Genomic DNA, 57,287 nt, shown 5'->3' with positions numbered 1-57,287 from the left:
TGCGGCGGACGACCGTCCGCCACGTCATGACCGTCAGGGATTGAAACCCAGGTCAGGAACATTCGGGATCGTTACAAACTCTCGATTTACGAGTTTGCCATCGGCATTTTTTTCAACCCGCCGGATATAGACGTTTTGGATGACATGCCGGGATTCAGGATCAATCTTGACAGGCCCGCGCGGGCTTTCCCATTCCAGCCCCTTCGCTGCGTTTATCGCTTTCTGGCCATCGCCGCCCGCGGCGGCAATCATCTTGTAGATGAGGTTGACGCCGTCATACGCACCAACTGACGCCATGTTGGCCCGGGAACCAGGGTGAAGCTCCTGCAGCTTGGCGACAAAGCTTTTGTTCAACGCTGAATCATGGACATCAGAATAGTGATAGGAAGTAATGAGGCCGATAGCTTGGTCACCGAGCGCATCTATGGTCGTTTCATCCGTCTCGCCCGTACCATAAAAGGATATGCCCGCGGCCTTGAGGCCATTCTCATTGTAAGCTTTGGTAAACGCAAATGTAGCAGGACCAGCCGGCAGGAACGCAAAAACCCCGTCGGCTCCGGAGTTCTTGATGCGTTGCATGAACGGGGCAAAATCGGTGGTCTGGACCGGCATCCGGATTTTCTCGACCACGGTGCCGCCGTTCTTCTCGAAAGCGCTCGTGAAAGCGGTTTCGGCATCGATGCCTGGGCTATAGTCGGAAACCGCTGTCACGACTTTCTTCGCGCCGTTTTTTGCCGCCCATTCGCCGACAGGCTGCGCAATCTGCCAAAGCGTAAAGCTGCTGCGCAGGAAATAGTCGGACTGCTTGTTGATGGACGACGTTCCCGCATTGAAGATTACAGCGGGAACTTTTGCCTGCTTGAGAAGTGGCGCAACCGCCACGGCATTCGGCGTGAAATCGAAGCCGGCAAGATATTTCACGCCCTCGCGAACGAGAAGCTCCTGGGCTGCGGCCTTGCTCGCATCGGCATTCGGGCCACCGACATCTTTGTAGATGAATTGAATTTTTTGGCCGGCAACTTCGTCCCCGTGCTGGGCAACATAGACGTCGATGGCCTCCCGGAATTGCTTGCCCCAAATTGCATTGGGACCAGAGAACGTGGCGATCACGCCGACTTTGATTGTTTCCGCATTGACCGCAGTGCAAAGAAAAGACGTAACTACGGCAATCGATGCGCCGATTGCCCACCTGCTTATTTTCATGCTCTCCTCCCAACCGGAAAAACGTCCGGTGCGCATGCTGGCCGCCCGCCAGCCTCCTCAAGGTCAAGATAGTACGGTTTCCGTACTATGTGTCAATGTGCCACATTTGGCGTAAATCTATTAAATACCATGATTTAGCTATTTGACCGGTTCCACATTGCGGATTCCGACGTGAAGCCGGCCGGCAATCCGATCAAAGACCGGCCACCATTCCGATTTGAAGCCGGCCACCGTTCCAATCAAAGACCGGCCAGTTTTCGGCACTGAAGACTACTCCCTGGGTCAGCAACTTTGGCATCAAATACCTCTCGATGAACGAGGGGATTTTGATGCCGGCAAAGAGAAGGCTGACTATGAGACAGTTACGACAAATGCTGCGGCTTGCCGGAAGCGGGACCAGTTCCCGCGAGATTGCCGTCGTGTTGGGAATAGCGCGCAGTACGGTGCAGGATAACCTGCAGCGCGCAGCAGCGGTTGGATTGAGCTGGCCCTTGCCGGGCGAACTGACCGACGATGCGCTTGCGAACAAACTCTTCACTCGCAACGGCGTCAAACAGGGCACGAGAAGACGCGTCGAGCCGAACTGGGCCGATCTTGCCGTCGAGCTCAAGAAGCCTGGCGTCACCTTGCTTATCCTGTGGGAGGAGTATCGTGGGTCGCATCCCGAGGGTTACGGCTACAGTCGCTTTTGTGAACTCTTTCGCGGTTTCGAACAGCGGCTTTCGCCGACGATGCGCCAGGAGCATGCGGCCGGCGACAAGGTCTTCGTCGACTATTCCGGCAAGAAGATCCCGATCGTTGATCGCAAGACCGGTGAGATCCGCGAAGCAGAGATCTTCGTGGCGGTGCTCGGTGCATCCAGCTTCACCTATGCGGAGGCGACCTGGACACAAACGCTCCCCGACTGGATCGGTTCGCATGTCCGGATGTTTCGCTTCTTCGCAGGCGTTCCCCGGCTGATCGTTCCCGACAATCTGAAGTCAGGCGTCAGTCGTGCCAGCTTTTACGATCCCGAGATCAACCGCAGCTACGGCATGATGGCCTCCCACTATGGCGTCGGCGTTCTTCCGGCACGGCCAAAACGTCCGCGGGATAAATCGAAAGTGGAAAATGGAGTGCGTTTCGCCCAGTCCGCTATTTTGGGGCGGCTGCGCAATCAGACTTTCTTCTCACTGGCTGAGGCCAATGCCGCCATCAGCCAGGCACTCGATCGCATCAACGATCACGTCATGCGCCGGCTGGGTGTCAGTCGCCGGCAACTGTTTGAGAGTATCGAACGTACCGCACTCGCAAGCCTTCCTGTCGAAGACTACGAATTTGCCGAATGGCGTTTGGTCCGCGTCTCGACGGATTACCACGTCGAGTTCAAGAGCTTCTTTTATTCCGTACCGCACAGCCTCATTCGCCAGCAGGTCGATCTGAGGGCGACAGCACGCACCATCGAGATCTTCCACCGCGGCAAGCGCGTCGCCGTGCATCAGCGCCGCTATGGCGGTCCTCGCCATGGAACCGACCCGGATCATATGCCCAGTTCCCACCGGCGCTATGCCGAATGGACACCGGATCGCTTTCGACGCTGGGGCGCATCCATCGGTCCCCAGACAGAAGGATTGGTCATCGCAATCCTTGCCAGTCGTCCGCATCCCGAACAGGGCTTTCGAACGTGTCTGGGTGTGCTTCGCCTGTTTCGCGACATCGAACGCAATCGTGCCGAAGCCGTTTCAGCCCGCGCCGTCGAGATCGGTGGGCTGAACTGCAAAAGCATTGCTTCGCTCCTGGCCAACCACAAGGCCGCACGCCATTCCACCGAACCGACCGCCGTCGTCGATCACGCCAATCTGCGTGGCCCTGATTACTTTCATTGAGGAAGACACCAATGCTGATCAATCCCACCATCGATATGCTGCGCGAACTCGGCCTTTACGGCATGGCCACAGCCTTCCAGGAGCTCGACGCACAATCAGAGGCGCGCGGCCTCGAGCATGGAGCGAGCATGGAGAATGGCTTGCCATCCTGCTCGAACGAGAGACTACCATGCGCCGCCAGAAGCGTTTCGAAGCCCGCGCCAGGGCTGCGAAGCTTCGCCATGATGCGCAGATCGAGAATGCCGACTTTCGTGCCGCCCGCGGCCTCGACCGCAATCTGTTCATGACGCTCGCCGGTTGCGACTGGATCCGCAAGCACCACAGCCTCCTCGTCACAGGGCCGGCCGGCGTCGGCAAAAGCTGGCTTGCCTGCGCACTGGGCCATAAGGCATGCCGCGAGGATTTCTCCGTCGCCTACCACCGCGTCCCCCGATTGTTCGCAACACTTGCCCTTGCAAGAGGCGACGGGCGATACGGTCGGATCCTCAAATCTCTCGCTAAGACCGACTTGCTGATCCTCGATGATTGGGGACCGGAAAAGCTCAACGATGATCAGCGGCGCGATCTCCTCGAGATCATCGAAGACCGCTACGAGCGTCGCTCAACGATCGTCACCAGCCAGGTGCCGCTGGATCGCTGGTGGGAGATCATCGCAAACCCCACGCTCGCCGATGCGATATTGGACCGCCTCGTTCACAACGCCTATCGCATCGATCTCACCGGTGAAAGCATGCGAAAACAGCGCTCGCCGATTGTGCCTGAAACACCGCACGCTTGACCTGAAACGAAACCCGATCCAAACATCAAACAGACCCAGGGTCAGTCCGAGAAAGGGCCGGCTTCAAATCGGAATGCTGGCCGGAATGAAATCGGAATGAGTGGCCGGCTTCATCGGAATACGCATCCACATTGAATCTTGAACGGCGATATTGGTCGACAGGCCTGACTAAAAAGGCGCTGAGCAATGATCCTGATAGCACCGGATCCAGTCCACTGTCCTGTGAACGCCGCCGAACGGATAGAAGTGAAGTTTCACTTGTCCCAAAGCTTCATCGACCAAGGAATTTGCATAGTGATCCACAAGCCTGTCCGGCGTCGCACTCGTCAGCAGCTGGGTAACCGACAGGCCGTATTTTTTCATCACTGCCGTTGAGGCGGAAACTCCGCACACAGCGGCAAACCGCAGAAGGGTTTTCACGCTTGCCGGGCCGGGAATCCCGATATGGATAGGCACGTCTATCCCGTTGCTCCGCACCTGCCTGATCCATGAAACGACAGGCTCAGCGCTGAAAGCAAATTGCGTGAAAATGGACCATTCCAACTTCATGTTCTCGAGTATGTCGCGCTTGTCGAGAAGGGCTTTCGAGATTACCTCGCGGCTCTGGACAGGATGTTTTTCGGGGTGGCCCGCCACTGCCACATGCTTTATGCCGTAGTCTTGCAGGACACCGCTACGCAAAATCGTAGCAGTGTCCACAAATGGACCCTTGGGAGGATCAAGATCACCTGCGAGAAGAAGTAGTCGGGTAATATCGGCGCGATCCGCCCATCTGGACAGGAAGTCCTCCAGATCGCCTCGCGAACCCATGCGCCGCGCAGCGATGTGCGGCATTGGCTCGAACCCGGCATCGCGGACGGCCTTGGCTGCCTCCACACGATCGGCGTTCTGCTCGGTCGGCAGGAACGGCACGGATATCACCGTCTGCGCCGGGACACTGCTGGCTATGCTGTCAAGCTGTGACACGTCCTTGGCGGTTAATTCAAGCGTATACCCGTCCAGGATACTGTGCTGAAGATGTGATTTGACATCGGCCGGGATCTCATCGTGGTACCGTTCCATTGTCGTCGCGGCGATCCCTTCCCCGCGGCAAGGGCCCGAGGTGAAGGCTTCTGACAACTGGATGGGGGCAAAGGTTCGCCGCTCGGCTCACCTGACTGACGCGGTAGGTGAGCCGAGCCGCACTTTGCTAGCTGATTGCTGCTCGCTTCATTTTCTGCACGGAGCTTGCATAAGGTACCGGAGCAACGGTGGCCCGAACGCTGAATTGCACGTGCCTTTCCACATGGGGCTTGCGGGAGCCCCCACCCGGCTCTCCCCACGTGAGAACCACCTGCGTGCCTGGTACCGCCGCTTCATTTTCGAGCATCGAGAGCGACAACATTTCACCTTCGTTGTTGCTGTAGCCGCAATGGCAGGAATGTCCGACAAGCCGCCCGTCCGGAGTTCGAACCTCATCGAACTGCGGCCAGCCATAATAGGCGACGGGAATGTCCAAAGCCTTGTAACGCGGCCCGGCGCCAAGCTGGGACGCGAAGATGGCCGTCACATCCTCATGGTTCCAGACAAGGGTTACCTTTTGCCGGCGCTTGTCGACCGGCATCGCCTCCAGGGCCTCCCGCCCGATAAACTGATGATCGAATTTCAGGATATGGCCGTAGCCAATATCCCATGGGGTCACGTAATAGTCTTCGATGTTGTTGCTGATAAAGCTGCCGCCAAGCTGCGCGTTGGCTTCCCAACCATTGCCGGAGAGCCATTCGCGAAAGTCTCTGAGTTCTTCTCCCGTGTAGATGCCAGGTAGTGGGTAAGGCATCCAGCCGAACTCGAAAATAGTGCTGAAATAGGTCTTCGTCCCGCCTTGCTTGAGACCGTGTTTTAGACCTGCCTGGAGAAGAGCTGAACGGACTTTATCCATGTCCTCGTAGGGACCGGACAACTCGGCACCGAGATGGCCCGCCATCCCATGCCGCAGGACGAGGACCTCGCACCCTCCGATCTTCACCCTCGCCGTCCTGAAGAAGGTGATCTCGGGTGCGCCGCCTTCCACGGCTTCGTTGAAGATATGGCCGGCGTGCGGGCCCTCCAGTTGGAATCGGTAGAACCAGCGCTTGCCTTTCGGATTGTAGGGTGTGGGATCGTCGCGCTCGATGGTGACGTCATAGCCACCCTTTTCCGCATTGTACTGGACCCAGTTGAGGACAGGCATGCCGCTGATCAGTTCGAACGTATCTTCGCCGAGCCGATATACAACGCAATCGCCGATGACATGGCCCCGAGGGGTGCATGCCACGAATTGCTTGGCGCGATCCGCCGTGAAATTCGCCAGGCTGTTGATGCCCAATCGTTCCAACAGCTTGAAGGCATCCGGGCCTTTCAGCATCAACTCCGGCATGTGATGGGATTGATCGAAAAGGATGGCAGTCTCGCGCCAAGCGCGCTGCTCGTCTCTCCAGTTCGTGAACTCGAGAGGGATAAATGCTGCGGTCAGACCGGTTCGCGCGCGGTAATGCGGCGCAACAGTGTCATTGTGGAAATAATCGACCAGATTTCCTTTTTCATCGACCAGATCCTGGAGCGATCTTCCGCCGTTTGCCTTCACCATTGCACTCTCATCCTCCTCATTCCATTGATCCTCGCCTAGCGTCGTGGCGCAAGCATCGGGTTTGTGAAAGCTACAGACATCTCTTTCAGACGACTATGACGTTGGAAAATCAGTTCAGCATGAGCTGCCGCCGCCAAAGCCATGGTCTCCACACCCACGCTTACGATTCCTCCGATGCAAGCGCTTTACAAAATCCTCCGATTTTGTTCGGATACCTGACCATATTGCCGGTTTAGTTTGGCTGTCAACGGCTTTGATTGAATGCTGGCAAAATCAGTTCAAGAGGCCTATTCGTACACGCAAGTTTTTCGAGGAAGTCAGAGATGATCTTTGTGAATGCCTGGCGCCGAAACAATATCGGCCGTCGAATGAACGAGGCCGTGCGGATTTTTGAAGGGCGCATCATCGAAAGCCTTCGCAAAGCTGGGCACGATGAACTGACTGCTGCACACATCAACCTGACGCGCAATCTTGACGAGGGCGGTACAAGGCTTACAGAGCTAGCAAAACGGGCTTCCTTGACCAAGCAATCGATGAGCGAGTTGGTCGATCAGGTCGAGCAAACGGGCCTCGTTGAAAAGCGGCGTGACCCGACCGACGGCCGAGCGAAGCTCGTGTGCTTCACGGAAAAGGGGTTTGAATGGCTCGAAGCCTTTCATGAAAGCTTGGAGCTTGCCGAAAGAGAAATGCGTGATCAATTGGGCTCCGCAATGGTGGATCTCCTCGTTGAAGCGCTCGGGAAATACGTCGAAGGACAAGACCTCGAAGAAAAAGTTTAACGGTTGACAATAGTCCGGAGTCCTTACTAATTTCCCTAACTCAGTCAGAGTTGGAGAGGATGCTTTGAACATTGAAGACTATGATGTCGCCATCGTTGGGGGTGGACCTTTCGGTCTTATGCTCGCGAACGAGCTGGGAAGGCGCGGCGTGTCCGTCATCCTGTTCGATGAGAAGCCTTCGACCGCCTTCAATCCGCAAGCGAACGCCACGCAGGCCCGGACGATGGAGCATTTTCGGCGGCTTGGATTTGCCGATGAGATCCGCGCTCTCGGAATGCCGGCGGAATTCCCCACCGATATTGCTTATTTCACGCGATATTCTAAGCACGAACTCGCTCGGTTTCGGCTGCCTTCCGCCAAAGAGGCTAAGGAGAGGGTGTCGACCCTGACCGGCTCATGGAGTGCCGCAGAACTCCCCCATCGAGTTTCCCAAAAATATGTGGAGCGCATTTTACGCCAACATGCCCAAGCGCTGGACCTGGTCTCTGTTAATTACGGCTGGCGCGTTTCGCAATTCGAGGACAACGGTTCCGCAGTCATTGTGACGGCCAAGGCTGTTGAGAACGATGCCACTCGCACGATCAGGTGCAAGTATCTCGTCGGGGGCGACGGCGCGCGTAGCTTCATTCGCAAAAGCCTGGACATCCGGTATCAGGGAGATGGAGGTGCAGTAAGAGATTTCTTCGGGGGCAAGATGTTTGCTCTTTATGTTCGATGCCCCCAATTCTACGAGGTTGTGCCTTTCCCGCCCGCCTGGATGAATGTGGCCTTCAATCAAGAACGCCGAGCTTTTATGGCCGCAGTGGACGGGCAAGGCGAGTTTGCCTTCCATACGCAGTTGAAGAATGGAGAAAACGACGAGGATATTTCCGACGAACAGGCCGTCAGAATATTCCAATCGGCTGTGGGCCATCCCGTTGAGGTCGAGCTTCTTTCGCGGGGGACATGGAACGCGGGATACGCGCTGGTTGCGGAAAAATTCCAGAGCGGTCGAGTATTCTTGGGCGGCGATGCGGCCCATCTTTTCACGCCGGCCGGTGGATTGGGCTACAATACGGCGGTCGATGATGCGGTGAACCTCGGTTGGAAGCTTGCGGCCGTTGTAAAAGGTTCCGCGCCGGCGTGCCTACTCGCCACCTATGAAGCCGAACGGCAGTCTATCGCGGTTCGCAACACCAGTTTCGCCAAAAAGTTTGCTGAATCGATCGGCAACTATGTCCCGAAATCTCATTTGGAAGATGAAAGCGAACACGGAGCCGATCTTCGTCGCGAAGCTGGCGAATACCTGGAAGCGCATGGCCGTGCGGAATTCAACATTCCAGGTATTACATTCGGTGCTCGCTATGATCATTCTCCAGTGATCTGCGCCGAAAGTCACCGTGAAAGCGCGGACCTGCCGGACGCCTATCAGCCAACGGCGGCGCCGGGAGGCAGGGCACCTCATATTTGGCTTGATGGTCAAACATCTCTTTACGACCGTTTCGGATTCGAGTGGACACTTCTTCGCTTGGGAAATCCGTCGAATAACGGTAAGAATCTGATCGCGGCCTGTGCGGCGGAGAAGATCGATCTTACTGTTGTAGACCTGCAGGTGGATGCCTTGTCCGAACTGTACGAGATGCCTCTCGTGTTGATCCGGCCCGACCAAATTGTGGCCTGGCGAGGCACCGATATTCACGACGCCGCCACCATCGTCAAAACCGTTCTTGGAAAGACGATATCTGTAAACCGCGCGTCGCAAGCCAACAACGAACATTGACGCAACACCGCCGGGTGAGACCCACCGGTTATTTTTCATTTGCGCTGCGAATGGGGGATCGTTGCCTGTCCGCTACTCGATTAGATTTCGTTGGCGGTAGACCGCGCCGTCGCTGCTGGGCAAGGCGAGCGCTCCGGGCGGACGGGTAAGGATAAACCGTCTATTTGTGAACTGTTGCCCATGCCCAGAATGTCACCAGGTTTGAAGTAGTTTTGGCACGCCGATTGCTTGTCAGAGGACGTCGATGGTTCGGATCGCTCGTGCTCTGAGGAGCAACTTCAGCTTCGAAAAAGCCCTCTTCTTGATCGGGTTGAATCGGGGCTATAAAATGGCAGAATTGCATCTATGCAACCGCCCCTGATGGCGGCCTCGGTCTTTGAACTCTTGGGGGCGGCCCAGATTATCGAGGATGAGAACGTCGCCCGCACGCAGCGTCGGCGCCTGCTCGGTCGGGAGGATGGCACCGCAGATATTGGGGAAGATATGGCGTGTCCAATCTACATTGTCTTACGCTTCGCGACGCCTCATAGACAAGACTTCAGACACGACGGCCTTGTCGATTGGGTATATATCAAACTCACAGTCGATAGTACCGCACTGCATTGTCATGGAACAACGCCTTGCGCTCGTCTTCCGCGTAGGACTTAGTGATCTCCTTGAAGGCATTAAATATCGCGTCGTAGCTCGAAAAGAGCCTGTCGACAGGGAAGTTGGAGGCGAACATGCAGCGCTCCACCCCGAAAGCAGCGATCGCCTCCTCGACATAGGGCCGGATCTCTTCGGTGCTCCAGGTCGAGTTGCCCATGCCAAGGCCCGAAATCTTGCAGGCGACGTTCGGGGCCTGGGACAAGGTCTTCATGCCCTTGCACCATCCTTCGAAGTGCTCGGGGCCATCCACCTGCATGCCCGTGTGATTGAGGATGATCTGCACATCCGGAAAGTCGCCCGCCAGTTCGAGAAACTCCTCCATCTGCCAGTAATAGAGTTGCAGGTCGAAGCTCAGGCCCCGGCGCGCCAGTTCCCGGAAGCCGCGGCGCCATTCCGGGGTACGGCTGACTTCCGCCTCGGTCAGATAGGTCTTGGCCGGATCGGGATGAAAATTCATCGACTGCCTTATGCCGCGGAAGTTGGCATACTGCATGTGTTCATCGAGCAGGTCGCCGACATCCTTTTTGCGAAGGTCCGCATAACCGACGATGCCATGCGGGAAGCCGTGTTTGTCGGCCACCGCCTGCAGCCAGCGCGTCTCGCCGGCCGGATCGCTAGGATCGTAGCCGACATCGAGATGCACCGCCTTGACCAGCTTCTGGTTGCGCGCATCGGCAAGAAAATCCTCGATCAGATAGGTCCTGTTGATCGCGGTATAGTCGCCGAACGCGGAGGGCTTCACGCCGTCGGAGAGCCACGGGTAATAGTTGTTGTCCAGATCCCACAGATGGAAATGGGGATCTATGATGGGAAACTGGTCCATGCTTCTGATTCCGCCCCTATGGGTAAAAGGATCGGGTGCGGCGTCGAGAACCCGCACCCGCTTCATATCACTTGGCCGGCGGGAAGACGCGGGCGATCACGGCCTTGGCTTCCGGTGAATCGACCTTGTCGGCCGTGACCAGCGGCATGACCAGGGCCAGGTCCTTCTTGACCGGAGCCTTGGTCAGCGCGTTGAAGACCTGCTGTGTACCGTCGATGCCCTGCCCGACCGCTTCCTGAAAGAAGATGCCCTGGATCGCGTTCGATTTCAAAAGCGAGATCGTCGTGGGGCTGCCGTCTGCAACCGCGACCCCCACCTTTCCGGTGAGGCCGCGGGTCTGGAGCACCTTGGCGGCACCGGTTCCCGCCTCGTCATACATGCCGTAGATCGCCTTGATATCCGGATGGGCGGTCAGCATGTCGTTTGCCTGCGTGACAGCCTCATTGACGGTAAGGCCGCGGGTCTCGAGCATCTGCGCCAGCGTGCATCCATCCGCCTTGAACGCCTCCTCTGCCCCCTTCAGGTATTTCTGGGCGTTCTCGCGGTCCTGCGGCAGCGACAGCATGCCGACCTTGTTGCCGCCGCGGTCCTTGGCGAGTTTGCAGACGAAGCTTCCCTGTGCCTTGCCGGTCTCGTAGTTGTTTGCGGTCACCGACGACGTGTAGTCGGTCTGGCCCGGCTGCGGACCGATCCCGGCAAAGGCGATCGGAATGTTCTGCGACTTCAGATAGGCGAGCAGCGGCGGGGTGCTGGTCGAGCTGACCGGACCGATGACGATGGCGTCGACACCCTTGGTGACGGCGGTGCGGGCATTGTCCATCTGCTTGGCCGGCGAGTTTTCCGACGTATACTCGACATAGTCCATGCCGAGCTCCTGGGCCTTCTGCTTCACCCCGTAGCCGACCCATTGCCAGTAGGAGATGTCGAGCGACGGCGCCAGATAGGCCACGGTCTTCTTTTCCTGCGCCTCGGCCGGAGCGTTCGCGAAAATCACCGCGAGCGCCAGGCCTGCGGCAACCCTAAGGCTGTTCTTCTTCCTGGTTTTCATTTCAGTTCCTCCTCCGATACGCCGGACGATTCCGGCCTTTTATTTCAGCGCTGGCTGCGCCGTGACTTGCCGAAGCGGTCGATGAGCACTGCCACGAGGATGGCGAACCCGGTCACGGACCCCTGCCAGAAACTGTTGATGCCGATGAGATTGACCCCGTTCTGGATGACCGTGATCATCAGCGCGCCCAGCACCGCTCCGACCGCCGTGCCCGTCCCGCCCAGCAGGCTGGCTCCGCCGATGACGACCGCCGCGATCGCCTGAAGCATCAGGCTGGAACCCGCAGTCGATTCGGCGTTGAGGATGTAGGAGATCGTCAGGAGGCCGGAAAACGAGGCCAGGAGCGACGAGGCGACATAGGCCATGAACTTCGTTCGCTTGACCGGGATGCCGAGCAGATAGGCGGCGGTCGAGCTGCTGCCGACGGCATAGAACCACCGCCCCGCGACCATCCTCTTCAGGAAGAATTCGATGGCGATCAGAAGCACCAGGCAGAAGAGAATGTAGTTGGGAATGCCCGGAACGAGACTTCCGCTGTTGAGCAGCCAGAAATCCGGATCGCCGATCGGCATCGAACGGCCGTTGGTCACGATGAAGGCGAGCGATCCCGCCACAGCGAAGGTGATCAGCGTGACCACGAAGGGGGCGAGCCCGACAACCGTCACCAGGAAGCCGTTGATCGATCCGAATACCAGCCCGACCGAAAGACCCGCGAGCGCGGCGCCGATCCCGCCCAGCCCCTGTGCCATCGCCTGTGCCGTCACCATGCCGGTCAGCGAGAAGACCGACCCCACCGACAGATCGATACCGCCCGTGATGACGACGAGCAGCACGCCCAGAGACATGATGATGAGCGGTGCTCCCGCCTGGGTGATGTTGGCAAAATTGCCCCAGCTCAGCGCCTGCGGCACCTGGGAGCCGACGGCGAGTGCCACGAGCGCGATGGCTACTGCGATGGCGATCTCCGTCCGATAGGCCGAGAACAGGCTCTCCCGCTGTTTTGTCGCCGGCTCGTGCCCCGCTTTGGCCGAGGTTGTTTCTGGTGCGTATGTCATGCCGCCATTCCCGTCATGTTCGCGAGAGCGTCCTCGCTCAAATCCTGTTTTTCGATCACGCCGGCGCAGCGGCCTTGCGTGTCGAACGCCACCACCCGGTCGCAGACCTCAAGGAGCTCGGCATTTTCCGTCGACCACCACACGATGATCGTTCCGCTTGCCGCCATCTGGCGGATCAGCTGGTAGATCTCCTTCTTGGTGCCGATATCGACGCCGCGGGTCGGCTCCTCCAGCACGAGTAGGCGGGAGGGAAGGCCGAGCCAGCGGGCCAGCAGGAGTTTCTGCTGCGTCCCCCCGCTCAGCGTGTCGGGCAGGTCCCAGATCGAGGCCGCCTTGATCTTCAGCGCCTCGACCAGATCCAGGCACTCCACCCTCTCCCGCCCACTCGTGAAGACGCCGCGACGCAGGATGCGGCGCGAGGCCATCACGTTGTCGATGATCGGAAGATCGCCCAGGATGCCCTTGTGGGCACGGTCGCCGGTGATGAAACCCAAGCCGGAACGGGCGGCCTGCCGGGGGGATGTGAAGGCCTGCGGCCAGCCTGCCCGCGCCACCGTCCATCGCCTTGCTTTCGCCGCTCCGACCAAGGCCGAAATCAGCGATTCCGGCCCGACTGGCGCGCCCGCAACGCCGAGGATCATTCCCGGAGCCAGCGTGATCTCGACATCGGCATCGCGGATAACGAGCGTGTCGTCCCCCGAGGCGACAGCGTTTCGGGGCTCCGGATGCGCGGCACCGCCGACTTCGGCCTGCCGCGTGGTGATCTGGCCCATCCTCTCGATGATGGCTGCGTCCGACAGGCTTTCCGTCGAAACCCGGTCCACGACGGTCCTTCCGTCCCGGATGATCGTGCAGACGTCGGCGATCTGCCGGATCTCCTTCATCCGGTGCGACACGAATACGATGGCGAGGCCGTTTTCGCGTGTCAGCCGTCTCAGCACCTGGAACAATCGCTCCGTCTCGAGCGCGGTCAGGTTGGCGGTCGGTTCGTCGAGAAGGATAAGCTCGGCGCCGGAGGACAGCGCCCTTGCGATCTCCACCATCTGCCCTTGATGGAGGCTGAGATCGCCGACCAGTTCGTGGAGCGAACTGTCTGCGAACTCCCGGTCGATGATAGCCAGGGCTTCATGGGCCTGACGCCACGATCGCTTGCGATCGAACAGGCGCAGGCCGTTCGGAAAGCGCGGCAGGACGATGTTCTCGGCGACAGTCAGATGCTGCAGAAGCGCCAATTCCTGGTGGACAACGGCCACTTTCGACCTGCCCTCGGCATCGCTCAACCGATTGCCCGCCGTATTCCTGAACTCGATGTCCCCGCCGTCCTTTCCGGCGAGCCCGGTGATGATGCGGATCATCGTCGATTTCCCGGCGCCGTTGCCCCCGAGCAGCGCATGAACCTCTCCGCGCGCCACCGAGAAATCCACACCCTTGAGAACGGATGTGGCGCCGTAGGACTTCGTCAGCCCCCTCACCCTCGCCACCAACTGCCGGCTTTCTTCCATTGCGTCCCTCCCTAGTAGATCGTCAGCGCCGGGATGAAGCTCACGGCGAGCAGCAGCAGCATCGCCATGCCGAAGAACGGCCAGAGTTCACGCGTTGTCGCTCCGAGCGGTGCTCTGGCGATCGACGACGAGATGAACAGCGTCGTGCCGATCGGCGGCGTGTAGAGCCCGATGCCAAGGTTGATGACCATCATCAGGCCGAGCTGCACCCGGTCGAGTCCGATGGCATCGGCCAGCGGCACGAAGATCGGCCCGAGCAGCAGGATGGCGGGTGGCATGTCGAGCGGCATGCCGACGATCAGCATCAGGATGTTCATCATCAGGATGATGACGATCGGGCTGGAGATATTGGCGGCGACCCATTCGGCCATCTGTTGCGGCGCCTGGTCGAAGGTGAGAACCCAGCCGACGGCGGCGCTGCCCATGATGACCAGCATAACGACGCCGGTGGCTACGCCCGCTTCCACCAGGTTGTCGCAGAAGCGTTTCCAGGTGAGGTCGCGGTAGAACAACAGGCTGAGCAGCAGCGAATAGACGACTGACAGCACGGCGACCTCGGTCGGCGTCGCGAACCCGAAGCGGAGGAGGAGAATGATCAGGATCGGCAGGAGGATCGCCGGAAGGCTCTGGATCACGAGCCTTGCCAGGTCGCGCTTGCGGATATTCACCGCCTCGGCGGCATATCCCCTGCGGACCGAGATGAACCAGCAGACGAAAATGAAGCTCACCGCCATGATCATGCCGGGCAGGATGCCCGAGATGAACAGGTTCGCGACGCTGACCCCGCTGATCAGGGAGTAGAGGATCATGGGGATCGAGGGGGGGATCAAGACGTCGATCACCGCGGAAGTCGCGTTGTTGGCCGCGCAGAGCGCCGGCGGAAATCCCTGTCGCTTCTGCCATGGGATCAGCACCGAACCGAGCGCGCTGGCATTGGCAACCGCCGACCCGGAAACGCCACCGAAGACGACGGAAGAAACCACGGTCGTCGAGAGCGGCCCTCCGCGCCAGCGCTGCATCGCGCGGGAGGCGAGCTCCAGCAGTTGCTTGCCGAGTTCGCCGCCGAGCATCAGCGTCCCCGCCAGCATGAAGAAGGGCAAGGCGAGCATCGGGAACGATTGGGTTTGGTCATAGACCTGCTGGGCGACAACGGACAAGGGCACGTATCCGTTGAAGAGAATGCCGAGGCCGGCGGCGATAATCAGCCCGTAACCGACCGGCACCGCCAGGACCATCAGCACGCAGAAGGAGATGATCATGATCAGCGTCACAGCGGCATCTCCTCGGCCTTGATCTCGATCCGGGCCTCCCAGCCGAACCGGAGCACCCGGACGGTCGCGGCGGCCGTGACGATCGATACCAGGAGGGCGCCGATGGAGAGCGCGTAATAGCCGATGCTGTTCGGCAGCCGCAGGACGGGGCTCTGTTCCATGCCGGCGATCTCGCCCACCACGATCGACTGATAGGCGAGGATCATGAAGGCGACGATGCTGATGACATTCGCCAGGACGAAGGCCGAAAGCCGCATGCCGCCGCCGAGCTTGTCATAGAGCCATTCGACCGCCATGTGCCCGCCGGCATGGGCCGCGAGGACGATGCCCGCCAGGATGAACCAGGGGAAAATCAGCATCGGCAGCTCCTGGGCAAAGGAGAAACCGCCGCTCTGCGATGTGTAGCGGGCGACGACATTGGCCGTGGTCACCACCGTCAGCGCAATGCCGCTGGCGATGACGACGAAACGGGACAGCATGACGATTGCGCGAGACAGCACGTCGACGCCCTGCAGCAAGCTTTGCATGGAAGACTCCGTTCAATGGAAGGGATCAGGCCCTTGCTTCCGCCTCGATCTTGCTGACGAAATCACCGAACGGCTTCTTCTTCCAGTTTTCGGCAACGGAAGCGGTCGCCTTCACGAAGGCCGCCCGGTCGACTTCCACCACTTCGACGGCCGCGTTCTTCTTGAAGTTTCCGAGAACCTGCCCGTCCTTTTCCGCAGAGAGCCTCCGCTGAAGGTCGCCGGCCTCCTTCGCGGCTGCCTTGACCGCCTCGATGTCGGCGCCGAGGCGGGCCTGGGCGATCTTGGACATGAGGAACGGCGTCGACTCCCACTTGTGGGCCGTCAGGCTGATGTATTTGTTGACCTCGAACAGCTTCGAGCTCTCGATATTGGCGAGCGGGTTTTCCTGGCCGTCCACGACACCTTGCTGTAGGGCGATATAAAGTTCCCCGAAGGCGATCTGCTCCGTGCCTGCGCCGAGCGCCTGAAAGATGTCGATTGTCATCGGATCGGCAGGAGTGCGGATCTTGAGGCCCTTGAGGTCGCCGGGCGCCGCGATCTTGCGCTTGGAATTGGTGAGATGGCGAATGCCGTTGTCCCACCAGTCCAGCGGAACCACGCCCACGGCTTCGAACCGCTTGTTGAGCTCCGCGCCGACCGGGCCGCTCAACACCTTCATCGCTTTTCCCGTGTCGGGAAACAGGAAGGGAAGCCCGAGAGCCGCCAACTCCGGCACCAGGGCAGAGGTTGCGCCCTGGCTGTTGGCGGTGAAGTCGAGCGCGCCGGTGCGAAGGCTGGTCAGCATCGCGGAGTCGCTGCCGAGCGTCTCGGCGCCCGCGACATTGATCTTCACCCGGCCGGACGTCTTTTCCGCCACCAGTTCCGCGAATTTGGCAGCGGCAATCGTCCGTGGATTGCCGGGGGCGGCGCCATGGCCCAGAGTAAGGGTTGTCGCGGCCTGGGCCGAGCGTATACCGGCCACCAGTGCGGGCGCTGCCAGAGCACCCGCCGCAACAGAAAGAAATCCACGCCTATTGATATGCAAGCTCATATTCTCCTCCGTAATGTGCTCACGCCAGTTGTTTCGCCCGCCTCTCCCTGGCGGGCCGTTTAGGCCTATTCACTCAGCCAGGCTTTGACCGCCGCCTCCACCTTCGACGTCGAAAGCCCGTATCGCTCGTGCAGGGTCGGCAGAGCCCCGGCCTCGAGGAATTCGTCAGGAAGCGCGATCTGCCGGAAACCGGACGGACGGACGCCGGAACGCATGAGGGTAGCAGCCACCGCCTCCCCCAGCCCGCCGATCAGCGTGTGATTTTCCGCAACCACGACAAGCCGGTTCTGCTTGCGGCATTCGGCCAGAATGGTCTCCTCGTCGAGCGGCTTGATGGTCGGCACATGCAGCACGCCGGCGTCCACACCTTCCTTCTGCAGCTGTTTGGCGGCTTCCAGCGCGCGCATCGTCATGAGGCCGGATGATATGATCAGGGTGTCCCTGCCGGCGCGGATGAGCTTGGCCTTGCCGAGTTCGAACCTGTAGCCGTATTCGTCGAGAACGAGCGGGACATTGCCCCGCAGGAGGCGCATGTAGACCGGCCCCCTGTGCGCCGACAAAGCCGGCACCGCCTGTTCGATCTCGCTTGCGTCGCAGGGATCGACGATCGTCAGGTTCGGCATTCCGCGGAACATGGCTATGTCCTCGGTTGCCTGATGGCTCGGGCCGTATCCGGTCGTCAGGCCCGGAAGCGCGCAGACGATCTTCACGTCCAGCATCTCTTCGGCGATCGCCAGGCAGATGAAGTCGTAGGCCCGCCGCGAAGCGAAAACGGCATAGGTCGTCACCCACGGCTGGAAGCCCTCGCGCGCCATGCCGGCGGCCGACATCATCAGAAGCTGTTCGGCCATGCCCATCTGGTAGAAACGGTCCGGATGCGCCGCCTTGAAGACATGCAGATCGGTGTATTTGGCCAGATCGGCCGAAAGGCCGACGATCCGCTCGTCGCGCGAGGCAAGGTCCACCAGAGCATGGCCGAACGGCGCGGGCTTGGTCGGCTGGTCCGCTCCGGCGATCGAGGCAATCATGGCCGACGTGGTCAGCCGCGGGCGGTCGCCGCCATGGGCCAGATATTCCGGGCGGACATATTTCGAGCGTCTCATGCCACCCCTCCCGCATCGATGATCCCGATCGCCTCCGCCCATTCATGCGGCTCGACCCGCAGGAAATGGTTGCGATCGCGCGCCTCCAGGAAGGGCACGCCCTTGGCCATCCTGGTATCGCATATGATGATGCGCGGCTGTTCGCCCTTGTGGTGGCGCGCCGCGTCGAAAGCGGCGACCAGCGCGTCGATGTCGTTTCCGTCGACACGTCGCACGAACCAGCCGAAAGCTTCGAATTTCGGGCCGAGCGGCTCGAAGTTCAGGACGGCCATGGAGGGCCCGTCCGCCTGCATCTGGTTGACGTCGACGATGCCGATCAGGTTGTCCAGCTTATAGGAACCGGCGGACATCGCGGCTTCCCAGGTCGACCCCTCGTCCAGTTCGCCATCCGAGAAAAGGTTGTAGACGAACGAGGTGGATTTCTTCCGCTTCAGCGCGAGCGACATTCCAACCGCGATGCCGAGCCCGTGCCCTAGCGATCCGCCGGTTATCTCCATGCCCGGCGTGTAGGCCGCCATGCCCGACATCGGCAGCCGGCTGTCGTCGGTCCCATACGTTTCCAGTTCGTCCTCGGGTATGATCTTGCCCTCGATCAAGGCGGCGTAGAGAGCGATTGCATAATGCCCGATCGACAGAAGGAAACGGTCGCGCCCTTCCCATTCCGGCTCTTGCGGCCGGTAGTTGGTCGCGTGGAAATAAGAAACGGCGAGGACGTCGGCGATCCCGAGCGCCTGGGCGATATAGCCCTGGCCCTGCACCTCGCCCATCCGCAGCGCGTGGCGGCGTATGCGCCGGGCGCGTTCGGAAAGACTGACATTGTGACCGATCTGAACCATTGACGAGAGACCTCCCTAGTTGTGCCGGTCAATGGATCAGCATGCCGCCATTGACGTCGATCACAGCGCCGGTGACATAGGCGGAGAGATCCGATGCGAGGAACAGGTAGATGTTCGCCACATCGCGCGCCTCGCCGAGGCGGCTGAGGGGAATTCCCTTGACGATCTCGGCCCGCGCATCTTCACCGAGCTTGCCTGCGGTGATGTCGGTCTGGATCAGGCCCGGCGTCACGGAATTGACCCGGATCCCGGCGGGGCCGAACTCGCGCGCCATGGCCTTGGCGAGCCCGAGCACACCCGCCTTGGCGGCCGAATAATGCGGGCCGCCGAAGATCCCGCCGCCGCGCTGCGCCGACACGGACGACATGCAGGCGATCGACCCGCCGCCGTTCTCACGCATGTTCGGAATGAAGGCCTGGCTGAGAAAGAGAACGCCCGTCATGTTGACGTCGACGATGCGGTGCCAGTCGGACTCGGTGATTTCGAGCGTCTTCACGGGCTGGGTGATGCCCGCATTGTTGATCAGCACGTTCACGGAGCCGAACGCGGCCACGACGGCATCTGCTGCAGCCTGGCAGGAAGCCCGGTCGGATACGTCGCATCCAAGCCCGATGTGGCGAGCCTGCCCGGACGCCGGCAGCTCGGCCGCAGCCTCATCGGCAGCCCGCGCGTCAATATCCAGGATCGCGACCCTGGCGCCGTGGTGAGCGAAAAGTTCGGCCGTGGAGCGGCCAATGCCGCGCTTGCTCGCCGCGCCCGATATGACCGCGGTCTTTCCCTGCAGTAGCATAAGATCTCCTCCCGATGCTCTCCCGGCATCTGGCAATTTGGGTAAGGGGACGAGACGTCCCTGGGCGAATTTGTGACCGAAGACCGCCGAGGCGACAAACGCGAAGTTTACAACGGTAGGTGAATATGGTTCACTAATCCGATGCTGCACCTGACCTCGCTCTCTGCGATGCGGATATTTGAATCGGCTGCCCGCCTCGGCTCTTTCCGGGCCGCGGCGGAAGAGCTCAACCTCTCCCCAAGTGCGATTAGTCACGCGATCTCCAAGCTGGAGCGAGATCTGGGAACCGCCCTTTTCGAGCGGAACACGCGAAATGTCAGCTTGACCCTGCCGGGTCAGACGCTTCTCAACCACGCCTCAAACGCGTTCGAGGAATTGCGGCGGGGTGTTGAGATGATTTCATCGAACAAGGCCCACTTGCTGCGCGTTCACTGCGCTCCCAGCTACGCAGCCAAGGTTCTTTCTCCACGGCTGCCTGCGTTCCTGAAGGAAAATCCTGAGGTGGAAGTGCGGGTCGCGTCCAGCACTTCCTATGCACGCTTCACAGACGGCCTTTTCGACGTGGATATCATCTACGGCGAACCGCAAAACCGTGAGAATCTCATTGTAATTCCATTGGCGGAGGAAATCGTCTCACCGCTTTGCTCTCCCGACATAGCCTCGTCATTAAAGTCACTCCGTGACATCTTCAGGTATCCACTGATCCGCAGCGACTTGAAACGAATTCAATGGATCGACTGGTTTGAAGCGAACAATCTGGGAACTCCTCCAGTGCCGGCAATGAGTTTCGATCGGAGCTTCATGGCGCTGGATGCCGCGGCGAATGGCCTTGGTGTCGCTCTCGAGTCTCATGTCCTGGCTGAGCAGGACCTTGACAGCGGGCGGCTCGTGATACCGTTCGAGAAAATAAGCCGAGAAAATCGGTACATCGGCCACTATTTAGCTTATCCGAAAGGTGGTAATCAGCGGCGGCTGGCTCGCATCTTCGCCGATTGGTTGTCGAGATCTTCTTGAACAGAAACCAAGAAATGGGCTAGGCGACTATGAGCTTCCACGAAATTACAGTTCGTGGTTTTGCAGATTAAAGCCTCGATAACTTCAATAGAGATTCCGTATAGGCGTTCTTCATCATCGTCCGTTCGCCGTCGTTCAGGACAAGCCCCATTTAAATGCGAGAAAGACAAATCATTCATCGCGTTCGTCGGGCATCTCCGATGCGTCTGCGATTTCCCTTCCTGTCATAACGGATCGGGAATGTCATCGAGTGGAAAAATCGGTCGCCTTACATTCTTAAATTTCAAAATCGAATAGTCAGAAGTGCACACGCCAACACCGGCGCAGGGCACGACATGTTTTGCGAACTGGCCGAGATCGGCTGCCCAGTGAACACGGCTCTTGATTGCGATGAAGCGCTTGCTTGCGGGATCGACGCCAAGAGCAAGAAATAAACCCAGGTCGGTTGGTTCAACCTGTGTTGAAATAAGGGCGACCTCGATGCCCCCAAGATCAAGGAGTGCCATTGGGCCGATATTGATCCAGATACCTCGATGCATGCTGCTGTTGCTGCGGAAATAACCGGCAGACAGCGTGCGCACACGGCCCGTCACCGCCAGTGGCGCGCTTTGATACGGGATCGATGGCATGGGAGTATGGCCTCCGATTTCGATACTGACCGTGGCTCCCACTCCAGCTTCAACGCAGGCCTGGACAGCGGAGGGATCACAAATCCCGAAGAAAATGACATCCTTGAGTTCTTGCCGTATAATTTCAGCAAGAACTTCGGTTGTATCCACCGTACCCCCAGAGCCACAGTTGTCGCAATGGTCCAGGATAACGATCGGGCCGGTCTGGGCGCCCAGGCTTTTTGCCTGCGCCACGGAATCTGCGAGCGGCGTGGATTCGAAAACAAACTCTTTTCGCGTTGCCCACGCGGCGTCCAAAAGGCGGCGTACCAAAGACTGCGCCTTCTCCTCGTCGTCATCTGTCACGACGACAGCCGAAAGCCCGGCCTGGCTGATATCCGCATGAGGGAAGCCAACAAAGACGCTGGCGAGCACCGCCTCGCCACTCTCCTCCAGTGCAATCGTCAGCGCCTGAATCTCGCGATTTGGAGACCGATTGGTACCTTGGGCCATCACGTGGGGAAGCATGGGGACGCTACCCCATGCCAGTGTCGGCCTTATCTCTCTTCGCAGGGAACGCACCAGCGCCCGACCCGCTCGAATTGCGGTCTCTCGTTCATCGAGGTGAGGATAGGTTTGATAGCCGGCGACGACGTCGGCATGCTCGATCATTTCCGGAAACACGTTCGCGTGCATGTCAAGCGATAGTGCAAGGGGAACATCAGGTAATACGGTTCGCAAGCGACGCAGAATTTCACCTTCTCCGTCTTCGTAGCCTTCGGTCACCATGGCCCCATGAAGGTGAAGGAACACGGCGTCGAAAGGTCCTTCTTCGCGTGCACTTTGCAGCAAAATCCCGCTAAGTGCTTCAAACGTGGCGGCATCGGAAGGGCCGCTCGGAGGGGCGGAGGCCGCAACAGCGAGCGCGACTTCGGCGCCTGCTTCTTCGGCGACGTGCAGAAAGCCGCCCAGAGCACTTTGAGTTCCGGAATAAAACTCAATGGCAGGTTGGCCACGGAGTGGTTGTTCGCCCCCCGGTCTGAACCGCGCAAGCGGTGTGGGAACGGGTGAGAAAGTGTTTGTTTCATGAGATATGCAGGCGACTAGAATGCGCATCGATTCAAACTCTGGCAATGATCTATGGGATGGATGACTGAGAAGCACGCCTCACGCTTTGGCTGAGCATCGGCTCATATCCGCGTTCGGCGCAATAATGGTTGTGACTTACCTGGTGCTTGGCGACTTGAGTGCCCTTCGGCGACAGTCGAAACCTATTTGGCGATATAGATATTGGCGCCATTGTTCCCAAAACCCTCCACGCCGATCGTGTGGTTTCGAACCTTGACACTGCTGATAGTGTAGGCGTCAGGCGCCACAAGATTGAGCGCGGGCAGGTCGCGAACGACTAACTTCTGAAATTCGACGTAAAGTTTATAGCGCTTGTCGAAATCGGTCTCTACGGCTGCAGCTTCCAGCAGCGCATCGACTTCCGGGCTGTTGTAGTGAGCGGAATTCAAGAAGGCTACGCCTGGCTGGTAACCCTTGGACCAGTACAGTCCCTGGATGCCCCCAACCGGATCAAACAGATTGCTCAGTGACTGCACCGCAATGTCGAAGTCACGGTCGGTATAGACTCTCTTGACATAGGTCGCGAAATCCTGCGTCCGAAGAGTTGCCTTGATACCGATCTTGTTCAGGCCCTGCACGATGAGCTCGGCCGTTTGGCGATAGGGTCCCGCGGGCTGGACCGGGTCGACATAAGCCGGGAAGCGCCAACCGTCAGCGCCGCGCGGAAAGCCCGCCTCGTCGAGCAGCGCCTCGGCCTTTTCAAGATCGACTTCGTAACGTGGCAGGTCCGGGTAGTAGAAGCGTTTCAGGCCGGGGCTGACCGGACCGTAAATCGGAGTGGCATGTCCGAGATATACGAGTTCGACGATTGCCTTGATATCGATGGCATGCGCAATTGCCTGTCGAACTTTCAGTTCTGCCAAATGAGGATTGTCCAGGTTAAACTCGAGCCTGGAAATCGTATTGTTGTAGCCATAGCCCCGGGATTCGATCTGAAGATCGGGATTTTTGCCTAGACGCTCCAGTTCGACGGGCGGGACGCCTGAAATCGTCAGACCTACTTCGCCGGTTTCGAGAGCAGCTATCTGTGCGGCGGGATCGGTAATGAAACGGAAGATGATGCTGTCGAGATAGGGCTTGGACGGCTGCCAGTAATTGGGGTTACGATCGAAAACGATATGGCTCCCCCGCACCCACTCACCGAATTTGAACGGGCCGGTCCCGACGGGAGCCGTATTGTGGGGATTGGTGAGAACGTCGGTTCCTTCATATAAGTGAGCCGGAACAATGGGGGATCCCGATCCGGCAAAGGCGTAAATGAGGTAGGGGGCCGGCTTATCGAGCAACAATTCGACCTCATGGCTGCCAAGTGCGTTCACCTCTCTCAGTGGAAGAAATATACGCTGGCCCCGAGGGTGGTTCTTCTTGAGCGATTTTATTGAAAATACTACATCTTCTGCGTCGAAATCCTCGCCATCGTGCCACTTCACCCCTTCGCGCAATTTGAACCAGTAGCGCAGTCCATCTTCGCTGATTGACCACTCCGTGGCGAGTTCGGGAAGAGGATTGAGATCGAAGTCGTAGGTCAGCAACCCTTCATTCACCTTGGAGCTTACATAGTAGGCGAAACCGGAAGTATTCGCGACAGAAGCTATGATCGGGTATTCGGAGCCGACATTGACGATCAAGGTTCCTCCGCGAACGGGCTCGTCGGCTCGCGCTCCGACAGGAAATGCGCCCGCAAGGGACGTTGCACCAATGAGACCGAGAAGCGTGCGGCGGGTAATCGAAAGGTGTTCCGTCGTCATTTCTGTTTCCTATTTTATTGTTCGATGCCTCAGACGCTCATCTCCTGTTGAGAAGAGATCGTCTTCGCTATTAAAATCTACTAAATATATAGATTATATCTATAATCATGGCTTTTTCTTCCAATTTTTCGGATTCCTGGACAAAAGAGTTTCATCCAGCGTGATAGTGATCCGTTGGTGATTTCGATTGGTGGCCGCCGCGGTCAGCCTGATGCACTATATCGGACCGTTCGACGGTTTCCATTGCGTCCCGGCGTCGGTCTCGAAGACCTGCACAGTCCGCTTCGACAACAACAAATACTCGGTCCTGTCGATTGCCGTCGGCCGCCCCGTCCGAGGTTCATTCCTATGCCGAGAAGATCGTAATCCGGCAGGATGGCGTGATTGTCGACGAGCATCCGCGTTGCTTTGGTCGTGGCGAAACGGTCTACGACCCCTGGCATTATGTCCCTGTTCTGGCTCGCAAGCCCGGTGCTTTGCGCAACGGTGCGCCGTTCCGCGAATGGGTTCTGCCAGCGGCCATGGAGAAAGTCCATCGTCGGCTGAAGAGCGTCCATGACGGTGATCGGCAAATGGTCACCATCCTCGGATGCGTTCCTGCCGATGGCCTGACGGCCGTAGAGGCTGCCTGCCAGGAGGCGCTGGATCATGGCGTCTGCTCGGCCTCGGTGATCATCAACATTCTGGCCCGCAGCCGTGATCCGGTTCCGGCAATCACTCTTCAGACCCCAGATGCGCTGCGGTTGCGACGGCATGCTGACCCGCACGCTTGTGGCCGCGCGCACTCGACTGGTCAGGATCACCACTGAGCTTTCGAACCAGATTCGTGGAATCATGAAAACGTTCGGCCTGGCTGTTCCCGCAGGTAAGGGAACCACGTTCGAGAAGAACGTTCGACGCCTTCTTGCCGATCAGGACCAAATTGCTTCCATCGTTCTGCCGATGCTAGCGGCCTGGCGCGACATTCGCATTCGTGCCGCCGAACTCGGGCGCTAACTGGTTGCGGATGCACGTCAGAACCGTAAGCGATGTTCTGACAGCACGGTATTCAGGGGTTGACCGGTTCCGTCGTTACTGCAGGGCAGCAAGGCGCTCCGCTTCGGCCATCGCCGCAGCCTTGGTTTTGAATGGCCCGATATCATGCTCCTCGGTATCGGGCAGCCATTTCGCCAGGAACCACCATCCGCCGGGGCGGTAGCTGGCGGTGCTGCGAACCGACCCAATGTCCTTGGCGAGGAACCAGCCGGAATCAATTCCATCCTGTTCCCAAATGGTGCTTTTATCAGTCATGATATACCCGTCGGTGGAGCTACCCAACCATTTTATCCGGGCGATATGACCACGGCAACAACTGGTCGATCTGGCTGTTCGGATGGCCATTGACGATTTTGGTGATGACGTCCGTCAGGTAGGCCATCGGCTCGACCCCGTTGAGTTTGCCGTTTCAATGAGTGAGGCGATTGTCGCCCAATGGTCGGCTCCCGCGTCGGAGCCGGCGAAGAGTGCATTCTTCCGATTGAGGGCGATAGGTCGGATTGAACGCTCGACGGTATTGGAGTCAATCTCAATGCAGCCGTCGTCAATAAAGCGGGTCAGGCCATCCCAGCAGGACAGCGTGTAGCGGATGGCTTCGGCGAGTTTGGTCTTCTGGCTGATAAGAGCGAGTTGCTCGGTCAGCCATGGCGCGAGGTTGTCAGCGATCGGGCGGCTCTTGGCCTGCCGCACATCGCGGCGTTCCTCATGGGTTCTGCCCCTGATATCGTCCTCGATCCTGTAGAGTTCGGCGATGCGCCTGAGCGCTTCGCTGGCGATCGGTGCGGGATCGGCAGCGGCGAGCTCGTAGAAGCGCCTGCGCACATGACTCCAGCAAAATGCCAAAGACACGCTGTTGCCCGCGGCGATCGCGCGATAGCCGGAATATCCGTCCACCTGCAGCACACCGACGAAGCCGCCGAGATGGGCCATCGGACGTTCGCCTTTGCGATCGGGCGCGTAGACATAGACGACGCCCGGTGGATCGGCTCCCTGCCATGGTCTGTCATCACGAGCATATTCGCCGGCTCCCAGCGCGGCGGTGAACGCGCCGCCTTCATGTATTCCCTGATCGTCACCGCGAAGATGAACGATATAGATCCCCAGGCCTGGTTGGCGGATGTCCTCGCCCTCATGCCCAACATGCCCGTATCACGCCTGCCGGAACTGTTGCCGTGGAACTGGACCGCCGGCAGCGCTCGGCAGATGGCGGCCTGATGGCGCGCCGACCCATGTCTACACGATCGGCTATGTCGCCACGCTGATCGGCGAGAACCTCGAACTCCTCCAGGAAATCGCCAGCAACTCCGACAACATCGACTACGACGAAATAATCCATGCCCATGACGGCAGCGAAGAGGGCATAACAACCTTCACCGACCGGGGCATCGAGAGCTTAAAGGAATTCCTCGCCGATATCCGCACCTGGGATGGCGGTGTCCGGCAGTTCCTTGTGGACGATCAATGTGATCCGGAAAGGATCGAACGCATCGTGGCAGACGAGCCGAAATCATAAATGCCGCAGCCTTCGCCGGATGGATACCGTCAAAACAATCGATCGTCCAAAGTAGGCTTCCACGCCAAAATCCATGCAAGCGGCCTGATGGCTTCGGTAAAGCACTTGCCAAGGCCATACTGCGCCCACTTTTGCGCACCACTGACAAATACTATAGATATTGCTTCACAAAACGAAGGAGGCGGGGTGCCAGGAAACTCGAGTAGCTACCCGGCTCGTCAACGGGCTCCTCGCTGAACCAGAAATGCCCCGCACCGATGATCGGATGACCGTGAACGCGAAATCCTGCTTGCTTCAGCAATCGGAGAAACTTCTCCGATTGCTGTTCCGGGTTGACGATATCGTCGGCGGTTCCATAGCATAGAAACACCGGCAGTTTATTTGCAGCGTAGCGCACATAGCTTATCGGAGATGCCTCAAAATAGCGCTGCTGGTCGGCATAGGGCGGAGCGCCAATGAGGCATTCGGATCGCCGCTCATTCACATCTGTGATATTCGCAATCTCGTGTTGCCAAAGCGCGAACAAATCGTAGACGCCATAGATGCCCGCAAGGGCCCTTACCGAAAAGTCGATGGCTTCATAACCATTGCAAGGCTTGGAACTCTTGAACAGCGGCGTATCGCCGGCAAGGGCGGCAAGTGAGGCCACATGGGCGCCTGCCGAAGAGCCGAGCAGCGCGATCCTTCCGGGGTCGATGTCGAGTTCGCTTGCTGCTCCGCGCACGAATTGAATGGCGCTGATAACATCGCACACCGCCTCAGGGAACATCTTGATGCCGTCGGCGACCCTATATTGGAATCCAAACAGGGCTATCCCGTGTCGCGCGAAATACGGCCCCCAATTCTTCGCGGCCCTCGGATCGCAGACGCGCCAACCACCTCCCGGCGCGGCGATAACGACGGGAAACGGGCTGCCGCCCTCGCCCGGCAGATTGCCGCCCTCGCCCGGCAGATATAAATCTCCACGCAACTCGACACCATCGTGCGTCGCGTAGGTGATGTTGGTGCGTACGATGATATTCTCGTCACCTGCAGAAATGGTGGTAGACTTCGCGCTAACATTCATATCGGCCTTCTTTCGATGCTCGGAGATGTTCAACAGGTTCGGGCTATGGGTGGTTGTACCTTAGTGCGAAAAATTGGAGGCTTGTTCAGTGGGGCTGCTAACGGAAGCGAGCGGAGTTTCGGGAGATAACTCGTCGACTTGCAGGCTGCCAAAGCGCCGATAGCACAAGATAACGAGGATGAACGCGCCGATCCCTCCAACGGCCATGGGGATCGCTGAGAATGAGATCATTTGTCGCTCAGGCAATTGCAACGCCAATATCGCCGCTCCCACAAATGGTCCGACGATGGCTCCGATCCGCCCGACCCCGAGCCCCCAGCCAATGCCACTCGCCCGAATTGCAGTAGGGTACAGAAGTCCCGAAATCGTGACACAGGCAACCTGTAGGGCGCCCACCGAGAGCCCCGGGATAAAGACGCACAGAATGATTCCGATGTGGGGAAGATCAAACGACGCGAATGCAACGAGGAAGGGAACGGCTACGATGAACAAGATCGGCAAAAGGAGGACGCCCATCCACGAGATTAATGCGGCGATCATAAAGCCGCCAACTAAACCGCCGCCTGCAAAAAGAGCCGAGTACTGTCCAGCTTGCGAAACGCTCATGCCCTGGCTCTGCAGCACGAGGGGCAGCCAGTTGATCACCAGATAAAGCGCCATGGCGTTGAGAAAGAACGACGCCCACATCAACAGCGTAATCCCAGCCAGTCCATGACTGAACAGCCGAGCCGGAGAATTATCGCGGGTACTTTGTTTTGCGACTCCCCCAACTTCGAGTGCCGGCAGTGCCGAAGCAAGCCGCTTGAGCAGTGCGGCCAGCCGAGCATGCGATTTCGGTCGCAACGCCAAGTATTTGATTGATTCCGGCATCGCCCATATGAGACAGATCGCTAGGAACACAGGCAAGACGCCTCCCACGATTACTAAAATTTGCCAACCATAGCTGGGAACTAACGCCGCCGTGAGTAAACCCGGGACCATTGCCCCCAACGGCACGGCTGTCGAAACAAGGGCCAGCACACGGACACGCATTCCTTTAGGGGCAAACTCAGCAATCATCGCCGTGGTTGTCGGCAAAGCGCCACCCAATCCAAGCCCGACGATAAAACGGCACACTATCATCCCCGAAATTGTTGTCGTCAGCATCATCGCGAGCGTGGCAACACCAAAGAGCAGACAGCTCAATATGATCGTGGATTTACGTCCATATCGGTCGCCAATTAATCCGAGCAGCGGTCCTGCCAACGCAAAACCGACCAAACTCGATGCGAAGAGAGCTCCAAGCAATGACTTGTCGAAGCCAAACTCCTTGACGAGTTCAGGCGCGATGAAGGAGATGACGGTTAGATCATAGCCATCGAAGAGTAATATCAAACCACATAAGACCCACACTCGGATCATAAACGGATTGGGCTTGACGCCATCCAGTAAGTTTTCAACGCTTTTGCTGCTAGTCATTCTCTCCTCCATTTGTCTTTTGTCACGCTCGAGCCCTCACAAGAGGGCCTCCGGAGCCTCCCAGCTCGCGCGGTGGTAACTTTGGGTAGCCGAGAGAAGAAGGCCGCGAACCACCTTTGTTCGCTCAATTGGCTCCCTTCTTTCGATAGAAGAATTCTCACAGGTAGATTTGCAGAATGGTGTCCTGAACACCGTCGCAGTCGATAAGATCAACGCGTTGCTTGTGGATCTTGACACCCTCATTGGTCACGACGAGGTGGTGCGTATATGCGCCGGAATAGGTCTTCAAAACGTCGCGCCGGAACTGGGTCACATGAAACCGGGAATGGGTCACGAAACTTCCATTGCCGTCCGTGCCGCCAAGATACACATTGCTGATGAGGTGACTACTACGTGTTATCGGCTGTTGCCCAGCGGTGCCAAAAGCCAACAATCGTTCACACCGCGCCACCATAGTCGGAAGATCATCATACATGAAGGACAATTGTGTTTCAGGATCCGTATCTTCAGGCCTTGCTGGAATCCAGTACGTACCGTCCTGCGTGAAGAGGCTCAGCCAAGATTCATAGTCTCGGTTGTCTATATATTCGGCTTGGCGGAAAAGAAAATCCTCGATTTCACTCCGACTGAGAACAAACTCTTGTGATATATTCAACATATCATTCCTCCGATATTGCTGCCGCACTTACTTTGCCGTCATGTAGTCACGCCAGGCCTTGTACATGTTTCGCATACAGACCTCTGAATTGCCGGTGAGGCCCCTCAGGCTGGCGCCAACAGGAAGATCGCGGTTCGCTTCTCGGTGTAGACTAATCCATTCCGACTGCGGTCCCTTCAGACCGGCGTGCACGCGGAAATAGGCTTCGAAGTCATCCGCGGCGACAACATTCGATGGTGAATTTGCGAAATTTCCCGCCATCACCGCGCGACGCGAGAAGCTCTCGGGAACTCCCTTGAAGCGGAATACCCAAATCTCCAGCATCGTCTTGTCGACCGAAAGCGGACGAATAACGCGCATCTGCTGAAGCGACGCCTGCATAATGATCGTCGGAAACATCAATACATTATGAAAATTGCGCTCGAGGACGGCATTTGCCCGCTCCTCCCCATGGCGTGCCACGATTGAAGTCCTGTATAGTTCAGCATCCGCGCCCTGCAGGTCGGGAGCGAAAGCCGCCATATCGAAATGTCCATGCGGATGAGCGACGAGATCGACCTTCGCCATTTGGTCAGGTTCACCGGCGAGTTGAGCCGCCACGTCCAGACCGCCAGGACGCGCCTGACCCTTGAATTTTTCGAGCGTGTGTTGTGCGGCACGCGCCATCTGATGATGCACGAAGGAGGTGTGCATCCCGTCGCTCATATTGTCGACAAAGATCTTCCAGTTATTGTTTTGTATAGTCCTATAGCAATCACCAACAACCTCGAGCTCGCCAGTTGGAGCACGGTCAATTACATTGTTCAACCCTCGCAACCCTTCTCCCGCCCAGCTGTCGAAATCTGGACCATCTGCGGTAAGCGATGCAAAGATGAAGCCCTTGTGGTTATGTATGCGAGGCAATTGCCGCATGCCGTTCTTTGGATCTCTTGCGTCGAAACCCGTCTCATCATAGCCAGAATGTACGGGTACAGAGACGAGTGAACCGTCACCGTCAAAGCGCCAGCCATGATACATGCACATGAAACGCTTCGCGTTGCCATTGCGATCCGGACAGACGAGCGCGCCTTTATGCGGGCAGCGGTTTTCGAGCACATAGATCTGCCCGTTCTCGTGGCGCGTCATAACGACGGGCTGGCGACCAACCTGCGTGGTGAAGTAGTCACCGCGTTGCGGAATCTGGCTTTCGTGTCCGACATAAATCCAGGATCGTCCGAAAATGCGGTCCATTTCGAGTTCGAACACGTCGGGGTCGGTGATGACCCTGCGATGAATCCGATTAGGCTCCACCAATTCGCCGATATCGAGATCGAATTGGGAGCCGTAATGCTCCGACGAGGTTACTTTGGTGTCCATAACTTATCCTCCTTTGGACTTTTCCGTCGATAGACGTTTCACGTTTTCGATCTGAGTTGCAGTGAGTTCCGGACGCAACTCAGTTGCACGGTGTAGCGATCGTCTCCAGCGTACGATCCCACGACTTACCTGAAGACCTCTTGTAATGAGGAAAGGTTCGATCCGTGAAAACATGTCCGACATGCACGGATAGATTGCGAATTCACTCTCGATCGTCTTGGTAACCGCTTGGATGGCCTGTAGCTCAACTGGAGAGAGCGCATTCGTCGTTGTCTCCCGTTGTCTCCGTAGAAGAACGATGCAAGACAGCCCGGCTTTCGTTGGATTGCAATGGCTCTCGATTTGAACGAGCTCAAAAGATAACTGCGGCATCCACGCTGACCGCGTAACATGCGGCCCGCGGTGCAAAAGGTTCTCCATGAAAAGCTGAACGCCACAATCTTACCTCGCACCGAGGGTCTCTCACCCAATTCAATTGCGCGCCGCAAACGGCAATGACGCTCTGATTCCTTAGCTTTCAAGGGGACAAAGCAATGCCTGCTTTATGGACGAGCGTACTGGACGGCCCGCTAAGTCATCTTTTGTCCTCTCCTCGCCAAATGCACACCTCCTTGCATCAAGGCGCTCCACGAACCCTGCGCATTCATACGTTCGTATGAATTCATAATCATACATACGTTTGCATGTCAACTGATTATGAGGTAGTAAGCATTCGGCCTAGAGAGGTATAAAATGAATGAATAAGAAAATGGACGCGCGCCTTCCTAGAGACCGTGTCTTGGAAGTTGCCGCCCGCTTATTTGCAGAACAGGGCATCGATGCTGTTTCGGTTCGGGATATTACAGGTGCGGCGGGCGTGAATCTCGGCACCATCAACTACCACTTCGGATCAAAGGAAAACCTTATCCACGAGGTTTTCGAAACCCTCCTTGCTCCCCTGCAAGAAAGACGTCTTGCCCTTTTAGACCAAATCGAAGCGCAGGCCGGTGATGGTCCTCTCGATCTCGAGCTTGTGCTACGGGCAATCGTTGAGCCAACCATTCGCAGTTCGATCGGACAGGAAGGCGCCGTAGTCTATCTGCCCCGTTTGATGTTTCAGGTTTATGCTGTCGCTCGGCCTTTTCTCGGTGAAAAGAATTCCGAGCTGAACGATCGTGTGGCAAAGCGCTTCATTGATGCAATTTCACGCGCAGCCCCCGGTGTCCCCTACGAGCAGGTCTGCTGGCGCTACTACATGGTGGTCGGCGGTTTCCTTCAGTTGGTTTCCGATGCATTAGGTTCGAATCGATTACACAGATTGTCCGATGGGTGTTGCGACACCGGGGATCCCAATCGCGTAATTGAAGAGCTGATCACATTCTTTATGCAAGGCATGACAGCGCCGGCGGGTAGTCTCAGACAGGACGCATTCAACAACCCTGGCCGCGAAGCGTTCCTAGAAGCTCTGGCCAGTCCATTCTAAGCGATGGGGACTCGAAGCGTCCACAGTGGGCATCCTGGAAAGTTCGACCGTCTAAAATAGGTAACGCCAATCGATAAAATCCATACCGTGAGCCGAAACAAACTGTGTGTCTGAGGTTTCCGGCACAGTGTTCATTTCGAGAATGCAGGTCAGAAAATTCGGCGATATCTGTAATCTCATCCATCCAACCGAATGCCGGAGCTTCCCCAAGGACGCCAGATATGCGTCCAACTAAATGTTCGATGCTCTAAAAAGTCACGCCAGTGATCATGAGTTCTGACAAGCGCTCCGCGCCCACTCTGCTCGTCTTTGCGCGATCAGATGTTTTACTCCGAGCTGCGACAGCCAACATGGCGATTGCACTGCATACGACTAGGGCGAACACGATCAGATGGAGACTGAAAGGATTGGTCCGGTGCTTCATTTGACCTTCCAGGGCGGCGAGAACGGGACGCTTCATTGGTTCAGTTTGCGTAGGAAGGCGGCTGGTCTCCCCTGCGGTAAATTGTGGGGTTATCGATCATCCCGTAGTCGGTACCCCAGCGCCTATGTATCTTTTCATAGGTGCCTGACGTGATCAGATGTACATAAGCTGCCTGAATGGCTTCCAGCAAATTGTCGCTGTCTTCGGTGCGCGCCACCGCGGTCGCGGTCGGACCGCCGCCAACTTTTCCGGTAGTGGCAAACGGCTGGCCTTGCTTGATCATCGCAAGACCAACTTCCCGGCCCATCAAAACAGCCTCGACACGGTTGCTCGACAGCGCCAGGACGGCGTCTGCCATTGCAGGGAAGCTGCTGACATCAGGGGCGGCCTGGCTGGCTTCCTCACAACGCTTCTTTCCGACCTCCATGGCGGGCGCACCCGACGATCCCGCAAGAATTGCGATCTTGTGGCCGCAAATGTCAGTCAAACCCCGCGGCATGAACTGACTGCCCGTTGACGACGAACGCATTGTAGTTGCTCCACTCGGTAACGAAGTCGGCAACCTCGAGGCGATCCTGGCGAACAAAAGTATCCCTCCGCCGAAGGCCGTCTGCCCCGATTTTCTGATTGGCTTTAAGTGCATGCCTTATGTCATGCGCTACAATCATTTCGCCCATTGAGGTCTTGTCCGCCGATGATCTTGGTCGCCGGCGGGATTGGTCGGACGAAGAGAAGGTTCGGATCGTTGAGGAGAGCCTGCAAGGTTTTCGGCAAGGCTCGGCGACGGCGCGGCGATATGGATTGTCGCGGTCATTGTTGACCCGTTGGCGTCGGGAATACCGTAGCGGCCTTCTGAGCGGTTCCGCTTCAACAGGCTTCGTGCCACTTTCGATTTCGCCGCCGGCGGCGGCATCTTGCGAGGTAGCCCCACCTCTCCGATCTGAGGACAACAAGACGATCGAGATCGGCCTGCCGAACGGTCGTCGCCTGACGATCCCGGCTTCGCTCGATCCGACCATCCTTGCCCGCCTGTTGCCCGTCGTGGATGGGTCATGATCGCCTTTCCGGCCGGGGTGAAGGTATGGATTGCAGGCGGGGTGACGGACATGCGTTGCGGCATGAACAGCCTGGCGCTGAAGGTGCAGCAAGGTCTTGGCCGCGATCCTCATGGCGGCGAAGTCTTCTGCTTCCGAGGTCGCAAGGGTGATCTGATCAAGGTCCTGTGGCATGACGGCGTCGGCATGTCGCTTTACATAAAGCGCCTTGAGGCCGGCAAGTTCATCTGCCGGTCAGCCCAAGCGGCTCCGCCGTGCCCGTATCGTCGGCGCAGTTGGGCTATCTCCTGGAAGGTATCGACTGGCGCAACCCGCGCTGGACGCAGCGGCCTTCGAAGGCAGGCTGATCACCTGCATTGCTCTGTTTTTGTTGGGCTTTCGACGTACGTCATGGTAGCTTCCGGCCATGGATGATGCTGCTTCGGAGATAGCCAGACTGCGCGCCGCGCTTGCGGCATCGGAAGCGCGTGCCGCCTCCGACGAGGCCGATCTCGCGCAGGTGCGCGCCGTCGTGACGACCTCCGAGGCGATGATCCGGCACCTCAAGCTCGAGATCGCCAAAATGCGCCGCGAGCAGTACGGCCAGAGTTCGGAACGGCGCGTCCGGCTGATCGACCAGATGGAGTTGCAGCTCGAAGAACTCGAGGCCGCCGCCACCGAGGACGAGATCGCGGCGGAACGCGTGGCAGCGAAGATCACAAATGTCTCAGCCTTCGAACGCCGCCGGCCAGCCCGTAAGCCGTTTCCCGCGCACTGCGCCTGTTGCGGCTCGGCCCGGATCGTGAAGATGGGCGAAGACATCACCGAGACGCTGGAGGCGATCCCGCGCCAGTGGAAGGTGATCCAGACGGTGCGCGCGAAGTTCACCTGCCGGGACTGTGAGAAGATCAGCCAGCCACCGGCACCTTTCCATGCGACGCCGCGTGGATGGGCGGGAGCGAACTTGCTGGCGACGATCCTGTTCGAGAAGTTCGGCCAACATCAGCCATTGAACCGCCAGGCTGAGCGCTACGCCAGGGAAGGCGTCGATCTCAGCCTCTCCACGCTGGCCGATCAGGTCGGTGCCTGCGCGACGGCGCTGCAGCCGATCCATGATCTGATCCGCGCCCATGTGCTGGCCGCCGGGCGGCTGCATGGCGACGACACAACCGTGCCGCTGCTGGCCAGAGGTGCAACGCGGCAGGCACGGTTATGGACTTATGTGCGCGATGACCATCCCTTCGCGGGCGGCGCGCCTCCTGCAGCCCTCTTCCACTTCTCACCCGATCGCGAGAAGACCCATCCAAATCGACACCTCGCCGGGTGGCATGGCACCCTGCAGGCCGATGCCTATGGTGGTTACAACAACCTCTATCGTGCCGGTCGCAGCCCCGCGCCGGTGATCAGCGCGCTCTGCTGGAGCCATGCACGCCGCAAGTTCTTCGAACTGGCAGACATCGCCGGCAACGTGCGCAAGGGTAAACCTGCCCACGAGATATCGCCTGTCGCGCTTGAGGCCGTCGCCCGCATCGACGCGCTCTTCGAGATCGAGCGCAGTATAAACGGGAAGTCCGCCGAGGAACGGTTAGCCGCCCGACAGCAGCATGCTCGTCCGCTCGTCGAGGAACTGCACGATTGGCTGATGGCCCAGCGCCCCCAGATGTCGAAGCACAATCCCGTCGCCAAGGCGATCAACTACATGTTCGAGAAGGACGGACGCTGGGAAGCCTTCACCCGGTTCCTTGATGACGGCAGGCTTTGCCTTTCGAACAATGCAGCCGAACGCGCCCTGCGCGGTATTGCTCTGGGAAGAAAGGCATGGCTATTCGCCGGTTCCCAGCGTGGGGGCGAGCGCGCTGCCTTCATGTATTCCCTGATCGTCACGGCAAAGATGAACGATATTGATCCGCAGGCCTGGCTGGCCGATGTGCTCGCCCGCATGCCCGGCATTCCCGTATCACGGCTGCCGGACCTGCTGCCCTGGAACTGGTCTGCCGTAGGCCATGCCAGGCAGGTTGCTGCCTGATGGCGCGCCCGACGCATGTCTATACGATCGACTACGTCGCCAAGCTAATCGGCGAGAACCTCGAACTCCTCCAGGAAGTCGCCAGCAACTCCGACAACATCGACTATGGCGAGATGATCCATGCTCATGACGGCAGCGAAGAGGGCATCACGACGTTTACCGACCGGGGGATCGAAAGCCTGAAGGAGTTCCTCGCCGATATCCGCACCTGGGAAGGCGGTGTTTGTCAGTTCCTTGTCGACGGGCAATGCGATCAGGAAAAAATCGAACGCATCATGGCAGACGAGCCGAAATCATAAGTGCCGCGGCCCTCGCCGAAGGGATACGAACAAAATAGGCTCTGACGCAATTTTGGTGGTGATGGGCCTATCCGGCGCCAACAACGCGGGCCTGAAGGAGGTCGATCTGTCCTCGACCCTACATCTGGCGTTTCACGAGTTTGAGTTTGGTAATGTGCCCCTCCGTCTGGCCATTGGACCAAGGCGAAGTGATCGCAGCGCTTACTGCTGCTCGGTCTTTGACGACACCGTTTGCAAAGGAGGCGACCAAGCCTGATCGGGCGCGTTCCAGCCACTGATCGAGATCGCCGAGAGATTTCTTGCGGATAATTGCCTGGAAGGCGGCGATAATTTCCCGCGCTTCTCTGATCGCATAATGAAGTGTGGAGGCCATGCAGCCAAGCGCTCAGTGCCGACGCCGCATGGCTCAAACATCATCGTTCGATATAGGCTTAGGGATTTCAACCTGCCCAGTCGCTCACGTGGTGGGCGAGATGTTCGGTCATGAGCTTGGTGGTAAGCTTCTTGTCGCCGCCTATTAGCGCATCCAGAATAGGTTGATGCTCTTCGGCAGACTTCACCAGGGTGCCCCGTTCTGAAAGCGTCTTCAGACCATATTGACGGGCCTGGTCGCGCAGATTGCCGACAATCGACGTCAGGTGGTCATTTTCGAGGATGCCCAGGAGCCTCATATGGAATTCGCGGTCGAACTCCAGATAGCCGACCACGTCGCCCTTCTTGGCACATTCCACCATGTCGGAAGCAATCTTTGAGAACTCTTCCCGGCGTTCGACCACCTTTTCCTTCATCGTGGCCAACTTGGCCATCGACGGAATCTCCAACAAAATGCGCAGATCGTAGACGTTCTTCCGTTCCTTGTCGCTCAGCGGCACCACCCGGAATCCTCGATTTCGAACGGTTTCCATCAGACCCTGGTTGACAAGCGTCAGCATCGCCTCACGAACAGGGCTGTTCGAAACCCCGAGCTCCGCGGCCAGCGATGCCGCGGAATAGATTTTCCCGGGAGCGAGATCGCCCGATACCAATCGCAGCTTGAGAACCGCAAGCGCCTGATCACGCAGGTTTGTCTGCTGCAGCTGGTTGTCCATATGGTCTAGTCCGAATCGGTAATCGATAACATTTGATAGACCAAGACTTTGGCACGTCTTGGCGGAATTTTCAAATGCTCGTTATGCGTTCAACTTCAAAACGCCACCCGCAAGGACAATCATGGCGGCGAAACAGGGCGACCTTCTACGGCGGATCACTGCATTGCCTATTCGATGAGGTCTGCAGTGTCCAGGTGCGCGGAATGGGCCTTTACTATGATGGGCCAACCCACCGCGAACGCAGATGCAGTGTCACCTCCGGCGACTGAGACGGCCCGGGAAAAACTGGAGGCTTCGAAAACGGCGACCGGCACCTCCAAAGGGTGGATACAATCTTTGACCGTCTTCGGCCGCAATAGCAAAAATGTCGCCGCCTGAACCATAGACCGAGCTGCTGCCGATAAGGAGTTTTCCTTCGACTTTCATCGTAAAACCTCTTGCAATTGAGGGAAAGAAACTTAGGCCGTCTGCCTGAATGTGCCCGATGCCGGCGCAAGACCCGCAAGCTCGAGCAATTCGCCGAAAAGAGCAGCGGGTATGGTTAGTCCGCCGCGTTGGTTTCGCTCTCTCGCTTCGTAGCGGCGCTGCGAGGGCAGTCTTGCGCCTTGTCCGGTGATCGCATCGAACAGGAGCTCTGCCCTCGCAAGATTTTCACCGAGCGCACCTGCCAGGAAGCTCTCCGGATCAAAAACCAGGATCAACTCACCATGCAGGGGCGAAGCACCGATTTGCGCATCATCGGCCTTGGATTCGATACTCAGCATATCGCCGATCAAAGGCCCGGCCAAAAGCTCCACCATGGTCGACAAAGCCGATCCTTTATGACCGCCAAAGGTCAGCATCGCACCCTTCAGTGCTTCGGTCGGATCTGTCGTGGGCGATCCTTTATCATCGAGAGCGAGCCCGTCTGCTATCGGCTTACCGGCGCGACGATGAAGCTCGATCTCACCGCGTGCGGTTGCGCTGGTTGCAAAATCGAAGACAAACGGATGTTGACCCGGACGGGGCCAGGCGAAGGCAAAGGGATTGGTCCCGAATACGGGCTGCGTGCCACCGGCAGGCGCAACCCAGCTATGACTCGGCGTCAATGCGATGGCTGCAAGCCCCTGGTCGGCCAGAGGTTCCACTTCAGGCCAAAGCGCCGAGAAATGATAGCAATTGTTGATGGCCAGCGCCGCAAGTCCCTGCACTCGGGCTTTTGCGACGACAGCGTCAATTCCCGCACGATAGGCGAGCGAGGAAAATCCGTGATCCGCGTCGACCCTGACGATCCCGGGCGCCATGTCGCTGAGCTTTGGCTCGGCAGTCTTATTGATCCGCCCGACGGCAATCGAATGAACACACCCCAGAAGTCGATAGAGCCCGTGCGAATGGCAGTCGTCGATTTGCGTCCTGACGACGACATCACTGACGGCATCGCATTGTGCTTCGCTGAGACCCGTACGCCGCAAAATGGTCATGCTGAGATTGATTGCTTCCGCAACCGTGATTGTAACGGTGTCACTCATTGTGAAGCCTTAAGCTTGGGAAGGCACCCCGTCGGGATGCTTCCCTGAATTTCATCGCTGGTCGCGCGACGCAGTTTTCCATCTGATGCAGTGTTGCGCGACCGAATTCGATCTCAGCTGAGAGTGACCCAGATCGTCTTCATCTGCGTGTACTGATCGAAAGCTTCGATCCCCTTATCGTACCCGCCGAAGCCGGATGTCTTATATCCGCCGAATGGAGTGGTGATATCGCCCTCGCCATAACCATTGACGGCAACGGTGCCTGCCTGGATCTTGCGCGCCATACGCATCGCGACATTGATGTCGTTCGAAAATACGGTTGCGGCTAGACCGTAGGATGAGTTGTTGGCGATCTCAATCGCCTCCTCTTCGGTGCTGAACGGCAACACCGCGACCACCGGGCCGAAGATCTCATCGCGTGCGATCGCCATTGTCTGCTTGACGTCGTCCACGATCGTCGGTTCGACGAACCAACCGCCCGTCTCTTTCAGCACCTGGCTGCCGCCGGTCGCGATGGTTGCGCCATCGGACTTCGATCTTGCGATTGCGCCCATGACGCGCTTCAGTGCCGCCTCCTCGATCAGAGGCCCCATCTTGCTCGCCCGATCGGTCGGTTCGCCGACCGTCCAGGCCTTCGAAGCATTGACAAGCGCGCTGACAAAAGCGTCCTTGATCGACGAATGCACGAGAATACGCGAACCGCATGTGCAGTTCTGTCCCATATTCCAGAATGCTGCGCCCGCGAGGTTTTCGGCGATCTGCTCGAGCTGCTCTGCTACATCGCCCATGACGATCTGCGGGCTTTTGCCCCCACATTCGAGAACGACTTTTTTGAGGTTGCTGTCAGCGGAGTAGCGCAGAAACTGTCTGCCGATCTCCGTCGAGCCGGTAAAGGTCAACACGTCAACGTCGGGATGAAGGCCGAGAGCCTTGCCGGCGACATGCCCGAGACCCGGAACTACATTGAAGACGCCTGACGGAACTCCGGCCTCGGTTGCCAACTCGGCTATGCGCAGCGTTGAGAGGCAGGCGAGTTCGGCGGGTTTGACGACGATGGAGTTGCCGGCTGCGAGAGCAGGGCTGATCTTCCACGACAAGGTCCCGGCCGGGAAGTTCCACGGCAGCACCATACCGACAACACCGACTGCTTCACGCACGATGAGGCCTAGATTACCTTCACCCGTGGGAGAGAGCTTGCCGAAGACCTTGTCGATGGCTTCCGCGTACCAACGGATATTGTTGACGACATCGGGTAGATCGAGCGTTTCGCAATCGATCAAGGGTTTGCCGGCGTCGATCGAATCGAGAAGAGCCAATTCCGCCGCATTGGCTTCGACGAGATCTGCGAAACGAAGCAGGATTCTCTTGCGTTCGCGGGGGTCGAGCCGGCTCCAGTTGCCGGCCTGGAAGGCAGCGCGGGCCGCCTTGACGGCCTTGTCGACGTCAATTGCCGAGCACGCGGCGATCTTGTTCAAAATCTTGCCGGTCGCTGGATTGAGATTGTCGAAAACCGCACCGTCCGCAGCATCGACCCATGTGCCGCCGATATAGGCCTTAGTCTTCGCCGTCGTGGGAAGGGAAAGCATGATCACTCCATTTTTTAAGGATTCAGAGAACCTTGCCGAGGAAGGACTTGGCTCGGGCGGTCCTGGTGTTGTTGAACAGTTCTTCCGGGCTGCCCTCTTCCACAACGACGCCACCGTCCATGAAGACGACCTTGTCGCAAACCTCGCGAGCAAATCCCAATTCATGTGTCACGACGATCATCGTCATGCCGTCAGCAGCCAGTGCTCGCATGACGCTCAAGACTTCGCCGACCAGTTCAGGGTCGAGAGCGCTCGTCGGCTCGTCGAACAGCATGAGCTTCGGCTTCATCGCCAGCGCCCGCGCAATTGCCACGCGCTGCTGCTGACCGCCCGATAGCGTTCTCGGATAGGCTTGCGCCTTGGCACTCAGACCGACCTTGGAGAGCAATTCCATGGCATAGCCGACAGCCTCCCGCTTCGGGATCCTGCGCACATTGACGGGCGCCTCGATGATGTTCTGCAGGACCGTCATGTGCGGGAATAGATTGAAGCTCTGAAAGACCATGCCGATATCGGCGCGCTGGCGAGCGACTTCAGACTTCCTCATCTCGTAAAGTTTGCCATTGTGCTGACGATAGCCGACCATGGCGCCTCCGACCTGGAGAATGCCGCCGTTCAGACGCTCAAGATGGTTCATGCAGCGCAGAAACGTACTTTTTCCTGAACCGGATGGGCCAAGAATCGAGCAGACCTTGCCATAGTCGACAGTCAGATCGACGCCTTTAAGAACCTCGTGAATTCCGTAAGACTTTCGAACGCCGCAAGCAACGACAGCATGGAGCGATGATGGAATAGACGTGGATGCGAGCATATCAGGCGCTCCTTGCGCTGTCGTTGTCGACATCGTCATGCGAGGAGACGGGTTCCTGCCTGTGATCGCTCCTGCCGAAATAACGCTCGAGAAAGTGCTGGCCGATCGACAGGACAGTCGTCAAAACGAGATACCAGATGGAAGCGACGATCAGCAGCGGAATGGTCTGAAAATTCGCGGTGTAGATCAGCTGAGCCGAATACAGGAGTTCCTGAAGCGCGATCACGCTGACGAGCGATGTCGTCTTCAGCATGCCGATAAGCTGATTACCCGTCGGTGGAATAATGACGCGCATGGCCTGCGGGAGGATGATGCGCATCATCACCCTGTAGCTCGACATTCCGAGCGCTTCGGCCGCTTCGCGCTGGCCGACAGGAACCGAGTTCAGGCCGGAACGCACGATCTCGGACATGTAGGCGCCTTCGTTCAGACCAAGGCCGAGCAGCGCCGCAACATAGACCGTGATGTAACGGTTGGCGTCGAAGGAGCCGAGGCTCGGCCCGAACGGAAACCCTATGGTGATTTGCGGATAGAGCGCCGAAAGATTGTACCAGAAAATCAGCTGGACCAAGAGCGGCGTCCCTCGAAAGATCCAGAGATAGCCGGAGGCAATGCTGCCGAGGACCGGGTTTTGCGAAATGCGCATCAGCGCGATGGCGGTGCCCAGGATCATCCCCAGCGCCATAGCGGCGATGGTCAACCAGATGGTCGCGAGAAGGCCGGAGATGATCGACTCGTCGAAGAGATACTGGGCGACGATCGGCCACTGGAACCTGGCGTTGGTGACCATGGAGACGACAAGTCCGGCAAACAGGATGATCAAGATCCCTGCCGCAATCCATCGTCCATAATATTTGAGCGGGACGACCGGCATCTTTTCGATGTCGTCGGTTGCCAGCTTGTCTGCAACGTGTGTCACTTTCGCGTTCCCCTGAACGGCTCGAATTCACTGTAGCGCTTCGGTGAACTTTCTAGTAATCGATAACCGATAGCCGCTTACATAGTGAATGTGAGCGATCAGTGTGTCAAGTTCCGATAATGTCCAAAATCGTAAGGAGCCGCGAAATGACTGGGACACGATGGATGAATTGGGGAGGCAATCAAGCCTTCAATGCCGCAAAAGTGGTACGCCCAGGATCAGAGGATGAAGCGATTTCCGCGGTTCAAGGCGCGCTCGCCGCGGATCTGCCGGTGCGCGTTGCCGGAGGCGGCCATTCGTTCACGCCTGTTGTCGAGACCCCGGGCCTCCTGCTGGATCTTTCGAAACTGTCCGGCGTCATCTCTGCCGACAGCGAAGCAAAAAGGGCCGTCGTCTGGGCCGGCTCCAGAATCGCCGATCTCGGCGAGCCTCTGTGGAACCATGGCCTGTCGATCGCAAATCAAGGCGACATCGATGTCCAGACTGTGGCCGGAGCGACCGCGACTGGCACAAAAGGCTCCGGTTCGCGCTTCGGATCCATGTCGTCGACGATCACCAGCATGCGCATCATCAATGGGGCTGGAGAGGTCGTCGATATCGGCGAGAGCAACATCGAGGCTCTTCTTGCCGCGCAGGTATCGCTCGGCATGCTCGGTCCGATCCTGCGTATTGGACTGCAACTTGTTCCGGCCTATGGCCTCAAAGAGGAAAACATCGTCCTGCCAATGTCCGAGGTCATCAGGCAGTGGGACTATCTGATGAACGAATATCGGCATTTTTCGTTCTGGTGGATGCCGACGGATCAATCCGCGCATCTCTATAAGCTCGGTGACGTTCCCGCAGATCACTGCTTCGTCAAACTCTTGCGCGAAGTCCCCCTCGAGGAGGCGTCGATGACCTCCGCCGAACTCAACAGGCGCACGGACCGGGCTTATCGGATCTACCCCGATGGCACGACGGTCGCAGAGTTCCACGAACTCGAATACATGGTCGCGGCAAAGGACGCTCGCGAGGTCGTGCTCTCGATGCAGACGCTGATGCTCGAAAAATTTCCGCATGAGATTTCCCCTTTGCAGGTTCGCTGGCAGAAAGCCGATCGCGGATTTCTGTCACCGCAGACGGGTCGCGACAGCACCTCGATTTCGGTATCCGGGGTGATTGGCAAGGACTACCTGCCCTTTCTGAGGGCCGCTGACGCAGAACTGCAGGCCTATGCCGCTCGGCCGCATTGGGGAAAATTGCACTTCCTCGACCGTGATCGCGTCCGTGATCTCTATCCGGACTACGATCGTTTCGAGCGCGTGCGCGAATGGATGGACCCGGAAAAGCGATTCTTGAATGCGCACCTCTCCTGGCTTTTCGGCTGAACTCGAAAACCCACACAGGCATCAAATGGCCGCTCGCGCGGCCATTTTTTTTGACCGGCGGCGTTTGCAAAGGCCGGAGGAGGAAACCAGGCCGCATTGACTCGAATTTGGTTACATGTAATATATTACCTATTACCAATCACATCGGGTCGATATTTCCATGAAGATCGCTGCTATCGAAGTCTACGGCTATGAGCTCACCTACGCCCATGGCGAATACGTTATGTCGCAAGGACGAGCCGCTCAAAGTCAGGCCTCGACGCTTGTTCGGATACGCACGGACGAAGGCCTGGAGGGCTGGGGCGAGAGCAGTACGCTGGGCGGCACCTACTTGCCGGCCTTCGCCGAGGGGACCCGTGAAGGTATTCGCGTGATGGCTCCTGCCCTGCTCGGTTTGGACCCGACGAACATCTCGACCGTTCACAGGCTGATGGACTCGGTTCTTCTCGGGCAGAACAGTTCAAAAAGCGCGATCGATATCGCCTGCTGGGATATCCTCGGCAAAGTTGCCACCCTTCCGATTTCCAGCCTTCTGGGTGGCGTCACTCAGGAAGATTTCCCCTTATATGAAGCCGTGCCGCTGGCATCGCCGGACGAGATGGTGGATTTCGTGAAGAAGCGTGGTGCAGTCGGCATCAATCGCTTCCAGGTCAAGGTCGGCAATGATCCGTTCGAAGATGCCGAGCGCACGCGCGCGGTTGCCGCCGCCTGCCCCGATGACGCCGTCATCGTGGCGGACTCGAACGGCGGATGGAACCTTCAAGCCGGTATCATTGCCGTGAGAGAGCTTGCCGGCCTCAACGTCTATGTCGAGCAGCCGTGCCGTGACACGGCCGACTGCGCGATCGTCCAGAAGATGAGTTCGCTGCCGCTGGTCATGGACGAATCCGTTGTCAACTCGGCCGAATTATACCGCGCGAAATATGAAGCGGGCGCTGGTTCGGTGAATATCAAGCTGGCGCGCGTTGGCGGCATTACCGCCGCACTGCGAATGCGGTCTTTGGCGCAGGACCTCGGCATGACAATATGCATTGAAGATGTCTGGGGTGGCGATGTCACGACGGCAGCCGTGTCGCACGTTGCCGCCAGCACCCGTCCCGACGCACTCCTGCATGCCTCCTTCTTCAATGACTGGACAAACGAACATATTGCCGGTCACGCGCCGCGTTCCAAGCAGGGGCGAGGCAAGGCGCCAACGGCCCCCGGCCTCGGTATTTCTGTCGACGTGAGCGCTCTTGGAAAGCCCCTGTTTGAGGTAGCGCGATAATGAGGATCTCACGTTCACTGCCCACATCCGCAATCGACTGGCTCGATCGGGCCGATCGCCAGGAGATCATGGCTGTCGATTCACACACAGGCGGAAATCCGACGCGGATTGTTCTTGCAGGCATCGATTTGCCCGAGCATGCCCAAACGGTCGACGCCGCACGCATCTGGTTGCGCGACAATGCAGACCACTGGCGCCGGCGCCTTGTGCACGAGCCGCGGGGCGGCGGCCTGACCTGCGCCGTTTTGCCGATCCCGTCGCAGGAGGACGGATGCGATATCGGTGCCGTCATCCTTGAACCGGGATCCTATCCACCGATGTGCGGCCATTGCATGATCGGCTTTGCCTCGGTCATCGTCGAAATGGATCTGTTGCCCGATCTTTGGGGCGCGGATCAAAACGTTGCCAAATTCAAGATCCGCACGCCGGCAGGTCCCGTCGGTGTCACGGCTCGCCGTGACGGCCAAAAATTCACGACAATCACTTTGACGAATGTCGAATCCTTCAGCGTGGCTAGAAGCAACGTCCTCGTCGACGATAAGGTCATGCCGGTCGAACTGCTCTATGGCGGCGACTATTACATCTCCGTCGACGCGTCAAAGATCGGGCTATCGCTCGACCGGGCCAACGCGACCGAAATCGTAAGGGTCGCTCGCCGGCTGCGTGAGGAATACACACGCTCCGGCGTGCATGATCCGCTCACGGGCAACCTGCTCGACGTCTATCAGGTTCTTTTCTACAACCATTCTGACGAACAGCCCGATAAGGCAAAGATTGTCGTCGTCGCACCCCCCGGCGTGATCGATCGGTCGCCCTGTGGAACCGGGACCAGCGCACTATTTGCCAAGCTGGTAACCGAGGGCAAACTTCGCCCGGACGATGTCCTGACGACAGAAAGCATCATCGGCTCGACATTTAGGGTCACTGGCGAAGGCTACCGCAAGACAGGCGACCGCCAATTCATAACACCCGCCCTCACCGGCCGCGCCTATATCAACGGCTTTCTCTTCATTGCTGCGGATGCCGATGACGTCCTCGCAGACGGCTTCGCACCCCTTTAACCCTGATAGATCGGAGACTTCAAATGACACTCAAGGGCGTTCTTTCCGCCATCGTTACGCCGCTCACCCCGGACGGCGAAAAAATCGACGAGGCAGCGCTGCGCAAGCTCGTCGATCAGAGCATCGCCGATGGCGTCGATGGCTTCGTCCCTGCCGGCGGCACCGGCGAGTTTTCCGTCCTGTCGCACCAGGAGCGGCTGAAGCTCATCGAGATCGTTGTCGAACAGACAGCCGGCCGCGCGACGGTTCTGGCTCACACCGGCGCCACATCGTCGCGCGAGGCAGTCGAACTGTCCAAGCATGCCGAGCGTTCAGGCGCGACGGCGATCATGCTTGCCACGCCTTATTATGAGCCGATCGGTTTCGATGAAGCCTTCGCCTACTACGCTGCCGTTGCCGAGGCGACCAGCCTCCCGATCTGCGCCTACAACTTCCCGCCCGCGACTGGTCTGCATCTGGACGTCGACTTTACCGTGCGCCTTGCCCGTGAGATCCCGCAGGTCAAGTACATCAAGGATTCCTCTGCAAACATCATGCAGATGTACACGTTCCTGAGTGACCATCGCGGCGACGTCAGCTTCTTCAATGGCGAAGATGTCCTTATCCTCCCGGCACTCGCACTGAAAGCGCCTGGCATGGTGATGGGGTCCGCGAACTTCCTAGCGCCGGCGCTCGCCAAGCTGCAGAAAGCCAGCACGGACGGCGACGATGCCACGTTGCTGTCGATTTGGCGGCAAATCAACCCGCTGATCCAGGTTCTCGCGAGCGGCCGCTACAATAGCGGCGTCAAGGCAGCTTGCGAATTGCTCGGCCTGAAGGTTGGACCGGTTCGTGCTCCGATCCCGCAATATACCGCAGAACAGACTGCGCTATTGAAGGCCGCCCTTGACAAGATCGACCCGTCGCTCCTAACGGGCGCCGCGCGCTGATCGATGCTGGAGGCTCACACGGATTCGCGTGCGCCTCTCTCCACGAGTTGAAGAAGGATTATCATGAAAGCCGATATTTTCTCCGGCGTCATTCCCGCCCTGATGACACCATGCAAGCCGGACCGCACTCCGGACTTCGATGCGCTCGTGCGCAAGGCAAAACAGCTTATCGCCCAGGGCATGTCGGCCGTGGTCTATTGCGGCTCGATGGGCGATTGGCCCTTGCTCACCGATGCTCAGCGCATGGAGGGCGTAACACGGCTTGCTGAAGCTGGCGTGCCTGTCATCGTCGGCACCGGTGCCGTCAACACCGCCTCGGCGGTCGCACATGCTGCCCATGCACGAAAAGTCGGGGCCAAGGGCTTGATGGTTATTCCGCGCGTCCTGTCGCGCGGCTCCGTCATCAGCGCACAGAAGGCACACTTCAAGGCAATCTTGTCTGTGGCTCCAGATCTCCCGGCCGTCATTTACAACAGCCCCTACTATGGCTTTGCTACGCGTGCCGACCTCTTCTTTGCACTGCGGACAGAACATCCCAATCTCGTCGGCTTCAAAGAATTTGGTGGCCTCGCGGACATGCGTTACGCCGCCGAAAACATCACCAGCCAGGACGATGACGTGTCGTTGATGATCGGCGTCGATACGGCAGTCGTCCATGGCTTCGTCAATTGCGGCGCGACGGGAGCAATTACCGGTATCGGCAACGTGCTTCCGAAGGAGGTTCTGCACCTCTGTGCGCTTTCGCAGTCTGCAGCCGCCGGAGATGCCGTTGCCCGCAGCAAAGCGCTGGAACTCGAAGCTGCCCTCGCAGTCCTGTCCTCCTTCGATGAAGGACCCGATCTTGTTCTCTTCTTCAAGCACATGATGGTCCTGAAGGGAGACGCCGAATATGGCCTCCACTTCAACGAAAGCGATATTCTATCTAAGAGCCAGCGCGGCTATGTCGAAGCCCAGCTCAAGCTCTTCGAGACCTGGTACCGGAATTGGACCAGGACGCTCGATCTCGCGGCATAGGAAAAACGATCAACGACCTGATGCTCCCAAGCGGCAACGCGGTTTCAATGAACCGCGTCGTTTTTCTGCATCCCGGGAAGGATTAAGCACAAGCAGCCGGATGGTGTCCTGTGCTGCCGGCTGGTGAGGCTCGGAGTGGGCCAAAATATCGATGCTTGTCCGCACTCATATTCTCTGCCGGAAACGAAAAGGGCGGCGAAACTTGCGCGCCGCCCTCAATTCTGGTTCTGCCCGAAAGCTCAGGAGCCGATTGCCGATCCACGTTCACTGCCAACGACATGTAGCGCTTTCGGCCTGTGACCCTTCGCGAGGAGCCGTGCACGTGCACGCTTGGCTGCCTCGTGGGCTGAGCCTGTTGCAATTTCCATGTTGCCGATCTCGGCGAAGTAATCGCCGGCAAAATGGATATCGACGTCCTCACGCTTGCAATAAGCCAGCATCGGCTCGAAATTAAAGCCTGCAGGACGATAGGTATTGCCGGGAACCCAGCGTTGAACGACGGTTTCCTTGACGTGGCCCTTCAATTCGGGAAACATCTTGTAGACGTCGGCAAGATAGGTATCGCGGATCTGCTCATCCGTGAGCTTCAACATCTCACGGGCCGGAGCGCCGCCCGAATAGACCATCAGGCTGCCGCCTGGTTTTCGCGGCCCTGTGCGCAACGGGTTGGCATGGTTGAAAAACATGTCGAAGGACGCGTCCGGTGTCGTGATTGCATAGATGTCGTCATATGGCATCGGACCGGTCTCGTCGGTGATGATACCCATCGTCGGGAACGGCCCATACTGAACACTCTTTAACGTATCTCTGATATCAGCGGGGATGTCAGTGACCACCTGCGCAGCTTCGTAAGCGGGCACGGCGACGATGACCTGCGCCGCGGTGATGGTGTGCTGCTGACCGTCCTGCTCGTATACAACCGTGACCAGATCGCCGGTCTTGGAGACCGATTTTACGGTCGTGTGATAGCGAGCCCGGTCTCCCAGCAGTTCCATCATCCGCTCGCCAAATCGACCCGAACCACCGTCGAGGTTGAGAGCCATGGAGTCGCCCTTTCCGGCCCAGACGGCGCCAAATAGCGAGACGCCGACACCGGCATGCTGATCTTCCATCTCCGCGGCTGCCCGACGAGCAGCGGACTGGAACAGTGCATTGACACGCTCGGGAACACGACCGATGAAGTTGCTGAATGGCTGGTCCGCCATGAAGCGTGCGACACGAGCGCGTCGGTCCTGGTTCGTTTCGCCGTAAACCGGCACCATTTCCTTCTGCCATCCCTTGACCGCCTTCAACATGCGAAGACCGATCGACGCCAAGGAAATGCGCTCCACCAGGCTCATCGACATCGTGAACGGCAGCATCGATACCGACTTCGGCTTGTACACCTTGCCACCCCACCAGATGGCGAACTTGTTGCCCGGGATCCTGATGATATCGAGGCCGATCGAGTGAAGAATGTTGCGCATGTGCGAGCCAGGCGGCGGAAACAGGTGTCCGCCCAGATTGAGCCAGTAGTCTCCCCGCGTCATCGAGTAGAGGCGACCGCCCAGGCGATGGGTCTTCTCGAGCACGACGATGTTTCGCTCCCGCAATTCCCATGCGGCGGATAGGCCGGATGGACCGCCTCCGATGATGGCCACGTCGAAGTCCGGATTGCTCATTTCTTGTCTCACCTTGCGCTAATTATTTGGTTTGCCGAACAGTAGTCAACGAGCGTCCCCTAGAGCCGGTATCGTGTCCGCTAGATTAGCAAAAAGATACTTGCAACGCTGTCGATAATCGGTAATATATCACACGTGACGTACCGATGTCAACGAGGCGATTGGATCACATCTGATCGCTACAACGAGCCAGAGGGGCTTAAAATGAAATTCAACAGACGCGAACTCATGCGCATTGCCGTGGCAGCCGCCACGAGCGCGCTCTCCGCCATCCCGGTTCACGCCCAGGAAAATATCGCTAAAGCCGATGCGGTTGCCGCTATGCTTCCCAAGGCAATTCAGGATGCCGGCGCTCTCAGGATCGCCGTCCCGGATGTTGGCAAGCCTCTGGCCTACAAGGAAGGCTCGACCCTCAAGGGGATGGATGCCGACCTTGCCAAGGCGGTTGCGAAGGTTCTCGGCCTGAAAGCCGAAATCAGTCTCATACCGTTTTCCGCCGCTCTGACGGGGCTCCAGGCGAACAAGTTCGATATTTCGTTCGGCGAATTCTACGTCACGGCCGAGCGGCTCAAGGTTGCTGACTTTGTCACGATCTGGCAGGACTACAGCTCCTTTCTGGTCGTCAAGACAAATGGCTACGCGCCGGTCAAACTCGATGACATTTGCGGCCATACAGTCGGCGCAATGGCCGGCTCTGCCGAGCTGGAGACTCTGAAAACCGGCGCAACGAAATGCTCCGGCACGGCCCCAACCGTCAGCGCATTTCCCTCCGTCAGCAATGCAATTCTCGCCCTTAACAGCGGCCGCATCGAGGGCGTCCTTATCAATCGTGGTGGCGCTCAGGAAGCTATCCACCTTGATGCCGGCCTCGACGCTTCCGGTGAGATCGGAGGCGGGCCAACGGCGGTTGCCGCCGCCCGAAACGAGAACTCCGAGAAGATACTTGCAGCTCTCAAAGGTGCGTTTGATCACCTGATCGAGAGCGGGGAATATAAGAATATCCTTGAAAAGAACGATACCGCTTACGGTGCCGCCAAGAAGGCTGAAATTTACACGCAGAACTCCACGCCTCCAAAGTACGGATTCTGAAACGGTGACAGCCATTCGGGGCGCGGACGATGATCCGCGCCTTTCGCATATCCCGGCAATTCATGACTGAAACGAAAGGTGGACGGTCACCCTCAGGTCATTCAAATGGCGACTGAGGATTCTCCGCAGTAGTTTGCGGTTGTGGGTCGTCTTGACGAAATGACTTCATCATTCTCGCGGAGCGAATCCACGTAAGTTCGTTGTTGAACTTGGCGAAGATCGAAGTCAGCATCTTCTCGGCGCACGATTCCAGCTCTTCTTTCTGCCTCCGACGATGATCGACGGGCCATGGGGGGACGCTGTTTCCCCCCTCGAGACGCCGCCCATGTTAGAAGATCAGGTCGCTGTTCTTCAGCCTGCCGAAGCGGCGCATCGTGTCGCAGAAATTGCGTTGCCGGCATCGATCATGACGATGATCGGTTGCCGCTGGCGGATGTCGCCTGCAGACTGGTACCATGTTCCATCGCCATTTCTGTATCGCCATCGATGACAGCCGCGCTCTCGACCTCCACACCGTCAGCGTAAACCTTCAACCCTTATTGAACGGAAGGGATAGGCTCAGAATTCTCCCCAACTGCCGACAGAGGCTGCCCGAGCGTCTGCCGCGGCCACTTTGGATGTCCGCTGGAGAATGGGCTCAACGGATACAGCACCGCGCGACGGCTCCGCCAGGGCACGCGCGGTCTGCCGCAATGCGGAGGAAGCGACTGAAGCCGCCGACCGCAGCCGGAACTGCGACATGAGTTCCCGGAGCTTGCTCGTCTCGGCTGCAAGTGCAATGGATGCCGCCGTCGACTGCTCGACCATCGCTGCGTTCTGTTGTGTTGTCTGGTCCATCGTATTGATCGCTGCAGCGATCTCGGCCAGGCCGGTCGACTGTTCCTTGGCCGATACGGCAATCGCATTCATATGCTGATTTATATCAGAGATTCGCTCGCCGATTTCCTTTAGCGCCACGCCCGTTTCACGAACGAGTTGCACGCCACCTTCGACTTCCACCGAAGAGGTGTTGATGAGCGCCTTGATCTCTTTTGCCGCCGTCGCGGATCGCTGGGCCAGCTCGCGCACTTCCTGTGCGACGACCGCAAAACCTTTGCCCGCCTCTCCTGCACGGGCAGCTTCAACACCAGCGTTCAACGCGAGCAAGTTGGTCTGGAAGGCGATTTCATCGATCACGCCGATGATGTTGGAGATCTGCTGTGAGGAATTCTCTATCCGTTGCATCGCTTCTTCGGCCTGACCAACAACTTCGGTCGATCGGGCGGCGCTGTGATCGGCTGCCGTTGCCACCGTTCGCGCCTCTTCTGTTCGCCTGCTCGAACTGGTTACATTTGCCGTGATCTGATCGAGAGCGGCGGCGGTCTGCTCAAGCGAAGCCGCCTGCTGCTCTGTCCGACGAGAAAGATCATTGGCTCCTGAAGAGATCTCTCTCGTACTGGTGTCGATCGCCGCAATACTTCCGGAAATTGCGTTCAGCGTATTTCCCAATTGCTTCAGCGAAATGTTGAAGTCGTGGCGAAGAATTTCGAAATCCGATGCGAAAGGTTCGTCGAGCTGGAAGGCAAGATCGCCGGACGCCAATCGTTTGAGTCCCTCAGCGAGGCCCGACGTGGCAACGCGCAGCCGCTCTGCAGCGTCCGTTTCAGCCTTCTGCTGAGCAGCAACTCTGTCGACTTCCGCCTGCTGACGGGCCTGTTCCGCATCCGCTTCGAGTTGCCTGTTGGCTAGTGCCGCTTTTCGAAACACTTCGACAGCAGCCGCCATTGTCCCGATCTCGTCTTTCTGGCCGATGCCCGTGCAAGTGATATCCGTCTGCCCGCCAGCAAGCTTGGTCATATCGGCGGAGAGCGCAAGGATAGGCTTGCTCACGGTTCGGCGGAACAGTACGAAAAGTACCATGGAAAACAGCACCGTCAGCCCAAGAATCGCCTGCAGTACGTCACGAATAGCGTCTGCCGTGTGGGAACTCTCCTCGGAGACCGAGACCGACGCCTTTTGTACCTGGTCACCTGCCTCCTCCATAGCGGTTTCCAGGGTCGAAAACTGCTTCATGAAATCAGGCAATGCCTTCAGCGCACCGAGCGAATCCTTTTCTGCTGTATCGACTAGCTTGGTCGCGCTATCAATGTAAGCGAGCAGGGGTCGTTCGACTTCGGCAAGTACCTTCTGAGTTTCCGGATCCGTTGCCAAGATTTTGTTGGCGGCAATCATTTCGCGAAACGACGCAACATGCTCCGAAAGATCCGCTTTGACGCTGTCAAAGACAATGTCGGTTGTGGGATTGGAGGCAAGGAGGGACGCTAGGACATCGGCCCGCAGTGCGTCGTGCATCATGTCCGCTTGCATATGGTTTCGCAGAATCTCAGCCGATCGGGTCAAGTCTTTTGCGTTCTTTGTCAGCGTCGACGCGGACCACATACCTACACCAGTTGCGCCTCCGGCAATTGCAAATATTGCCACGCTTGTAATGATGATCTTCTGCTGGATGGATGCCATTACACGGACCCCAAGGTTTCCTCTTGGGAAAAGAATGTGCGATTATTCTTAATTATCCGTCAAAACGGCCGATCTGGCCTTGATTTCAAGGCAACCGTCTGGGTGCCGAAGCGCGTTCGGCTCTCTCACGAAGGGGTGGCGCAAAGGCCACCAAAACGGGTTGCAGCCAACGAGGCCTTCCCACACCAATACCTCTCAACAAGATCAATCACCAACGACAATCTCCGCCCGCACTCCCGTCGGAGCGGCGTCCAGGTCCCGCCCTGTCCGCGGACCAAATAGGCCATCGGCAGCTGGCATCGATGCGATCCGCCAGCACCAGCATTCCGCCAGCCTGTGCTCGAGACCGCCACCGGCGGCGTCCCGGCTGGTGGGCCGAGAAGATTAGTGCCGGACGCGATCAGCCGCGACAAGGTTGCCTATGGCGTCGCGGAATACGGGGAAGCCAGCACAAACGCGCTGGCTTCTATGAGTCGGACTTGGCATTGTTCCACTCGCTTTGGCCATTATTCAGTTGTTGGACCGCTAGCGCCAGAGCGCGACAGAGGGCTTTATACGTGGCCACAAGCGATCACACGTTCAAATCATTCGATGGAAGCCACATGACGGAACGATCTGCACATGACGTGGCGTTTGCGATGAAAGTTTCAGACAATTCACGTCACCGCTGCATAAGTATTACCCGTTTAATTTATAGTGCAATTATTAACTATCTTCCTTCATCTTGTTTTCTGCGAGTGTCGCCGCCGAAAACAAAGAAGAAGTGAACTCAACGGCACTCCGGATTTCGCTCATTCTTCGCCGCCTTGCGACTTCTGCGTCGCGCGGGTCGATGCATCTGGAGAACTGCAATGAATTTTCGATTTGGTATCGGTGCTCGCCTGTATGCGGGTTTTGGTTTTCTGCTCCTTTTGATGATTGGGCTGACACTCTTTTCAGTCTCGAAGATGAATGATGTCAACCACGATCTGATGCAGATCAACGAGGTGAACAGCGTCAAGCAACGCTTCGCCATCAACTTCCGTGGCAGCGTTCACGATCGTTCGATTGCGATTCGCGATGTCGTGTTGCATGAAGACCCAGCTGGGCGCCAGGCGGCAATCGATCTGATCGCCAAGCTTGCGGCCACTTATGCAGAAAACGAGCAGAAGATGAATGCCATGATCGCGGTGCCGGGAGCGGCTACCGAACCTGAGAAGGTGATCGTCGCGGAAATCGCTGATGTCCAGGCGAAGACCAATCCGGTTGTCGCTGATATCATTGCCCGCCAAATGGCCAACGATGGCGTTCAAGCCAAGAAGATCCTCCTCGATCAGGCAGCGCCACTCTTCGTCAGCTGGCTCAAGGCCATCAACAAATTCATCGACTATCAGGAGAACCTGAATAAGTCGGTCGGTGGTAACGTCAGCAGCGTCGTCGCAGGCTTCCAGACACTGGCGCTTGGTTCGTTGGGTTGCGCGGTGCTTCTTGCCGTTATGGCCGCATTCCTGGCGACGCGGTCGATTACCTTGCCTATGACGAAACTCCAGCTTGCTCTCAGACGCATGGCTGAAGGCAATACCGAGAGCACCAGCGATCTCGAAGAGCGCAGCGACGAAGTCGGTGATCTGGCGAAGGCTGTCGGTGCCGTGCGCGATGCGGTGACTGCAGAGGCCGAGGTGCGTGCCGAAGCCGATGCCCGGCGTGCCGCCAATGAGAATGCACAGCTGGAGGCAACGGCGGCAGAGCGCGAGGCGTTGTCGTCGCAGACCAACGATGCAGTACGTCAGCTGGGAAATGCGCTCGAAGAGATGGCAGCCGGCAATCTCGACGTCCGTCTGGACATGCCTTTTGCGGCGTCGCTGGACATGCTGCGCGTTAACTTCAACAATTCCGTCGAACAGCTTCAGATGGCCTTGCAGACCATCAGCGAAAATGCGCTTTCGATCGATGCGGGCGCCCGAGAAATCAGCGATGCTTCCAACGATCTTGCACGGCGGACAGAGCAACAGGCGGCATCAATCGAACAGACCGCTGCTGCACTTGACGAAATCTCGACGACTGTCCAAGACTCCACGCGTCGTGCCGAAGAGGCCGGCAGCCTTGTTGCCAGAACACGGGCCAATGCCGAGCGCTCGGGCGAAGTCGTCAAGCGTGCCGTCTCGGCGATGAGCCAAATCGAGGGTTCTTCCAACGAGATCAACAACATCATCAGCGTTATCGACGATATCGCCTTCCAGACCAACTTGCTCGCGCTGAATGCCGGTGTTGAAGCTGCCCGTGCGGGAGAGGCCGGCAAGGGCTTTGCGGTTGTCGCGCAAGAAGTTCGTGAACTGGCGCAGCGCTCCGCCAACGCAGCCAAGGAGATCAAGCAGTTGATCAGCAATTCCGGCGATCAGGTGCGCTCCGGCGTGACGCTCGTCGGCGAAACAGGAACGGCTCTGAGCGAGATCGTCGGCGAGGTGCAGGAAATCAACCGGCATGTCAGCTCGATCGTCGAGGCCGCGAAGGAACAGTCGACCGCACTGAAGGAAATCAATGCGGCTGTGAATTCGCTCGATCAGTCGACGCAGAAGAATGCGGCAATGGTGGAAGAGACATCCGCTGCCAGCCACAAACTTGCCGATGAAGCCAGCTCACTGACAGGCCAGCTGTCCAAGTTTCGCTTCCAGGGCTCCGGCGGAATGGCTCATGCCCAGAGTGCGCCACAGCGCAACGCGCCGGCCGCTTTGGTCCGCAAGGTGGCATCCGCCTTTAGCAGTGGCGCGGCAGCCAAAGAATGGCGTGAGTTTTAAGATAGGTCGTTATTGTTCAAAGCTGAAATTGTCCAGTCCATCGCCAAGTTCTGGTTTCACTAGGTGTTTAGATGGGATATTCGGCTGGCGTCCCATTTAGAGCGTTGTGCATTTTGACTGAATCATTTGGGATTCCTGTTGGCGGCATTTCGTGATTCACTTCGTTCGGAGGTGATTTGCGATGACCAAGGCCTATTCAGTTGATTTGCGGGAGCGCATTGCCCGCTTTGTCGATAGCGGTCGGTCGCGACATGCGGCGGCTGCGCATTTTGGCGTTTCGGTTTCCTTCGTCGTAAAGCTGATGTCGGCCTATCATCAGTCCGGTAGCCTGTCGCCGAAGCCCGGAGGTGGCTGGCGCTACTCCAAGCTCGATCCGCATCGGGAATTCCTGATGCGCCGGGTGGCTGAGAAAGACGACATCACCATGCCGGAACTGGCAGCCGAACTGGCCGGCCAGGGCACGACCGTCGCCCCTTCCTCGATTTCGCGCTGGCTGATCCGCAATGGCTATCGCTTCAAAAAAAACGCTGCTGGCCAGCGAGCAAGATCGGCCGGACATCGCAAAGGCGCGTGAGGAATGGACAACAAAGCGCCAACCGAAGATGCGCCTTGAGCCGCATCGGCTGGTCTTCCTCGACGAAACCGGCACGACGACAAAGATGATCCGCCTGCGCGGCCGATGCCCGAAGGGCCAGCGTCTGCGCGCCAAGGCGCCGTTCGGGCATTGGAAGACGCAGACCTTCATCGCCGGCCTCAGATGCTTCGGGCTCACCGCGCCCTTCGTCGTCGACCGGCCGATGAACCGGCGCATCTTCGAGGCCTATGTCGAAACCCAACTGGCCCCGACCCTGTCTGCAGGCGACGTCGTCATTCTCGACAATCTGGCCGCCCACAAGAGCCCAAAGGCTGAAGCTGCCATCAGGGCGCGCGGGGCCTGGATGCTGTTCCTGCCACCCTACAGTCCCGATCTCAACCCGATCGAGATGGCCTTCTCGAAATTGAAGGCCCATCTCCGAGCCCGAGCCATTCGCACTATCGACGGACTCTGGCAGGCAATCGGCAATATCTGCGAACTCTATTCACCAACCGAGTGCCAGAATTACTTCAAAGCCGCCGGGTATACCTGAATGCACGACGCTCTAGTACTACAGTTGCGTTTGATTTGAAATCATGATTCACTTCCCGCATTTGACGGGAGGGAGTTGAATGTCGGTTGCGAGTTGGTCCGGGTCGGTTCTGGCGTGGCATCGTGATCTCGATGCCTTG

Annotated in this window: 46 protein-coding genes and 6 pseudogenes; 22 read left to right on the top strand and 30 right to left on the bottom strand. The window is 58.2% G+C overall.

Translation table 11 applies throughout. The features are described from left to right. Positions 1–33: 33 nt before the first annotated feature. Positions 34–1,203: an ABC transporter substrate-binding protein gene (locus tag ACFFP0_RS29480; RefSeq protein ID WP_377265799.1), complete on the bottom strand. Its 1,170-nt coding sequence runs from the start codon at positions 1,201–1,203 to the stop codon at positions 34–36. A 353-nt stretch (positions 1,204–1,556) separates the two neighbouring features. Between ACFFP0_RS29480 and istA the strand changes: the two genes are divergently transcribed. After that, positions 1,557–3,068 (top strand): IS21 family transposase, encoded by a 1,512-nt coding sequence (istA, locus tag ACFFP0_RS29475; RefSeq protein ID WP_377265786.1) that lies wholly within the window; start codon positions 1,557–1,559, stop codon positions 3,066–3,068. An 11-nt stretch (positions 3,069–3,079) separates the two neighbouring features. After that, positions 3,080–3,846: pseudogene (gene istB, locus ACFFP0_RS29470) on the top strand (IS21-like element helper ATPase IstB). A gap of 168 nt (positions 3,847–4,014) precedes the next feature. Here istB and ACFFP0_RS29465 read toward each other — a convergent pair. Then, on the bottom strand, positions 4,015–4,908 hold the full coding sequence (locus ACFFP0_RS29465; protein WP_377265785.1) for a methylenetetrahydrofolate reductase: 894 nt from the start codon (positions 4,906–4,908) through the stop codon (positions 4,015–4,017). 127 nt (positions 4,909–5,035) lie between these two features. Continuing rightward, on the bottom strand, positions 5,036–6,451 hold the full coding sequence (locus ACFFP0_RS29460) for an aminomethyl transferase family protein (RefSeq protein WP_377265784.1): 1,416 nt from the start codon (positions 6,449–6,451) through the stop codon (positions 5,036–5,038). A gap of 368 nt (positions 6,452–6,819) precedes the next feature. Between ACFFP0_RS29460 and ACFFP0_RS29455 the strand changes: the two genes are divergently transcribed. Both ACFFP0_RS29455 and ACFFP0_RS29450 read left to right on the top strand, forming a co-directional pair. Beyond that, positions 6,820–7,230, top strand: coding sequence for a MarR family winged helix-turn-helix transcriptional regulator (locus ACFFP0_RS29455; RefSeq protein ID WP_377265798.1), 411 nt, complete (start codon positions 6,820–6,822; stop codon positions 7,228–7,230). A 64-nt stretch (positions 7,231–7,294) separates the two neighbouring features. Next, positions 7,295–8,989, top strand: coding sequence for an FAD-dependent oxidoreductase (locus tag ACFFP0_RS29450; RefSeq protein ID WP_377265783.1), 1,695 nt, complete (start codon positions 7,295–7,297; stop codon positions 8,987–8,989). A 577-nt stretch (positions 8,990–9,566) separates the two neighbouring features. Here ACFFP0_RS29450 and ACFFP0_RS29445 read toward each other — a convergent pair. From ACFFP0_RS29445 to ACFFP0_RS29400, 10 genes are all read right to left on the bottom strand, one after another. Next, positions 9,567–10,460 carry an amidohydrolase family protein gene (locus tag ACFFP0_RS29445; RefSeq protein ID WP_377265782.1) on the bottom strand — a complete coding sequence of 298 codons (894 nt, stop codon included), beginning with the start codon at positions 10,458–10,460 and terminating at the stop codon, positions 9,567–9,569. Positions 10,461–10,527: 67 nt separating this feature from the next. Continuing rightward, positions 10,528–11,508: a substrate-binding domain-containing protein gene (locus tag ACFFP0_RS29440; protein WP_377265781.1), complete on the bottom strand. Its 981-nt coding sequence runs from the start codon at positions 11,506–11,508 to the stop codon at positions 10,528–10,530. A 44-nt stretch (positions 11,509–11,552) separates the two neighbouring features. Then, positions 11,553–12,563, bottom strand: coding sequence for an ABC transporter permease (locus tag ACFFP0_RS29435; protein WP_377265780.1), 1,011 nt, complete (start codon positions 12,561–12,563; stop codon positions 11,553–11,555). Next, positions 12,560–14,065 carry a sugar ABC transporter ATP-binding protein gene (locus tag ACFFP0_RS29430; RefSeq protein ID WP_377265779.1) on the bottom strand — a complete coding sequence of 502 codons (1,506 nt, stop codon included), beginning with the start codon at positions 14,063–14,065 and terminating at the stop codon, positions 12,560–12,562. The genes ACFFP0_RS29435 and ACFFP0_RS29430 overlap by 4 nt, the downstream gene beginning before the upstream one ends. An 11-nt stretch (positions 14,066–14,076) precedes the next feature. Further along, a complete protein-coding gene (locus ACFFP0_RS29425; RefSeq protein ID WP_377265778.1) occupies positions 14,077–15,336 on the bottom strand; it encodes a TRAP transporter large permease subunit in 1,260 nt (419 codons plus the stop codon). After that, a complete protein-coding gene (locus ACFFP0_RS29420; protein WP_377265777.1) occupies positions 15,333–15,863 on the bottom strand; it encodes a TRAP transporter small permease in 531 nt (176 codons plus the stop codon). Before ACFFP0_RS29420 ends, ACFFP0_RS29425 begins: the two co-directional genes overlap by 4 nt. A gap of 25 nt (positions 15,864–15,888) precedes the next feature. Continuing rightward, on the bottom strand, positions 15,889–16,893 hold the full coding sequence (locus ACFFP0_RS29415; RefSeq protein ID WP_377265776.1) for a TRAP transporter substrate-binding protein: 1,005 nt from the start codon (positions 16,891–16,893) through the stop codon (positions 15,889–15,891). A gap of 65 nt (positions 16,894–16,958) precedes the next feature. Next, the gene (locus ACFFP0_RS29410; protein ID WP_377265775.1) at positions 16,959–17,996 is read right to left on the bottom strand and encodes a transketolase family protein; all 1,038 of its coding nucleotides are present in this window, start codon (positions 17,994–17,996) and stop codon (positions 16,959–16,961) included. Continuing rightward, positions 17,993–18,832 (bottom strand): transketolase, encoded by an 840-nt coding sequence (locus tag ACFFP0_RS29405; RefSeq protein ID WP_377265774.1) that lies wholly within the window; start codon positions 18,830–18,832, stop codon positions 17,993–17,995. Before ACFFP0_RS29405 ends, ACFFP0_RS29410 begins: the two co-directional genes overlap by 4 nt. Positions 18,833–18,860: 28 nt before the next feature. After that, the gene (locus ACFFP0_RS29400; protein ID WP_377265773.1) at positions 18,861–19,622 is read right to left on the bottom strand and encodes an SDR family NAD(P)-dependent oxidoreductase; all 762 of its coding nucleotides are present in this window, start codon (positions 19,620–19,622) and stop codon (positions 18,861–18,863) included. A 141-nt stretch (positions 19,623–19,763) separates the two neighbouring features. Here ACFFP0_RS29400 and ACFFP0_RS29395 point away from each other — a divergent pair, with 141 nt between their 5' ends. Further along, entirely contained in the window at positions 19,764–20,636 is an 873-nt protein-coding gene (locus tag ACFFP0_RS29395) for a LysR substrate-binding domain-containing protein (protein WP_377265772.1), read from the top strand. Positions 20,637–20,860: 224 nt separating this feature from the next. Here the strand turns inward: ACFFP0_RS29395 and ACFFP0_RS29390 are convergent, their stop codons facing one another. Beyond that, positions 20,861–22,360 (bottom strand): M81 family metallopeptidase, encoded by a 1,500-nt coding sequence (locus ACFFP0_RS29390; protein WP_377265771.1) that lies wholly within the window; start codon positions 22,358–22,360, stop codon positions 20,861–20,863. Positions 22,361–22,515: 155 nt separating this feature from the next. Beyond that, positions 22,516–24,120, bottom strand: a complete 1,605-nt coding sequence (locus ACFFP0_RS29385) for an ABC transporter substrate-binding protein (RefSeq protein WP_377265770.1) — start codon at positions 24,118–24,120, stop codon at positions 22,516–22,518. Between the two features lie 184 nt (positions 24,121–24,304). Between ACFFP0_RS29385 and ACFFP0_RS29380 the strand changes: the two are divergent. Together ACFFP0_RS29380 and ACFFP0_RS29375 are read left to right on the top strand one after the other, a co-directional pair. Continuing rightward, positions 24,305–24,929, top strand: a pseudogene (locus ACFFP0_RS29380) (Mu transposase domain-containing protein); the annotation flags it as partial. Beyond that, positions 24,862–25,113: pseudogene (locus ACFFP0_RS29375) on the top strand (IS110 family transposase); the annotation flags it as partial. The pseudogenes ACFFP0_RS29380 and ACFFP0_RS29375, both read left to right, overlap by 68 nt. Before the next feature lie 78 nt (positions 25,114–25,191). Here ACFFP0_RS29375 and ACFFP0_RS29370 read toward each other — a convergent pair. Together ACFFP0_RS29370 and tnpC (ACFFP0_RS29365) are read right to left on the bottom strand one after the other, a co-directional pair. After that, a complete protein-coding gene (locus ACFFP0_RS29370; protein WP_377265769.1) occupies positions 25,192–25,410 on the bottom strand; it encodes a hypothetical protein in 219 nt (72 codons plus the stop codon). 19 nt (positions 25,411–25,429) lie between these two features. Continuing rightward, positions 25,430–26,172, bottom strand: a pseudogene (gene tnpC, locus ACFFP0_RS29365) (IS66 family transposase); the annotation flags it as partial. On the opposite strand from tnpC (ACFFP0_RS29365), the pseudogene ACFFP0_RS29360 reads away from it, so the two are divergent. Both ACFFP0_RS29360 and ACFFP0_RS29355 read left to right on the top strand, forming a co-directional pair. Then, positions 26,170–26,370, top strand: a pseudogene (locus ACFFP0_RS29360) (transposase domain-containing protein); the annotation flags it as partial. The pseudogenes tnpC (ACFFP0_RS29365) and ACFFP0_RS29360 sit on opposite strands and share 3 nt — an antisense overlap. 25 nt (positions 26,371–26,395) lie before the next feature. Beyond that, on the top strand, positions 26,396–26,668 hold the full coding sequence (locus ACFFP0_RS29355; protein WP_377265797.1) for a hypothetical protein: 273 nt from the start codon (positions 26,396–26,398) through the stop codon (positions 26,666–26,668). A 151-nt stretch (positions 26,669–26,819) separates the two neighbouring features. Here ACFFP0_RS29355 and ACFFP0_RS29350 read toward each other — a convergent pair whose 3' ends face one another. From ACFFP0_RS29350 to ACFFP0_RS29335, 4 genes are all read right to left on the bottom strand, one after another. Next, a complete protein-coding gene (locus tag ACFFP0_RS29350; RefSeq protein WP_377265768.1) occupies positions 26,820–27,734 on the bottom strand; it encodes an alpha/beta fold hydrolase in 915 nt (304 codons plus the stop codon). 60 nt (positions 27,735–27,794) lie between these two features. Then, entirely contained in the window at positions 27,795–29,192 is a 1,398-nt protein-coding gene (locus ACFFP0_RS29345; RefSeq protein WP_377265767.1) for an MFS transporter, read from the bottom strand. 157 nt (positions 29,193–29,349) lie between these two features. After that, entirely contained in the window at positions 29,350–29,850 is a 501-nt protein-coding gene (locus tag ACFFP0_RS29340) for an aromatic-ring-hydroxylating dioxygenase subunit beta (RefSeq protein ID WP_377265766.1), read from the bottom strand. A 27-nt stretch (positions 29,851–29,877) separates the two neighbouring features. Further along, entirely contained in the window at positions 29,878–31,206 is a 1,329-nt protein-coding gene (locus ACFFP0_RS29335) for an aromatic ring-hydroxylating oxygenase subunit alpha (RefSeq protein ID WP_377265765.1), read from the bottom strand. Between the two features lie 736 nt (positions 31,207–31,942). Between ACFFP0_RS29335 and ACFFP0_RS29330 the strand changes: the two genes are divergently transcribed. After that, a complete protein-coding gene (locus ACFFP0_RS29330; RefSeq protein ID WP_377265764.1) occupies positions 31,943–32,668 on the top strand; it encodes a TetR/AcrR family transcriptional regulator in 726 nt (241 codons plus the stop codon). Positions 32,669–33,132: 464 nt separating this feature from the next. Here ACFFP0_RS29330 and ACFFP0_RS29325 read toward each other — a convergent pair whose 3' ends face one another. After that, positions 33,133–33,621, bottom strand: a complete 489-nt coding sequence (locus tag ACFFP0_RS29325; protein WP_377265763.1) for a type 2 periplasmic-binding domain-containing protein — start codon at positions 33,619–33,621, stop codon at positions 33,133–33,135. A 119-nt stretch (positions 33,622–33,740) separates the two neighbouring features. Between ACFFP0_RS29325 and tnpA the strand changes: the two genes are divergently transcribed. The 4 genes from tnpA to ACFFP0_RS29305 are packed head-to-tail and all read left to right on the top strand — an operon-like array spanning position 33,741 to position 36,451. Next, positions 33,741–34,148, top strand: a complete 408-nt coding sequence (gene tnpA / locus ACFFP0_RS29320) for an IS66-like element accessory protein TnpA (protein ID WP_377265796.1) — start codon at positions 33,741–33,743, stop codon at positions 34,146–34,148. Next, a complete protein-coding gene (gene tnpB / locus ACFFP0_RS29315) occupies positions 34,145–34,561 on the top strand; it encodes an IS66 family insertion sequence element accessory protein TnpB (RefSeq protein ID WP_377265762.1) in 417 nt (138 codons plus the stop codon). The genes tnpA and tnpB overlap by 4 nt, the downstream gene beginning before the upstream one ends. Continuing rightward, on the top strand, positions 34,554–36,152 hold the full coding sequence (gene tnpC / locus ACFFP0_RS29310) for an IS66 family transposase (RefSeq protein ID WP_377265761.1): 1,599 nt from the start codon (positions 34,554–34,556) through the stop codon (positions 36,150–36,152). The genes tnpB and tnpC (ACFFP0_RS29310) overlap by 8 nt, the downstream gene beginning before the upstream one ends. Then, positions 36,152–36,451, top strand: a complete 300-nt coding sequence (locus ACFFP0_RS29305) for a hypothetical protein (RefSeq protein WP_377265760.1) — start codon at positions 36,152–36,154, stop codon at positions 36,449–36,451. Before tnpC (ACFFP0_RS29310) ends, ACFFP0_RS29305 begins: the two co-directional genes overlap by 1 nt. Before the next feature lie 118 nt (positions 36,452–36,569). On the opposite strand, the pseudogene ACFFP0_RS29300 reads toward ACFFP0_RS29305, so the two are convergent. From ACFFP0_RS29300 to ACFFP0_RS29275, 6 genes and pseudogenes are all read right to left on the bottom strand, one after another. After that, positions 36,570–36,803: pseudogene (locus ACFFP0_RS29300) on the bottom strand (ISL3 family transposase); the annotation flags it as partial. Between the two features lie 88 nt (positions 36,804–36,891). Continuing rightward, positions 36,892–37,539, bottom strand: a complete 648-nt coding sequence (locus tag ACFFP0_RS29295; RefSeq protein ID WP_377265759.1) for a GntR family transcriptional regulator — start codon at positions 37,537–37,539, stop codon at positions 36,892–36,894. 458 nt (positions 37,540–37,997) lie between these two features. Beyond that, the gene (locus tag ACFFP0_RS29290) at positions 37,998–39,047 is read right to left on the bottom strand and encodes an Ldh family oxidoreductase (RefSeq protein ID WP_377265758.1); all 1,050 of its coding nucleotides are present in this window, start codon (positions 39,045–39,047) and stop codon (positions 37,998–38,000) included. Positions 39,048–39,160: 113 nt separating this feature from the next. Continuing rightward, positions 39,161–40,633: an aldehyde dehydrogenase gene (locus ACFFP0_RS29285; RefSeq protein ID WP_377265757.1), complete on the bottom strand. Its 1,473-nt coding sequence runs from the start codon at positions 40,631–40,633 to the stop codon at positions 39,161–39,163. Between the two features lie 22 nt (positions 40,634–40,655). Further along, complete coding sequence (locus ACFFP0_RS29280; protein ID WP_377265756.1) at positions 40,656–41,444, bottom strand: amino acid ABC transporter ATP-binding protein; 789 nt, start codon at positions 41,442–41,444, stop codon at positions 40,656–40,658. A gap of 1 nt (position 41,445) precedes the next feature. Next, complete coding sequence (locus tag ACFFP0_RS29275; RefSeq protein WP_446692719.1) at positions 41,446–42,363, bottom strand: amino acid ABC transporter permease; 918 nt, start codon at positions 42,361–42,363, stop codon at positions 41,446–41,448. A 119-nt stretch (positions 42,364–42,482) separates the two neighbouring features. Between ACFFP0_RS29275 and ACFFP0_RS29270 the strand changes: the two genes are divergently transcribed. The 5 genes from ACFFP0_RS29270 to ACFFP0_RS29250 all read left to right on the top strand — a co-directional run bounded on the left by ACFFP0_RS29270 (position 42,483) and on the right by ACFFP0_RS29250 (position 48,001). Then, positions 42,483–43,730, top strand: coding sequence for a D-arabinono-1,4-lactone oxidase (locus ACFFP0_RS29270; protein ID WP_377265755.1), 1,248 nt, complete (start codon positions 42,483–42,485; stop codon positions 43,728–43,730). A gap of 160 nt (positions 43,731–43,890) precedes the next feature. Next, positions 43,891–44,997: a mandelate racemase/muconate lactonizing enzyme family protein gene (locus tag ACFFP0_RS29265; RefSeq protein ID WP_377265754.1), complete on the top strand. Its 1,107-nt coding sequence runs from the start codon at positions 43,891–43,893 to the stop codon at positions 44,995–44,997. 68 nt (positions 44,998–45,065) lie between these two features. Further along, complete coding sequence (locus tag ACFFP0_RS29260) at positions 45,066–46,058, top strand: proline racemase family protein (protein WP_377265753.1); 993 nt, start codon at positions 45,066–45,068, stop codon at positions 46,056–46,058. A 23-nt stretch (positions 46,059–46,081) separates the two neighbouring features. Beyond that, the gene (locus ACFFP0_RS29255) at positions 46,082–46,987 is read left to right on the top strand and encodes a dihydrodipicolinate synthase family protein (protein WP_377265751.1); all 906 of its coding nucleotides are present in this window, start codon (positions 46,082–46,084) and stop codon (positions 46,985–46,987) included. Positions 46,988–47,050: 63 nt separating this feature from the next. Further along, a complete protein-coding gene (locus ACFFP0_RS29250) occupies positions 47,051–48,001 on the top strand; it encodes a dihydrodipicolinate synthase family protein (protein ID WP_377265749.1) in 951 nt (316 codons plus the stop codon). Between the two features lie 239 nt (positions 48,002–48,240). Here the strand turns inward: ACFFP0_RS29250 and ACFFP0_RS29245 are convergent, their stop codons facing one another. Beyond that, a complete protein-coding gene (locus tag ACFFP0_RS29245; protein ID WP_377265748.1) occupies positions 48,241–49,662 on the bottom strand; it encodes a protoporphyrinogen/coproporphyrinogen oxidase in 1,422 nt (473 codons plus the stop codon). A 204-nt stretch (positions 49,663–49,866) separates the two neighbouring features. On the opposite strand from ACFFP0_RS29245, the gene ACFFP0_RS29240 reads away from it, so the two are divergent. Next, positions 49,867–50,751 carry a transporter substrate-binding domain-containing protein gene (locus ACFFP0_RS29240; RefSeq protein ID WP_377265747.1) on the top strand — a complete coding sequence of 295 codons (885 nt, stop codon included), beginning with the start codon at positions 49,867–49,869 and terminating at the stop codon, positions 50,749–50,751. Positions 50,752–51,309: 558 nt separating this feature from the next. Here the strand turns inward: ACFFP0_RS29240 and ACFFP0_RS29235 are convergent. Continuing rightward, on the bottom strand, positions 51,310–53,247 hold the full coding sequence (locus tag ACFFP0_RS29235; protein ID WP_377265746.1) for a methyl-accepting chemotaxis protein: 1,938 nt from the start codon (positions 53,245–53,247) through the stop codon (positions 51,310–51,312). 851 nt (positions 53,248–54,098) lie between these two features. Between ACFFP0_RS29235 and ACFFP0_RS29230 the strand changes: the two genes are divergently transcribed. Both ACFFP0_RS29230 and ACFFP0_RS29225 read left to right on the top strand, forming a co-directional pair. Then, positions 54,099–56,021 (top strand): methyl-accepting chemotaxis protein, encoded by a 1,923-nt coding sequence (locus tag ACFFP0_RS29230; protein ID WP_377265745.1) that lies wholly within the window; start codon positions 54,099–54,101, stop codon positions 56,019–56,021. Positions 56,022–56,202: 181 nt separating this feature from the next. Beyond that, positions 56,203–57,148, top strand: a protein-coding gene (locus ACFFP0_RS29225) for an IS630 family transposase (RefSeq protein WP_377265744.1) whose coding sequence is annotated in 2 segments (ribosomal slippage) — positions 56,203–56,519 and positions 56,518–57,148 — 948 coding nt in all. Because the reading frame shifts where the segments join, the coding sequence is not laid out codon by codon here. Positions 57,149–57,287: the final 139 nt, after the last annotated feature.

The sequence above is a fragment of the Neorhizobium puerariae genome (assembly GCF_042429745.1).
GTDB lineage: Bacteria > Pseudomonadota > Alphaproteobacteria > Rhizobiales > Rhizobiaceae > Neorhizobium > Neorhizobium puerariae.
This window is presented reverse-complemented; position numbering and strand designations above follow the sequence as displayed.

What these genes read in the sequence shown, in the direction of transcription:
- ACFFP0_RS29415 (WP_377265776.1), bottom strand. Translation starts at nt 16,893, where the DNA reads ATGAGCTTGCATATCAATAGGCGTGGATTTCTTTCTGTTGCGGCGGGT.
- istA (WP_377265786.1), top strand. Translation starts at nt 1,557, where the DNA reads ATGAGACAGTTACGACAAATGCTGCGGCTTGCCGGAAGCGGGACCAGT.
- ACFFP0_RS29350 (WP_377265768.1), bottom strand. Translation starts at nt 27,734, where the DNA reads ATGAATGTTAGCGCGAAGTCTACCACCATTTCTGCAGGTGACGAGAAT.
- tnpC (WP_377265761.1), top strand. Translation starts at nt 34,554, where the DNA reads ATGGATGATGCTGCTTCGGAGATAGCCAGACTGCGCGCCGCGCTTGCG.
- ACFFP0_RS29445 (WP_377265782.1), bottom strand. Translation starts at nt 10,460, where the DNA reads ATGGACCAGTTTCCCATCATAGATCCCCATTTCCATCTGTGGGATCTG.
- ACFFP0_RS29335 (WP_377265765.1), bottom strand. Translation starts at nt 31,206, where the DNA reads ATGGACACCAAAGTAACCTCGTCGGAGCATTACGGCTCCCAATTCGAT.
- ACFFP0_RS29405 (WP_377265774.1), bottom strand. Translation starts at nt 18,832, where the DNA reads ATGGTTCAGATCGGTCACAATGTCAGTCTTTCCGAACGCGCCCGGCGC.
- ACFFP0_RS29345 (WP_377265767.1), bottom strand. Translation starts at nt 29,192, where the DNA reads ATGACTAGCAGCAAAAGCGTTGAAAACTTACTGGATGGCGTCAAGCCC.
- ACFFP0_RS29410 (WP_377265775.1), bottom strand. Translation starts at nt 17,996, where the DNA reads ATGAGACGCTCGAAATATGTCCGCCCGGAATATCTGGCCCATGGCGGC.
- ACFFP0_RS29235 (WP_377265746.1), bottom strand. Translation starts at nt 53,247, where the DNA reads ATGGCATCCATCCAGCAGAAGATCATCATTACAAGCGTGGCAATATTT.
- ACFFP0_RS29330 (WP_377265764.1), top strand. Translation starts at nt 31,943, where the DNA reads ATGAATAAGAAAATGGACGCGCGCCTTCCTAGAGACCGTGTCTTGGAA.
- ACFFP0_RS29480 (WP_377265799.1), bottom strand. Translation starts at nt 1,203, where the DNA reads ATGAAAATAAGCAGGTGGGCAATCGGCGCATCGATTGCCGTAGTTACG.
- ACFFP0_RS29305 (WP_377265760.1), top strand. Translation starts at nt 36,152, where the DNA reads ATGGCGCGCCCGACGCATGTCTATACGATCGACTACGTCGCCAAGCTA.
- ACFFP0_RS29295 (WP_377265759.1), bottom strand. Translation starts at nt 37,539, where the DNA reads ATGGACAACCAGCTGCAGCAGACAAACCTGCGTGATCAGGCGCTTGCG.
- ACFFP0_RS29440 (WP_377265781.1), bottom strand. Translation starts at nt 11,508, where the DNA reads ATGAAAACCAGGAAGAAGAACAGCCTTAGGGTTGCCGCAGGCCTGGCG.
- ACFFP0_RS29325 (WP_377265763.1), bottom strand. Translation starts at nt 33,621, where the DNA reads ATGCGTTCGTCGTCAACGGGCAGTCAGTTCATGCCGCGGGGTTTGACT.
- ACFFP0_RS29420 (WP_377265777.1), bottom strand. Translation starts at nt 15,863, where the DNA reads ATGCAAAGCTTGCTGCAGGGCGTCGACGTGCTGTCTCGCGCAATCGTC.
- ACFFP0_RS29385 (WP_377265770.1), bottom strand. Translation starts at nt 24,120, where the DNA reads ATGACGACGGAACACCTTTCGATTACCCGCCGCACGCTTCTCGGTCTC.
- ACFFP0_RS29390 (WP_377265771.1), bottom strand. Translation starts at nt 22,360, where the DNA reads ATGCGCATTCTAGTCGCCTGCATATCTCATGAAACAAACACTTTCTCA.
- ACFFP0_RS29250 (WP_377265749.1), top strand. Translation starts at nt 47,051, where the DNA reads ATGAAAGCCGATATTTTCTCCGGCGTCATTCCCGCCCTGATGACACCA.
- ACFFP0_RS29260 (WP_377265753.1), top strand. Translation starts at nt 45,066, where the DNA reads ATGGCTGTCGATTCACACACAGGCGGAAATCCGACGCGGATTGTTCTT.
- ACFFP0_RS29290 (WP_377265758.1), bottom strand. Translation starts at nt 39,047, where the DNA reads ATGAGTGACACCGTTACAATCACGGTTGCGGAAGCAATCAATCTCAGC.
- ACFFP0_RS29435 (WP_377265780.1), bottom strand. Translation starts at nt 12,563, where the DNA reads ATGACATACGCACCAGAAACAACCTCGGCCAAAGCGGGGCACGAGCCG.
- ACFFP0_RS29240 (WP_377265747.1), top strand. Translation starts at nt 49,867, where the DNA reads ATGAAATTCAACAGACGCGAACTCATGCGCATTGCCGTGGCAGCCGCC.
- ACFFP0_RS29285 (WP_377265757.1), bottom strand. Translation starts at nt 40,633, where the DNA reads ATGCTTTCCCTTCCCACGACGGCGAAGACTAAGGCCTATATCGGCGGC.
- ACFFP0_RS29230 (WP_377265745.1), top strand. Translation starts at nt 54,099, where the DNA reads ATGAATTTTCGATTTGGTATCGGTGCTCGCCTGTATGCGGGTTTTGGT.
- ACFFP0_RS29370 (WP_377265769.1), bottom strand. Translation starts at nt 25,410, where the DNA reads ATGACTGATAAAAGCACCATTTGGGAACAGGATGGAATTGATTCCGGC.
- ACFFP0_RS29265 (WP_377265754.1), top strand. Translation starts at nt 43,891, where the DNA reads ATGAAGATCGCTGCTATCGAAGTCTACGGCTATGAGCTCACCTACGCC.
- tnpB (WP_377265762.1), top strand. Translation starts at nt 34,145, where the DNA reads ATGATCGCCTTTCCGGCCGGGGTGAAGGTATGGATTGCAGGCGGGGTG.
- ACFFP0_RS29270 (WP_377265755.1), top strand. Translation starts at nt 42,483, where the DNA reads ATGTCCAAAATCGTAAGGAGCCGCGAAATGACTGGGACACGATGGATG.
- ACFFP0_RS29460 (WP_377265784.1), bottom strand. Translation starts at nt 6,451, where the DNA reads ATGGTGAAGGCAAACGGCGGAAGATCGCTCCAGGATCTGGTCGATGAA.
- ACFFP0_RS29280 (WP_377265756.1), bottom strand. Translation starts at nt 41,444, where the DNA reads ATGCTCGCATCCACGTCTATTCCATCATCGCTCCATGCTGTCGTTGCT.
- ACFFP0_RS29465 (WP_377265785.1), bottom strand. Translation starts at nt 4,908, where the DNA reads ATGGAACGGTACCACGATGAGATCCCGGCCGATGTCAAATCACATCTT.
- ACFFP0_RS29400 (WP_377265773.1), bottom strand. Translation starts at nt 19,622, where the DNA reads ATGCTACTGCAGGGAAAGACCGCGGTCATATCGGGCGCGGCGAGCAAG.
- ACFFP0_RS29430 (WP_377265779.1), bottom strand. Translation starts at nt 14,065, where the DNA reads ATGGAAGAAAGCCGGCAGTTGGTGGCGAGGGTGAGGGGGCTGACGAAG.
- ACFFP0_RS29340 (WP_377265766.1), bottom strand. Translation starts at nt 29,850, where the DNA reads ATGTTGAATATATCACAAGAGTTTGTTCTCAGTCGGAGTGAAATCGAG.
- ACFFP0_RS29455 (WP_377265798.1), top strand. Translation starts at nt 6,820, where the DNA reads ATGAACGAGGCCGTGCGGATTTTTGAAGGGCGCATCATCGAAAGCCTT.
- tnpA (WP_377265796.1), top strand. Translation starts at nt 33,741, where the DNA reads ATGTCATGCGCTACAATCATTTCGCCCATTGAGGTCTTGTCCGCCGAT.
- ACFFP0_RS29255 (WP_377265751.1), top strand. Translation starts at nt 46,082, where the DNA reads ATGACACTCAAGGGCGTTCTTTCCGCCATCGTTACGCCGCTCACCCCG.
- ACFFP0_RS29245 (WP_377265748.1), bottom strand. Translation starts at nt 49,662, where the DNA reads ATGAGCAATCCGGACTTCGACGTGGCCATCATCGGAGGCGGTCCATCC.
- ACFFP0_RS29395 (WP_377265772.1), top strand. Translation starts at nt 19,764, where the DNA reads ATGCTGCACCTGACCTCGCTCTCTGCGATGCGGATATTTGAATCGGCT.